Origin of the sequence: Anaerotaenia torta (assembly GCF_050433395.1) — a bacterium.
Classification (GTDB): domain Bacteria; phylum Bacillota; class Clostridia; order Lachnospirales; family Lachnospiraceae; genus Mobilitalea; species Mobilitalea torta.
Genome location: NZ_JBNPXH010000008.1, coordinates 1 through 57671, shown reverse-complemented (window position 1 = coordinate 57671; position 57671 = coordinate 1). Strand labels below are relative to the sequence as shown.

Sequence of the window (57671 nt, the reverse complement as noted above, 5' to 3'; positions counted from 1 at the left end):
GCAGATATCCCCCACTGTCTCATCAAAGGACAGGGCTTTCTCTATGGCAGGAATGACTTCTTTTAACTCCTTTATATAGCACGCACATTCCTCCGGGGTAATCGCTTTTCGGATGAGGGCAAACTGAAATGCCAGCAGATACAGGCAGGAAAGCTGCGCCGTATAGGCCTTGGTGCTTGCAACTGCGATCTCCGGGCCGGCATGGGTATAGAATACATAATCGCTTTCCCGGTCAATGGTGGATCCCTTCACGTTGACAATGGAAAGGGTAGTAGCTCCCGCCTTCTTTGCAAGCCGGAGGGCGGCAAGGGTATCTGCGGTTTCCCCGGACTGAGAGATCAAGATCACCAGCGTATCCCGGTCTATGATCGGGTCCTTATAGCGGAATTCAGAGGCGATCTCTACCTCCACGGGAAGCCGGACTAATTTCTCCATCATCGTCTTCCCCACCAGCCCCGCATGCATGGCTGTTCCGCAGGCTGCAATAATAACACGGCTTACCTTCTCAAAGACCTCGCCGGGAATTTGATCCACTGTAAAATCCGGCAGGTTCTCCGGGGATATTCTTGGCGTAATGGTTGAACGGACGGAATCCGGCTGCTCATAGATTTCCTTCAGCATGAAATGAGGATAGCCGTTCTTCTGTGCGGCGGTAATATCCCAGCTGACATGGAGCATAGCCGGTTCTACTTCGTTCCGGTCAAAATCATATATAGTAACTGCTTCCTTCGTCAGTTTGGCGACATGGCGCTCCGGCAGCACAAAGTAATCCTTGGAATAGTCCATTAATGCCACCAGATCGGAAGCGACAAAGGAGCCGTCCTTTACATGGCAGGCAACCAACGGACTGGCATTGCGCAGAGAATAAATCACCTCCGGCTCCTCTTCAAAGAGAATGCAAAAGGCATAGGCTCCTTCAATCTTCTCGGCAGCCCTCACAATTGCCGCAATAGCATCCTTCTCATACAGGCTGTCAAGGAGCATTGCAACGATTTCCGTATCCGTCTGGGATACCGGAATTCTCCCGGTTTTGGCAAGCTCCAGCTCCAGCGCGTGATAATTCTCGATAATTCCGTTGTGAAGCAGGGTCACTCTTCCATGAGTGTGGGGATGTGCGTTCACATCCGTTACCCCTCCATGGGTGGCCCAGCGGGTATGGCCAATGCCGCAGGTTCCGCTGACCTCCGGGCCGGATTCTGTTTTAGCGGCAAGATCGGACACCTTACCCACCGTTTTTATGGTATTCACCCTGCCCTCATGGCAGAGTGCAATGCCGGCGCTGTCGTAGCCCCGGTATTCCAACGCGGCAAGACCGTCTAATAATATATCTTTCGCCTCATGGCTTCCTGTATATCCTATAATTCCACACATAGCAAGTTCTCCTTTTGCCCCGGCATAACTCCCGGGTAGTTCTCAAATTGAGCACAGAGCACCAGACCGGCTCTGTACCGGCCAATTTTTTTGGCCTGACCGACGGTTCCAGTTTATCAATCATTCGCTTAAATTCACCTGATCGCGGTACCAAAAAGCGGTATTACAAAGCTCTTCCGTAAAAAACGCTCAAAACAACAAGCCGTAAGCCACTTGTCTTACGTTCCTAAGAGAATATGCATTTTTAACTATACTGCTCAAGACCGCTGAATAAAATCTAAAACAATATGAATTCACAGCACAATAAAGCTTTGTCCTCTTATACAAAGTCAGTGTTGCACCTAATTCACCTTACCGGTTATGCTGCTTTGTTCTGTCGTTACCGACGCTTTTGACAGTCATATTACGTGCCCGGCAGCACGAGAGAGCATCCGCCGAATAGTTCGATAAGCCCTCTTCCTCGTTAACCTCCAAGTTACTTTCCCCAATGGAGGTGCATGGCGCTAATAAAATGCATTTCTGCAAATCAGATCCTGGGTTGATCCTGTGAACGGGTACCGGTATCACAATCCTGCTTCCAGATTTATTGCTGCAGGCGAAGCGATTCGCGAATCTACTCCTACCTCATTGTATACATTAACCCTCCTTTTTGTTCCTGTTTCCTGGCTGGCACTCACTTTCTTTGCCCAAGCTTCCTCCGGGATAACTGCAAACGGCATCGTTACTGCAGACCGTCTTACAATGCATATTCCCCTCAGCGGGATCAGAAGGTGATATATGTGATGCGTACATGTTATCATCTGAAGGGTAAGTTGTCAATGCCGGTATTTAATAGCAAAAAAAGAGGGATGATCCCTCTATTTGGTGCCTCATCCCTCTCCGGCTTAATATTTATTATTTTGTCTGCCGATCCCTTCTTTTTTCACATTATTGCTCTGGTTCTGATTCTCCGGTTTTACAGAGCCGGTGACACTGTTGAACTTCTCCTGTTCCTTCTTCTGCTGATGCTTCTCCTGCTGTTTCACTCTGCCGCTCCTCCTTCTACGCCACGGTGTCAGGCACCTCTTTATTTTTGTTTTATTCCTACTGTTAGTATGCGTCATTTTTCTTAATTTATTAAATGGGTGTCAGGCACCATTCCTGTGGTGCCTGACACCCATACTCGCTGACACCCATACTCTCCCTCAACAATTCCCTTCATACACAAATTTCAGTTTCTGACGTGCAATCCTGGCAAGGCGGTATATTTTCTCCACCGGGGTGGCCTCTCTGTCCTGCATCTTCCACCGCGGGAAGAAGCGCGAGATATGGAGGGGAATATTCGGGTCTATTCCTGCCAGCCAGCAGGATAGCTCCAGCATCTCTTCTTCTCTGTCATTTTCCTCTGGAATGATGAGGGTCGTTACCTCCACATGGCACTGCTCTGCTGCCAGCAAAATCGTACGTTTCACGGTGGCCAGATCCCCTCCCAGCCTATGGTAAAACTCCTCGGTAAAGCCCTTCAAGTCAATATTAAAGGCGTCTATACAAGGAAGCAGCTCCTTTAAGGGTTCCTCACAGATGTAGCCATTGGTCACTGCCACATTCTTAAGATCATGCTTTTTGGCTTCCCAGGCGCAATCACGGAGAAACTCATATCCGATCAGAGGCTCATTATAGGTGTAGGCAATCCCGATATTTCCTCTGGAGCGGAGTGTCAATGCCTTGCGTACCAGCTCTTCACAGGTAATCTCCTGGATCTCGATCTCCTCTTCTCCCACCATGGAGATATCGCAGTTCTGGCAAAAGGGGCAGCTCAAGTTACAGCCATAGCTGCCCACAGACAGAATTCTGCTGCCAGGATAGAAATGATACAGCGGTTTTTTCTCAATAGGGTCTAAAGCAAGGGCTGTCAGCTTCCCATAATTCCCGCTGACAATCTCTCCGCCGCGGTTTATCCTTGCCCTGCATAGTCCGGCATGTCCTTCTTCGATTTTGCAATGATGGGGACAAATTCCACATTCTGCCCTCATTGATGTCTCACCACCTCAAAGCGCTCCAGAGAAATCTTCTCATTATCATAGATTCCTGCCTTTTTCCTGGCAATGGCCACCTGCTGCTCCACGGTATCAATCCCCTCCAGGTTCGGAAGCAGAAGTCCCCGTTTTCTGCCGGAGGTCACAATCACCCCATAACGCTTTACATCCAGCTCTTCCATGGAGGCAATGGGCTCCGCCGGAGCCAGCACGTCCACACTGTAAACCAACTCCTCCAGCTCCTCTTCCGTCACCGGAGGAAACCTGGGATCCTCCTCACCGGCGCTTACGGCATTGCGAAGAATTTCCCTGGCGATACAATCTGTTACCGGCGCTATGGTGCCAATACAGCCCCTGAGACTTCCATGCTTTTTCAAGGAAACAAATACGCCTGCCCGCTTCTTTAACATCTCCTCAGGGAGCCCGTCAGAAAGTCCGGCTTCCTTCCCTGTCATAACATGGGTCTCCAGGGAATGTCTTGCCAAATGCACATAGGGGTCTTCCTTTTTCTGAAGCTCCCTGGCCAGTTCCTTCTGCTTACGTGTAAAGATTGCGGCAAAATCCCGGTCCGGCGCTTCGCCGGTGATCTTGTAGGCGCAGATGCCATATCCCACACCAAAGGTTCCTTCATAGGAGAGAAAATCCGGCTCTACAGACTTCCCGCTGAGGGCTCCTGCCATAATAATAAAGGATCTCAGTCCGCACTCCGCCGCCGATTCACAAAAGTCCGGGGAGAACTCCAGAAGCTTGAGAAAATCTCCCTCCTTTATGGCCTGGGTAATCTGCCGGTCAAACTCCACTCCCTCCTGGGCAAAGCCATAAGGCCCGTCCTCCTTCAGCTTATGGGACAAGTCTCCGCTGGCTACAATGACAATCCTGCGGTCCAGCTTTTGGGCGGTCTTCTCCATGCATTGTCCCAGGCGGTAATGCAGCGGCAGGGATAGCCCGGAGAGCCCCACCCGTACCAGACGGTAATCTTTGTAGTACTGGTTGATAAAATACAGGGGAACCATGGTTCCGTGGTCCAGCTCCGCGTCCTTCTCTCCCAGGGTTCCTGCTTCAATGCCGTCCCGTTCCGCACAGGACTCCAGCGCCCGGACAAATTCCTCATCATAATCGGCCTGCAATTGTACCCCTCCCGCACCGTATTTGCGGAAGCTGCCCCTGGCCCTTTTTCCGGGTGATATGTGAAAATAATCGGAGTACATGATGGAATGCGGCGAGGTAATAATGATTGTGTCCGGCCTCAGTCCGGCGATACGCCTGGCAATCTCACGATAGCAATCAACAGTCTTACTGATCTTCCTTTCCTCACCCCGTCCCACCTCAGGTATAATCAGCGGCGGATGAGGTACGATGAAAGCACCAACCAATGACATAGAACCACCTCTTTCTTGGTTATATTGATTTTAATTTATCGCATTTACAATTATGAAACAATTATATGAAGCTAATTTTTTCTATATCTTAATTATATCCTTTTTTACGAAAGATAGAAAGAGACTTTATCTGTCCTTGTTGACAAACCTACTGGGACAGTTCTGTGCTTCAGTTTATTTACCTTCTTACCATGTTAAACAATTAATTCTATGTCAAATAATGTTGATTTCCAGACTTGTTTAGGTTAAAATATCCATATAGTAAATTACTTGGAAATAATATTCTGTAATTTCCTCTAAAATTGGGGCTTTAGATGCACAGGTTGTGAAATTTTCACTTCTGATCACAGAAACTCATATTGGTATTATCCCCAGTACAAATTTAGACATATAAAATATGCATAAGGATGACGCTACGTGTTGAAAGAAATAAAATATATCAATAAAGGAGGATCGGGGCCATGCCGGCATTCTTATAGCGATTTGTATAGTACAAGGCATGGACATAAGAATGATAATAGGAATATGTGATGACGAACCTTTGGTAGTAAAAATACTTACTCAATTAGTAAATCAGACTTTGGATCAGAAAAAGGTAAATGTAGAAGTGCTGCCCTTTCTATCTGGCTTCTGCCTGCTTGACAGAATAGAAGCACTTGATGCAGTTTTTCTGGACATTGATATGCCAGGGATGGATGGCTTTGAAGTTGGCAGAGCGATCAATAAGGAGAAGCCCTCCTGTAAGATCATTATGGCGTCCGGTAATCCGCAAAGATATAAAGATTCCTTCAAGATAAATGCGTTCCGCTTTATTACAAAGCCTTTTGATTTTGCAGAGATTGAAGAGGCAATAGATTCATTATTAAAAGTAAAAGCGGGTGAAGAAAATTTCTTGCTATACTTAAATTACATCCCTCATGACATATTGCAAAAAAACATTAAATATTTTAGGGCCTTCAACGGATACTGCGAAGCGAAAGTTCAAAATCTTTTTTTCCGCAGAGATTTATCATTAAATGAGGTAGAAAAATTACTAGACCCCCGATTATTCATCCGTATTCATAAACAATATATCGTGAATATGCAACATATTAACAACTATAAAAACATTATAGTAGAAATTAATGGCGAGTTCCTTCCCATATCTCGCCGGAAACAGAAGGAGTTTGAACAAAAATATATTTGCTTTAATGTCAATTACAAGGGGTGATATGATTGAATATCCTAATGGTTTTTATTACGTTTTTTCTACATATATTAGTCTATTGTATTGGTACCTATGTATTATTTAACAAAAAAATACGATGCATTTTGCTTGGTATTTTTCTGTTTATTCTGTCCATGGTGGGATGTTATGTGTCAATCCTACCAATTAGTGATTTATTGTATATTAACATAAGTACAATTGTAATTTGGGGTGTGTTATTAGAAGATACTCTAAGCTGTAAGTTCTGGACTATGATAAAAGGTATCTTTATCATCTCTTGTAGCATAGGAATAATTGAAACTATTCTTGAAACGATATTCTTACACCTTATAAAAAAGCCGCTGACTCCAATGCATATCTTTCTGGTATCCAATATTTTTTTAATTATAGTCTTTCTTTTGATTAACTCAATAAAAGAAAAAGAGTTTATCACAAAAAAAGAACTTACTTATTCCATTTTAATAATTTTCATGATCCTTATGGCAACATCATTAATTGGTATAATTTCAGGCCTTCGTTATGCTGCTCCGTACGTGAATAATAAGACCTTCTCAATGGCTAGCAACATTTTGATAATATTCTCATACCTTAGTATCGTGATCTTAGGAATGTTTATTATTTATACCAGAAATGCAAATACTAATTATAAACACCTGCTGGAAACAGAAGCTTTATTAAGGAGCTTACAAAAGAATCATTATGAAATGATGCTTGCAAAGGAGAGGAGACCAGAGCATTCCGCCATGATATAAGTAACCATATTATGTGCCTAAAAGAAATGGTTAAGAATTCCAGCACAAACGAAGCTTATCTCTATATAAGCCAGATGCAAACTATATTACTTGAGATACAAAAGAAAAGTTATACTGTAGGTAATGAAATCATAGACGCCATTCTTAACTATTATACTCAAGTGCTCGAGGATGATGTTAAGATTTATATAACTGGATTATGTAATGTTAAGTTAGCCATCAACAACGTTGAATTATGCTCCATCGTATCCAATCCATTACAAAATGCCATCGAAGCAATACGTCATCAGAAGCAGGGAAAAAAGTATCTGTATATTCAAATGCATTCTGCACAAGATAATTTTCGAATGGAGATCCGTAACAGCCATGATGCAGACAGTATAACCTTAATTCATGGATTACCATGGACAAAAAATTCGGATAAAAAAAATCATGGTATCGGATTGAAAAATGTACAAAAATTAGTAAAAAAAAATAATGGCGAATTCAAAATTGATATTGAACCAGGAGAATTTAAAATCACACTTGTGTTGCCCATAGCGAAATCTTATTATTTAGGTTAAAAATTACCGCTAAATGAGTTATTAAACCGTTAAACAAGAAATAGTAGATACCCATAATATTCATGTGCTATATTATTTGCAAAGAAGCGAAGTGATCTAATTCTATTAGCACAAACGCTTTCATTATTATTTACGCCACCAGCTTGGCGACAGAATGGAGATTATTATGAATATTGATACATACAATTTATTTGACGAACTATGGAAATTCTTTTTTGGATAATCCCGCCAATAATGGCACAAATATATAATTCAAGCATAGTAGCCTGTAAATATGAGGAGGATTAATGAAAGGATGTAATAAGAAAACATTAGTTTTAACCTTTATTATTTTACTTATATTAACTATATTCATATGGTATCAAGCACCTGTTAGGAAATATGTATGCCTATCTCTATGTTCTCTTGAGGGCAAAAAGACAAACGTTATATTTGATATTAGCTGGAATAAATTTGTTTTTCAACCAGATGAATTAAGAGGAACCTTAACATTTAATGGAAAGATGTATACTAATTTAGAATTCGAACGGGAAGGATTTCTAGATAATTTAGCAAAAAAATTATCTGATTATAAGCGAACACCGTATTTTATATTTTCTACGAATAATATTTCAGATCTTCATCAAGATAATATTCAACTCTTATACTTTAATAAAAATTTTGATCTAGTTTGCATGGCAGTAATACAAGATGGTGACTTAACTACATATTATGGTCCCGCTGAAACTATAGAAGAGGCGAATAAGATATTATCAAAATTAAGTGAATAACAGAATATATGTTAATGATTACATTAATAAAGTTATAAAACCACTACCCATTCACTAAATTCAAAAAGGAGGATTTTATGAAAAAAGGATTTCTGTTTTAGGTACAATTCCTTATGGTTTCCTTATTGACTGGACTTTAGGCAACATATTTAGTGTGCTTGATGGTGTTTCTAATGCCAGCAATGTTATAGCTAGTAGTTCAGAAGCTCTCTATAGAATATTCTGCAGTTCTAAAACAGAAATGGTATACCACTACTTTTATAACAGTCCTTCATGGAAATTAGTTGGTACGTCATCCACGGTAGCTTTTATGAAAACCGACTTTTTTGCAGGAAGTGTTAATGGCAAACTTGTTCACTCTACCAACGGACCCATATCTTGGTCATCGCGTTCTGGTGGAATATGGTATAACTATGTAGAGGCCTATGTTGATGCAAAGTCCAATAATCCTAATTTTCATAAAATTGATAGATTGGGAACATTCACCATTCGCGGTTTCAATCAAACTTTTCAGTACGCCCCTAGATTCTTTGATTATCCCGGATACATAGGGTAAGAGACACTATTATAAACTTCATTAAAGTTTAAAGACTTCATTAAATAATACAATCCATATTTTAGTACAAATGCATAATTAGGGATATATTCAAAAAATAAGTTCCAGAATTCAGCGAAGAATTCTGGAACTTATTTTAAAATATTTTACTTCAAAATTCTGATATACCAATGATAAGAGGCAATATAATTCCTGCCATACCGTCTATGATGCATGGAAAATGCAAATATCCAAAAACCACCGAACAACAGAGTAAGTATTATTAAATTTATCATCATAAAAACAACCTCCTCAATTCATGCTTTATCCATCCTGTTTTATCCAGTCTCTATTCTAATCTTATCTATGGCTAATTATAAAATACCTGCGATATGCCAACTATCACACTAAGGTTAAAACATTGTGAAACCTATGTAAAACAGCAAAATAAAACCAAATCCCCCTCCTCATAGCAAAAGAGTACACTTACACAAATTTAACATAACCTTTACTGTTTCATGCAGGATACATCCTCCGGTAATTGATAATATAAGCATGGATGAAATCAAACAAGATCAATACGAGAGGAATACGGATGAGAACCTAACTATCAGACACGCTGAACTACATCATTGAAAACAAAACCATTAAAAGCGTATTCCAGCCCATCATATCCTTAAAGGATGGCAGCATACTGGGACACGAAGTCTTAAGCCGGATTATATACGAGAGCGCCATCACAAACCCGGAGATGCTGTTTTCCGTCGCCAGTGAGCACGGAAGGCTTTGGGAGCTGGAGCTGCTGTGCAGAACCACCGCACTGAAGGCCGCCTATAAATCAATAGTGCCGCCTTATGATAAAATGCTGTTCCTAAATGTCAACCCCAACGTCATGCATGATGAGAACTTCAAAAAAGGCTTTACCCGGGATTTCTTGCTGCAATTCAATATAAAACCGCAGCATATCGTCTTTGAAATCACAGAGCAGAATGTCATTCTCGACATGCAGTGCTTCCTGTCCGCTATCTGCCACTACCGGGGGCAGGGCTATACCGTCGCCATCGATGATGCCGGCGCCGGATACTCGGCCTAAATCTCATCAGCGATATCAATCCCAACTACATTAAGCTGGATATGAAGCTGATCCGCGGCATCCACCAGGATGGGCTTAAATATGCCTTGGTCAAGGGTATGGCCGAGCCGTCCAAAATATCACGGATTAATTTAATCGCGGAAGGCATCGAATCCTATGAAGAGCTGAAAACCCTCATTGAACTTGGCGTGCAGTACGGGCAAGGCTTTTATATCCAAAGGCCATCAGAAAAAATCATGGATATACCCATTTCACAGACGGAACCGTGCGCCTGATGAGCGATAAAGCCTATGTAAAGGACGCTTTAAACGGCGAAGCTGCAATCTCGGAGGTGGTGATCAGCAGAGTTACCATAAAGCCGGAGATTGAGGCCACCGTACCAGTATGGAAGGACGGGAAGGTGGCCGCCGCATTGATTGCCCGCATGGGGGCGGATTACCTGTGCGGAATAACCGAAGATATCGGATACGGAGACAGCGGGTACGCTTTCATCATGAACCGCTCCGGAACAGTAATCGCCCATCCCGATATTCAAAAGGTCACCCCCAGCGTTACAACCCGGTGAAGGAAAGTGAGGACAAGGCTTATGATAAAATTCTGGAGGAAGGGGCCGGAGCCGTCACCCTCCATATGACAGACGGTATCGTATATGCCGGTTTTGCACCGGTGGGCGGCACAGACTGGCGGTTTGTCGTCACCGCAAAGGAAGAAGAGATAATGTCCGCCATTCCTTCTATGCTGGCCAGAATTACAGCTGCCATGATCGCCGTATCCCTGGTCAGCCTGATCCTTGTATTCCTAATGGCCGCCCGGCTTACAGGCCCCCTGATTGCGCTGACAAAGCATTCCGAAAAAATCGGCGGATTGGATATCCGGGAGAATATTGAGGAGAAATACCTCAGCCAGAAGGACGAGATCGGCACCTTATCGGGAGCCTTCCAGTCCCTGACGTTAAATCTCCGGGATATCATCACGGAGATCACTCACTCCTCCCACCGGGTGTCAGGCACCGCCATGGATCTTTGAAAACAGAGTATCTGTTAAGACATTTGCAAAAAAGCCACTATGAAATCATGCTTGCAAAAGAAGAAGAAACCAGAAGTTTCCGTCATGATATTAGTAACCATATCATGTGCCTCGGTGAGATAACGAAAACCGGTAATTTGACAGAAGCAACTCGTTACATAGAGCAAATGCAAACCGCATTATCGGAAATACAGAAGAAGAGCTATATCACAGGTAATGAAATCCTTGATGCCATTCTAAGCTATAATATTTATCGGTTAGGAGATGGTGTAAATATTCATATAGCCGGCTTCTGCAATGGCATATTAGATGTCAGCAACGTTGAATTATGTTCCATTTTATCAAATCCGTTACAAAATGCGGTTGAGGCACTGATCCGCCAGCAAGAGGGAAGAAAGTATTTGAATATTCATATGCATTCCACTCCGAATAATTTTCAACTGGAAATCCAAAATAGCTTTGATCCGGAAGATAATATTATGATTAATGGATTGCCGTATACAAAAAAGCCGGACAATAAAAATCATGGAATTGGGTTGAAAAATGTTAAAAGATTAGTAGAAAAAAATAATGGATTATTCCAGCTTGATATTCAGCCTGGGGAGTTTAATGTCTTAATTATATTGCCTATGAAAGAATGTATCTGCTAAGTTCGGTATAGAGGCCTAACCGTTAAGGGAGTTATCTGACCGTTAAAGGAGTAATACTTGATATCCATAATATTCACGTGCTAGAGTGTAGATGAGAAGGTGAATATTATGGATAAATTTGTATCAACATGCGGATTATTGGAAGATTTAATCAGGCTTATTTTTGGATAATTTTTATAATACTGATGCAAAAAACCTCTATATTTTTCATGTATAATCATTAATACTTTTGAAAAATATGATTATTTTTTTCGGGAGTGTTTATGAAAATTCACTTACCTTGAACAAAAAAGTTTATTTGCGAAACTGGAAACAATCCGAAGATATGCTTATTATGTGAAAAACCGCATGGCCTTCAGTAAGGAGGAAAAATGAATACGTTTGTAGGAAATGTATATGAAGAGCCTAATAAACTTGATGCAACTGTTACCATAAATGGCGCCTGCATGATCCATCATTGATAGGTGATGAGGATGTGATAATAAAAATAGAAACGGTCTAATTAAAGGAGGAAATAATGAATGTCCTTACTGTAACCTTAAATGTTGTGTTGTCACTGGTGGTTCCTTTTACATTAATTGTGACAGGGTTCTATTTGAAAAACCATATAAAAGTGGAGATAGGCTCTAACGGCATTTCGGTCCCTGCCGCAAAAAAATCATTAGAAAAATGGTTGTATGCGCAGATTATCGGTTACTGCATAACTGTCAAATTTGGATTTGTATCATTAATATTGTCCGTATTTGCCGACATTCTTATATTAATTTTTGGCAGTAATACAGATATCGCGGCATTTGTGGGTAACGGAATAGGATTTGCGTTCGTTTTCGCTGCGCTTATTGTTGTTGAAAAACGTGTAAGCGATTTCCCGCTGAATATCGATGTTACAGATAATAATATGCTTACTGATCTTTGGATTAAAATTGTCTATAAACTTATAGAAGCTCGTGAGTATGAAAAACTTGAAAGGTTTGTCAATGAAAGTCATTATAACAGGGATTCTCTGAGCATGTACATGGACGATTGACTGTTCAAGGCTTTTTATTATTTAACCTTTTTTTGTTGATTTATTCAGCTTCCACGATACCTTTTTTAGAATTGAGAAATAAACCAGCTGCAGTTAAAGGCGTCAAGATCCTTTGCTGCAGCTCTTATTTTATTTCAAAATTCTGGTATACCGTAAGCGGCAAATAAAAAGCATCTTTTTATTTGCCGCTTACGATTAATCCTATAACTGCATCGTATTCCTATAGATAGAGGATTACCCTCCATAATGGCTTCGTTAAACCTTAGTGAAACTTAAACTATGCCTCCTTTACTTTGTCTGTTCATCAAAGTACCTGCAAATTGATTCTTCACAGGTGAAAACAGGAATGGTCTCCATGGGGCAGGCAGCATCGATTACCTGACCGCCCTGATACTCCTTTTTGCTCCACACATCGAACCAGGTCTTTCCCTTTGGAAGATAAACTGTTCTGGAGGTCAATCCGGAATGCATGACGGGAGCAACAAGCACTTTATCACCAAACATATATTCATCCGAACTATTCCAGCACTCCTCGTCCTCGGGGAAATGGTAGAACATCGGGCTGATTACCGGTGTTCCTTTTTCATGTGCGGCAGTCATGGTATCAGAAATATACGGTTTCAGATTCTCCCGGATCAACATATACTTCCTGCAGATATCATAGACCTCATCACCATAGGACCATACCTCATTGGGACCACCGGACCCGCATCTGCCGCCCCTTACATTACTCATGGGAGGGGTATGGGGTTCACGGTCTCCGTGCAGCCTCATGACAGGGCAGAAGGTGCCATACTGGAACCAGCGGACAAGCACCTCCCGGAAGGAAGGATCGCTGGGATTTCCTCCATGGAACCCGCCTATATCTGTGGTCCACCAGGGAATACCGGCAATCGCCATGTTCAGCCCTGCCGCAAATTGATTCCTCATACTCTCAAAGCTGGAATGTATGTCTCCTGACCAAACGAGGGCACCGTACCTTTGTGAACCGGCCCAGGCACACCTGAGAAGATTCACAATATTCTTCTGCCCTTCCTTCTCCATTCCTTCATAAAAGGTCTGTGCATAGCTTCTCGGATAAATATTGCCGATTTGTACATTCGGCCCCAAATGATAACGATAGTTATCAAAATCATAAAAGCTGTATTCCGGCTCGGCTTCATCCAGCCAGAAAATCTTAATTCCTTTTTTATAATAATTCTCTTTTACCTTAGACCACACAAAATCCCTTGCTTCCGGATTCGTCGCATCATAATGGAGCGTATCATTAAATACCCTCAGACCATTGGGAAAGCCTCTCTCACAGTTAATGAGCAATCCCCTTTCTCTCATTTCTCTAAAGTTCTCACTGTTGTAATCCACCGTGGGCCAGATGGAGACCATCAACTCAATGCCCATTTCCTTCAGCTCGGCTACCATGGCCTCCGGATCCGGCCAATATTCTTCATCAAATTTCCATTCACCCTCCAAGGGCCAGTGAAAGAAGTCGACGACAATCACGGAAATAGGGAGATTTCTTCTCTTGTACTCTCTGGCCACAGATAAAAGCTCCTCCTGTGTCTGATATCTCAGCTTACACTGCCAGAAGCCCATTCCATAATCCGGCATCATGGGAGCCTTTCCCGTTACATCAGCATAATTTTCTTCAATCTCCGCCGGTGTATCCCCCGCTGTGATCCAATAATCTATTATCTTTGTCGAAACCGACCTCCATGATGTGAGATTGGTTCCAAAGGTGACACTTCCAATCCCGGGGTTATTCCACAGGAAGCCATAACCTAAGGAAGAAAGGACAAAGGGAACACTGGCCTGTGAATTCCTATGGGCAAGCTCCAGCTCACAGCCCTTTAAATTAAGAATCGGCTGCTGATACTGTCCCATACCAAAGAGTTTTTCCTTCGGATCCGATTCAAACCGGACCGTTGTAGAGAAATCGCCGCCAAGAATCGGCCTGTGTTCTCTTGCATCCAGATCCAGGGCACTGCATTTCGGTGAATTGATATCACTGCGGTTTCTTACGAATTCCTCCAGCAGCACTTTCCCTTTCTCATTCCGAAATGTGATCTTGCCGTTTTTTGTAACATGGGCATGGATTTTCCCGTTCTTTATTACCGCATGGTTTTCTCCCAGGGTGATCGCCCCATGAACGCTTTGCTTTTCCCCCAATGCCCAGTCCTCCGGAGGCATTACAGCCTGCTTTGTTGATCTTACCCGCAGAGCATTCTTCCCCCAGGCCTCCAGCCAGACTTTTTCATTATTATTAATTATGATCAGCCGATTTCCCTCTTGCTTTAAAATTGCCATATCATTTTACCTTCCTTTCACGGCTACTCTTTAGCGACACCAAGCATAATACCTGTTACAAAATACTTCTGTAAAAACAGACACATTACCAGCATCGGTATCATCGCTATAGGCGCCTTAGCGGCACCCGATAGTTTCCTCCTTCCATTTCTATTCACATCCATGGAATAATATAAAGTTTGATATATAAACTTTATCACACTATTAATCTTATTGCAATATTGCCGGACTGTTGTAGATTTTTCCCGGAATGGATGAATTGAATGTATTTCATTTATTTACATTTGTCATGGTATGATCCTATTGCTTTATTGATTGAATATTTATATAATAAAGACGTAGTGAACAGGATGCGGGCCTGCTCGTGACCCTGTGATCAGAGCCAGAGATCATGAACCTGATTTTGATTTATGATCTAATAAGGATTAAATATAACAAATCTGGAGAACAAACCATGAGTAAATTGTCCTTTAAAGGGTTTTGCATTGAATATTACAGCAAACATATTAACCTTCCCAGCAATGAGGTCTATGCCCTGTTTAAAAAGAAAGGCTTACTTGATCTTATTGATACCGATTATGACGACCTGCACGGTATGGGCATGGAATATCTGATGCAACTGTTTGATCAATACCTGGGGGTAAAGAAATTATGATTGTATACCACGGAACAACTCTTGAAATCAAACAACCGGCAGTCATTAAAGGCTCTTTGAAATTCAAAACCAGCTATATCGCAAGGAGTTGAGCCTATGGATCAAAGCACTACACGAGCAACCATCTTACCGGTGATTATACAATTAATAATGGATCGATACCAATTAGACGAAGCCTCCGCGCTGGATGCATTCTATACTTCAGCTACCGGAGCTAATTTCTCCGATGATGAGACCGGCTTATACGGCCAATCCCCTCTCTACATCTTTGGATTATATATTAACGAAACAGAGAAATAAAATAAGCTGCAGCACAAGGGACCAATCCTTTGCTGCAGCTTTTCTTTTACTTTAAAATTCTTGTATACCAATGATAAGAGGCAATATAGTTCCTGCCATATCGTCTGCGATGAATGGCAAATGCAAAAATCAAAAAACCTCCCAACAACAGAGTAAGTATTATTAAATTTATCATCATAAGATCAACCTCCTCAATTCATGCTTTCTCCATCATGTTTTATCCAGGATCTAATCCAATCCTATCCCATCCTATCTATGACCTAATTATAAAATACCTGTGATCCGCTAACTATCACATTAAGGTTAAAACAATGTGAAACCTATGTAAAACAGCAGAATAAGGTAGAATACACTTACACAAATTTAACATATTCTTTACTGTTTCATGCAGGATACATCCTCCCGTAATTGATACTATTAAATAAAAAATCAATACGAGAGGATACGAATGAAGACCGAACTATCAGATACACTGGACTATATTATTGAAACCAAAGCCATTAAGAGCGTATTCCAGCCCATTATATCCTTGAAGGACGGCAGCATACTGGGACACGAAGCCTTGAGCCGGATCACATATGACAGTTCCATTAAAAGCCCCGAGATGCTGTTTTCCGTTGCCAGTGAGCACGGAAGGCTCTGGGAGCTGGAACTGCTGTGCAGGACAACTGCACTGAAGGCCGCATACAAATCAATGGTGCCGCCTTATGATAAAATGCTATTCTTAAATGTTAATCCCAATGTCATGCATGATGAGAACTTTAAAAAAGGGTTTACCAGGGATTTCTTATTACAATTCAATATAAAACCGCAGCACATCGTCTTTGAGATCACAGAACGGAATGTAATTCTCGACATGCAGGGCTTCCTGTCCGCCATTAGCCACTACCGGGGGCAGGGCTATACCGTCGCCATCGATGATGCCGGCGCCGGTTATTCCGGTTTAAATCTCATCAGCGATATCAATCCCAACTACATTAAGCTTGATATGAAGCTTATCCGGGGCATCCATCAGGATGGGCTCAAATACGCGCTGGTCAAGGGTATGGCAGAACTGTCGAAAATATCACGGATTAATTTAATTGCAGAAGGCATCGAATCCTATGAAGAGCTGAAAACCCTCATTGGACTTGGCGTGCAGTACGGACAGGGTTTTTATATCCAGAGGCCGTCGGAAAGTATCATGGATATACCGGAGGGATTAATCTCCGCCATTCGAAAGCTAAGGCAAAAAAGACACCGCCCCGGGAGACGATGCAACACTCCAATGGATTATATAAAGGGGGTTCTTATGGGAGGGACAGATAGATGAACAGTATTAAGGCAAAGCTGATTTTCTTTTCCGCGTTACTGGCGGTTTCCATTGCGGCATTGATCGGGGTAATCGCTATTTCGGCAGGGAAAAAGGCCCTTAAGGAGGAAGCGGAGTATTCCTTACAGCTAGTGGCTTCCGAAAGTGCAAAGCTTACCCAGAGCCGGATCAGTTCTATGATTTCTTCCCTCACCATGATTTCCAAAAACACGGAGATAATGGATATGGGATGGGAGGCAGATACCGAAATTCTTCTGGAGGAACTGAATAAAACAGAGTTCTTAGATATCGGCTATATTCTCCCAAACGGTTACACCCATTTTACTGATGGAACTGTGCGCCTGATGAGTGACAAAACCTATGTAAAAGATGCTCTGGACGGCAGAGCGGCAATCTCGGATGTGGTGATCAGCAGAGTTACCATAAAGCCCGAGATAGAAGCCACCGTGCCTGTATGGAAGGACGGGGAGGTAGTTGCCGCATTGATTGCCCGTATGGGGGCGGATTATCTGTGCGGAATAACCGAAGACATCGGATACGGGGAAAGCGGGTACGCCTTTATCATGAACCGCTCCGGAACAGTAATTGCCCATCCTGATATCCAAAAGGTCACCCAACGGTACAATCCGGTGAAGGAGGGTGAGGACAAGGCTTATGAAAAGATCCTGGAGGAAACGGCCGGAGCCGCCACCCTCCATATGAGCGATGGTATTGTGTATGCCGGTTTTGCACCGGTAAGCGGCACAGACTGGCGCTTTATCGTCACTGCAAAGGAAGAGGAGATTATGTCTGCCATTCCTTCTATGCTGGCCAGAATTATAGCAGCCATGATCGCTGTATCCATCGTCAGCCTGGGTCTTGTATTTCTAATGGCCGTCCGGCTTACGGGGCCTTTGGCCGCTCTGACAAAGCATTCCGAAAAAATCGGGAAACTGGATATCCGGGAAAATATTGCGGAGGGGTATCTTAACCAGAAGGATGAAATAGGAACCTTATCCGGAGCCTTCCAGTCCTTAACCGCAAATCTCCGGGATATTATCACGGAGATTACCCGATCCTCCCATCAGGTGTCAGACACCGCCATGAATCTGGCCTCCTCTTCGCGGCAATCCTCCCTGGCCTCCGAGGAAATATCAAGGACCGTTGACGATATCGCCATGGGAGCCCAGAATCAGGCAAAGCACACAGAGGAAGGTATGGCACAGGCAAAGGTGCTGGAAACCAGAATAACAGTAAATCATCAATGTATGCAAGAACTTAACGCCTCAACCGATCAGGTGCTGTGTCTGGTCAATGCAGGATTGGAGGATGTGGAAAGGCTGTCCTTACTCACAAGAGAAAGTGATGCAGCAACAAGAAATGCCTGTGACAGAATGCAGTCCATGAAGCAAAGCTCCGCCCAGATCAGCAAGGCAAGCAGTATTATTACGGAAATGGCAAGTCAGACAAATCTCATTGCCCTGAATGCCACTATAGAGGCGGCAAGGGCTGGGGAAGCCGGCCTCGGCTTTGCCGTGGTGGCAAGAGAAATTCAGATCATGGCAGAAAAATCGGCCGCGTCAGCAAAAAGCATAGATAAAATACTGAACGGCCTGATTAAGAACGTCGAACTGGTGGTAGAAAATATGAACCAGGTTCTGGCCGCCTCTCAGGATCAGCAAAGAGGCGTATCCGATACCATGGAAAGATACCGGAGCATCTCGGAAGCAATGAAGGCATCGGAAACAGCGGTACAGAAATTGAACCGCTCGGAGCAGGATATGGAAAGTGCTAACAGTGAGATACGTCAGATGCTGCACTCCATGTCAGCCATAGCCATGCAGAACGCAGCCGGAACAGAACAGGCCGCAGCTGCCGTCGAGGAGCAATCGGCAGCCGTTCAGGATATTGCAGAAATATGCGATCAGCTGAAAGGACTTTCGGAAGGATTGAGAACCATGGTAAACCGGTTCTGTGTCTAATATCAGGCCGCCACAGTAAGCTGCAGAACGGATCTTCCCTGTTTCCAAAGGCGCAGATACACATCCCTGCATTTATTGAATTTTGCAAACATGCGTACCGCTTCACATTCATTGCAGTATACCTTCCAGCATCCGCAGCATTTGCTGTTCTGTCCCGCATTCTGGATGAAGCCAATCACATCCCCAAGGGGGTATCCGAGAAAGATTCCGATTTCATGCGGGAAATCCTCCGACTCGGACAAGCGCCCCTTCAGCCGCTTCAGGGCATATTCCGCATCCGTGCCGGTGTAGCCGTAAGACGCCAGAAAATAAGCCACTCCGGGCCTTCTCAGATCCTGTTCCAGCTTTGACTTCCGGCATACATAAATAAGCGCCTTATTGTTGCGTCTGCGCAATACAATCAGCTCCAGGCCTTTCTCCCGAAGCTGCATATTCCATTCTGCTATACCCTCCTGCATTTCTTTCTCTCCGGTATAGGTAAAGCTGAAGAGATTAGCTGTTTTTAACGAAGCCAGCGTCGGAGCGCAATGTTCAATTAAGTGCCGTTCCAACATATCCGCTCTTCCTCCTGTCATCAGGAATCCGAAGTGTTTTCAGAAAATGTTTCACAAAATCGATATCCTCCCGGCTTCCTGATCCACTGATCTTTCTTATAATAGGTATCTCATAAAGATTGTTGATCTTGTCTGCCGCTTTGCAATAGAAGGGGCCGAATCTTTTGCTTCCGTTTACCACCACACCAAGTACATAGGTCCTGTGCTGGTCTAAAAAACGGCTGGTGGTCTCCGGGATTTTACCCAGGCCGACATTGCGGGTGACAAGAATGCAAGGCTCATCCACGCCCTGCCCGACTGGCTGCACCGGATATCCCAATGCCTCGGCAAATTCCTTTCCCAAACCGGTTAAACTGTCATAAACAATTATCATACAAACTCCTTCATATCTCTCTTAAAAAATATTTCTAAGTAAAATCGCATTCAGTTAGCATTCGCTAACCATTATATTATATATAAAACATAAATGAAATGCAAGTAATAAATGCGTAGAAATAAAATAGTCGGAGTGGTGATACAGAACTTGTGCTTTTGCATTGCACAGTCTATAATTGTAATACAAATAGATCATGCGGGGTAATAAAGATTATTTATATACTATCCATAAAGGAGTGAAGCCCTGCGATGAAAGGTTTCCTTCCCGTCTTACAAGAAAAATTGAGGCCCGCCTTCCCCGAATTGCTGTCATGGAAATCACGGATAAGTACTACCGGGACAAAGACTAAATTTATGTCATGATCCAAGGCAGGGACGATTGCGTCATAATATGGAATAGAAAAACCGGAGATGATTTTGAAGCGGAATGGCTGGAAGATTATGAAAAGCTTGTGCTTATTTTTTTTCTATAGTATGATAGATACATATTGATAAAAAAGTATCAAAAACAAAAGACTACAATCTGATCAAAGTGAGGTGTATTTTCATGCATTTACAGGAATCCGGGGAAATGTATCTTGAAACCATTTTAATATTGTCGAAAAAAAGCGGCGCAGTCCGTTCCATCGATGTCAGTGAATATATGGGATATTCCAAGCCCAGTGTCAGCCGTGCTGTGGGGCTTTTGAAGAATGCCGGATATATTACTGTAGATGCAGAAGGCCTCCTCTTTTTGACGGAAGAGGGTCACAAAATCGCCAGCAAAATATATGAGCGGCACACCCTGCTGACCGATTTTTTAATCCGCCTCGGTGTCAACGAGAAGACTGCCGCCGAAGATGCATGTAAAATAGAGCATCACATCAGTGATGAGACCTTTTCCGCCATAAAAAAATACGCAAACCATTGAAGCCACCCTCCTTCAAAGGCTTTTACAACTTTATCTTCCACAATCAAGAATCTGTCAGCAACCTTTTCTGTCAACCTCCGGTCATGTGTAATTATTCGGATTGCAGTTTCTTCAGCAGAAAACCGCATAGGATAACCGCCGCCAGGAAGATAACCGCCAAAGGCCACAGATTGTCAAAACGAAAACCGCCGTCTGTCATCAATTGATATCCCCATGTCGCTGGAATCATTCTCCCCACACCCTTAAAGAACCCTGGGAGTAAATCAACCGGAAACATAATTCCCGACAGCATCATGGAGGGCAGAAATATTATTTGTGAAATCATGGTGAGCTTCGCCTGGTTTTTCACCAATAGCCCCAGAACACTCCCGATACTTAAGGATGCCACAATCAGAACCGCCAGGGAACCGAAGTACAGCGCCGGATTTGCCGGTGACGCCGCTCCGAACGCAATAGGGGCAACAATGTATATTATGGCGCACATTATCAGCAGGTGGACAAATGCCGATAAAAACATGGAAACCAGCCCAAGATACAAGGGCACTCCGTTGGCCTTATACACTTTCTTTATATCACTTCCGTATATCTCCGTGAGAGAAGGCGGCAGGCCGATGAAGGCGCCCATCGATACCCCCAGCACCGTCATGGACTGTATCAGCGTAGCCTTTGCCTCGGGGTTTACAGAGGTGAATATCCCCCCCATAACAGCAAAGAACAAAAGAGGAACCACATAACAGGTGATTAACAGGGCTTTGCTCCGTATATCCAGCTTCCATTGTAATACCGCTCCGTACCAAAATGCATTCATTCGCCATTCCCCCTCGCCATCTCGATAAAATGCTGCTCCAGCGTTCCCCTGTCTATTTTAATATCCTGTACGGCAATTCCCCGCTGCTTGAACTCTTCCAGCACTGTCAGCATGGTATCCCCAATGTCTTCGGCTTCAAATGTCTCATCCCCCTGCCCGGTCTTGATGTGAATGATATATCGTTTGCTGATTTTTGAGGTGAGCTCCGCAACCGTGCCCAAGAAGACGATCCTTCCCTCATTCAAAATCGCAATGCGGTCACACAGGCTTTCCACCTCCGCCATATCGTGACTGGCTAAAACAATTGTCTTTCCCTGGGCTTTCAATTCCCGGACCTGTTCATGGAGCGACATTCTGCCCTCCACATCCAGCCCGGCCGTCGGCTCGTCAAGAAATACGATGTCCGGGTTGCTGATTAAAGCGAGGGCAAGGTGCAAACGCCGCTTTTGCCCCGTGGACATATCCATGTATATTTTTTTGGCCAGCTGGTCAATCCCAAGAGCGGTAAGCATGGAATGATCTATTTTCGTTTTATTCCATTTTGCAAATAACCGCACCGCTTCCATGGGCTTAATATGAGCCGGGAGGGATGAGGATTGCAGCTGGATTCCCATCCTGCCATTCACCTCGATGCTGCCGCCCTCATACTTTCGTAAGCCCTCGATGCATTCCAGGGCCGTGGTCTTGCCTGCGCCGTTCACACCTAGTAAGCCAAAGATTTCACCCTTCCTGACATCAAAGCTCAAGCCCTTCAACACAGCGTGATCCCCATAGCTTTTCTCCAATCCGTCAATCTGTATCGCGTAACTCATTTTTCTCCCTCCCCCAGCGGATTATAGTCTAATGTGGTGAAATAGGCGCCCAAAGCCGGTTCAATAAAAGCGTTGGCCATGGCTTGCTTTTGTTTCCATTCATCGTTCATGCCGCCGGAGCTTACCATCTGTATGAGCTGGGACAGTATATTCATGTCTCCCCCCGTAAATTCCATAATCATATCCCAAAACTCTCTGGCAAAGCTCTGCCCCTTCTCACTTTCAGGCAGCACCCCTTCCTTCTGAAGCCTCATGGCCTCCTCGAGAAGATGCGTAAAAGTGTCCATGATTACCATGGCGCTGTCTTTATCGAAGCGGCTCCGAAAATGATCCAGAGTCTTATCATCGAGATGCTTGATGAGCCAGTAGAACTTATTTTTCATTTGCAGATTGACGATAATATCCGCGTATTTCTTGAAATCCACCGCCTGCATCTGCAGCACTTCCCCTTGCAATGCTTCTATCTCCTTCAGGGATTCTGACAGGGCCTCTATCTTTTCCCGTATGGCAGCGGCCTGCTCCGTAAGCGCTTCCGCAACATCCGCGGGAGTATCCAGCGAGATCAGACGGTTCTTTATGTCCTCCAGTGAAAACCCCAGATGCTTCAGTGACAGAATTTGATGGAGTTTAACCACATCCTTGTCTGTATAAAGCCTGCGGCCGCCTTCGCTCTCTGACGAAGGGGAAAGAAGACCCTCTTTGTCATAATACTGCAGGGTACGGACGCTGACCCCCATTTTCTTTGCAACCTCGCCAACCGTCATATAGCCTTCCGGTATCGCTTTATATTTTCCCATCGTTACATCCATGCCCTTTTTGCCGCGTAAAACTGCCTTAATACCGCATAAAGCTGCCTTGATACCGCTCAAAACGGCCTTGTAGATGCCGGCATGGAACCGGTCCCCCCTTCGTTGATCTATTCTGTTTCCTGCAACCGCATAGCTCCTGTCAATATTATAATATATGACGCTGCGTCACATACAAGATATTTCTAATTTTATACCATTTTATTTTTGTATTTATGGTATATTACTACCCAGCAACAAAAAAGCATCATGCCCTATATCTGATATGATGCTTTTTTGTTGGAAGCCCTCTTCCGGTTTTTATATCACAGGAGCCTGTCCCAGAGACAGCACCTTTTCCGCTTCCTTATGATCTCGTGATTAAAACCGCATCTTCGGCATTATTCCCGGTTGGATATCCTGAAAATCGTTACTGAATGCTTTGCAAATTCATATTCAAAGGAATTCTCACCCTTCAAGGACAGCTCCTTCTCCCTGGGGAGAACCGCCTCAGGACGGTCAAAATCATTGACGGCATCCAGCTCATGGCCTTCCAGGCACCAGACGGAGCCCCTTGCCGGACTGGCATTGACGATTTCTATCTCGGCTTTCCGGTCTCTGTCTGAAACATTGACCGCTTTAATGATAATATCTCCCGCTTCCTCCATGCTGGCGGAATAGTATACAGGCTCAAGGACAACCGGCTTGCTCTCAATCCGGTGACTGGCAACTCCGTCTACAAAGGCCTGAATCCAGCGTCCCTGTATCTTTAATTCAAGAAGGTATTCCCTCTCCCGTTCCACCGAGAGCAGATATTGGCTGAGACAGGAATTCCTCCCATTGATATCCTCTGTGATTATACTATCCTGATTCTGCCATCCTCCCAGCTCCCAGGTATATTTATTCCTGTCATCCTTTAAGCCGAAATAAATGCGGAATCCCTTATATCCTTCCTTTTCTCTGGCTTTCAGCTTAATCGTGTAATTCACGCCGCCCATACCGGTCAGAGTCTGGGTCTGGCTCTCCTTCAGACAGCAGGCATCAAAGCTTTGTATCTCGCCGGTATCCTCATTGATGATCTGAATATCACTGTACTCCACATGAGACTGGTTCGCTGCCAGGACGATGTCTCCGCTTATCCTGTCCGGTTCCCTGTCTGCCATAATATTCTCCGGCATATCCTCCCCGCGGATCTCCAGCAGCCGGTCACCCTGGTGGTGCATGAACAGCTTCTGTACATAATAATTGGCCGTCCCGTATACCTGATGGTTATTGAACCAGATCAGATCCGGCCTCCAATTGACATAATCCGCATGGCACAGCATCGGAGCATAGCAAGCCAGAGCCACGGCTTCTGCATTCCTTTCCAGCCCGATCATATAGGAGGCTTCCACCAAAGCATTATAATAAGTATTGCCCCAGGAAGCATATTCTCCAAGGAACACCTTCGGATCGGTCTTGAGAAAGCTGTCATACCGGTGATGATTCGCCAGAAACCATTCCGGCGCACAATAATAGTGTTCGTCCACCAGATCCGAACCATTCTCCCTGGAGGACTTCCAGCCCCTGTCATATTCCCCTCCGGCGGCAAAGGGCCCGCTGGTATTGATGATCTTAATCTCCGGGTATCTCTCTTTCACCGCTTTATGGATGATGGCATACCGTTCAAAGAAACCTTCTCCCACCTCTTCATTGCCAATCCCTATATACTCCAGTCCAAAAGCTGCCTCATGCCCCATCTCCATCCGTTTCCTGCCCCAGGGGGTGGAGCTGTCCCCATTGGCAAACTCAATCAGATCCAGAGCATCCTCAATCCAGGGCTGAAGCTCATCCAGGGGCGCGGCCCTGTAGTGATGGGGGTCATAGCCTGCAGGCAGTACCGGAACCGGCTTTGCCCCGATATCTTCACAGAATTGAAAATATTCATAAAACCCAAGTCCAAGAGTCTGATTATAACCCCAATTATTTCTTCTTGCGGGCCTGTCCTCCAGAGGGCCGATGGTGTTCTTCCAGCGGTACTGGGAATCCCTCACCTCTGAATCCAGCGAACCGTCATGCACCAGGCACCCTCCGGGGAAGCGCATGAACTTCGGCTTAAGCTGGGCCAGCTTTTCCGCAATATCCCTTCTCATGCCATTGCGCCTGCCTTTAAAGGTATCCTTCGGGAACAGCGATACAAAATCAAAATACACCTTTCCCCTGCCCTGAACCGTAAGTGCCAGCCGCCCGCTGTGATCCGTACAGGGCGCAGTAATTTCCAGCTCATATTTCTTCCACTCCCGATCCGGAAAGATCTCCTGCTTTACATAAACCTCTCCGTCCGCACTTCGGAGGGAGATAACAACCGGCTGATCCATATCCTGCTCTCTCTTGGCATAGCAGGTAAAATAATAGCTGTTCCCCTGAAGGAGCGGTATTCCTGTGCTAAAGCCCAGATTCTGCACTCCCACATCCCTTCCGGGAACCAGAACATCCACCGCCAGATAATGAGGATTCTTATTGCTCACCGGATTCCCCGTCTCCAGAATCAGCCTGGCCTCTCCGTCCTTCTCTATCTTCTCCCAGGCCGTCAGCCCATGATAATTGGGGTTATCCACCTCGGCAAACTCAAAGGATCTGTTTTGAACCAGCTCTGCGTATAAACCTCCGTCCGCCGCATGATTCAGATCCTCGAAGAAGATACCGAACAGATCGCCCAGGCTCTCCCCCTGCTTACCGGCATCCACTTTAATCTTCATAATTACTCCATTTCTCTGCCAAAGGGCAGTATAACAGCAGGCGGCAGATTTTCCGCCCTATGCTGGATATAGTAAATTACAGCTGCAAATTCCCTTCCATCCCTTCAAATTCAATTACTCTCCTGCTTCCATTCTTCAGCAAAAGAGTTACCGGTCCATAGCCTCCGCAGCCTTCCCGGTCCGTATATTCCACCGAAGCGATGGGGAAGAGTTCTTCCTCCGTAAAGTCCTCCAGGCTCTCCTTCGTAATTACCTGGGAGATCATTACATAAGGCTCATATCCATACTGCTTCCTTCTGGCAAGGCTTCCATAGACCACAATGGATTTGGCGGAATCCGGATTGGTTCCTTCGCTGTGCAGGAGGTCAATCTCATCCCAGCCGTCATACAGCGTCATGGCAAGCTGCTTCTCCCTGCCGGTATAATCATGCCCCTTTAAGATTATGGCTCTTGCCTTGCACTGCAATTCATTGCAGGGAGCCATAAGCTCGCTGCCTCGTTTTAAGAAGGTGTTCTCCCGCCGTACCGCCTCTGTCCCGTTATCCGGAAAACCGTAGGCCCCCAGCGTCAGGGAGATGGGTCTGCGGTGCAGGCGCAGCTTGTCCACCCGGAGGATTCCGTAAGGTACCGGAAAATCCGCAAGATTCACGGCCTGTATCCAGGTGCTCTCCTTGGAGATGTCGTAATCAAAAAACTGTCTCCGGTATAGAATCCCTTCTTTCCTTCCATGCCAGAAGGTAACATTGGCCTTGGCGCATTCTCCGGAGGTGATATCCTTCAGCACATACTGCTGTGCTTCCACTTCCTTTGATGGCGCGGATTCCCACGGATATTTGCTGTTGAAGCAGAGCTTGGAATAATTCCACATGCCATGCTCATCCCCTCGGTTTCGAACCACCTTTCCGGTACGCAGAATCGTCTCCCCGTTGGCTCCGTGGTTGGTAAAGCAAAGAGCCGGGCCGTTCAATAGAGTCTCCTTGACCTCTGTTTCCCCAAGCCGCTGCCAGGTGCCGTTGTTCTCCCTGGCAGTCCAGAAGGGATGCTCTGCCGGCAGGTGCAGGCAGAGGAAGGCTTTCCCCAGCCAGAAGGGCGATTCCGCACAGGAATACCCTTGCACCAGCGGGGTAAACTGTCCGTAGAAGCCCAGGGTAGGAACCCCTTCATGCAGGAAGTCCTCTCTGGTGAAAAACTGCATCAACGAGCCCGATGCAATGCGCCTTGCCAGTCCTGGATCCGCTTTGGAATTCCTGAGCATCATATTTGCGTCAAAAGCGCAGGTGGCCGCATTTCTATAAATATTACTGCGTCCCCACATATTGGTAAACCCATCCCGGTCAAAGAAGTCTCCGTAGGTCTCCATCAACTGATTGGAATTCTCTTCAAATCTCTGTGCCAGATAAGGCTCCTTTTCATAGCCGTACCACAGGTTCCAGATGGGTGCATATACATGAAAGGCCCAGCAGGAGTAATAATCAAAGGAATGCCCGTCCCGGTACCATCCGTCGCCTGCATAGTAATTCAGAATTGCCTGGGCATGATCCCTCATAATATCCTCGTCGATGGGATATCCCTCCCGGTATAAGAAGGCCATATCCAGCATATTGAACAGGCGCCAGTTCTGGGGAACCGTATTGGCATGGGCATAGCCGGTCAGAAAAGCGGCGATGGTATCCTTTTCCTCCTTCGTATAGGTGTCCCAGATCTCCGCCTTACAGCTCCACAGGCACAGTACCAGGGCGCAGGTTTCCACCGTCTGCTGGAAGGGCCTGAAGGGGTCCCGGCTTCCCGATAGCTCCATCTGCTCCTCATAGCTCCCGACAGAATTCGCATCGCTGCTGGTACACGCCCGCAGCACCTGTTCCTTATAGTAATCTCTGAGTCTGTAATTGCAGATGACCGCGTCCGGCTTATTATGAAGCAGCGGTGCCGCCAGCAAGAAGGATCTGGCCAGCCCCTCGAAAATCTCCGCTCTCCGCTCGGTTTCTCTCTGCTTCTCCGGGACATTTTTATGAGGATAGCTGACCTCTGTTTCCTTTCTTGGCATAATCACGGGGTCATGAATTGATTTAATATTGCGAAAAATGCCGGTTAAAAGGTACTCCGCTGCCTCAAGCCAGCTTTCCCTGGTAAGTCCCGTGTAAGGGCTTAATTCATAATCTAATGTTTCGGGCTGAAATATCATCTCTTTTAACCTTGCTCCCTTCCTGCTGCAGCCGGTATGGACAGCCGGCCCTGTCATGATTCTATATCTCATATGATACAACATTTCTCCGGGTAATTCCATGAATATTGTCTCAGAAATGTTGCTGCTGATTTAGATTCTGTATTACGATCAGAAACAATAGCTTGCAGCAGGAAAAATTATGTGTTACAGTAAATTCATTACAAAAGCATAACCGGCGCTGACGACAGCAAACAGAGACCTGTCCCTGTTCGAGGGGAGGCCATCCCTAGAATACCAGGTTGGTCATTATTACACTGGCGATAATTCCTGTCAGCGTGGTCAGCAGGCATCCCAGGAGGGTGTAGCGCGTCTTCTTCACCCCTGCTGCCATAAAGTATACCGCCATGGTGTAGAAGATGGTCTCCGTGCTGCTCATCATAACGGATACCAGCCTCCCCAGATAGGAATCCGGCCCGTACTCCTTGAAGATATCCAGCACCAGACTGGTGGCCGCCGAGGAGGAGAACATCTTGATGATTGCCACCGGAACCAGTTGGGAGGGAAAGTGCAGCAGATCGGTCAGCGGCTTTAAGATGCCGGATAGGATTGTAAGGGTTCCAGAAGCGCGTAAAATCCCAATAGCGACCATCAAACCGATGAGGGTGGGTAAAATGTCAAATACGACTTTAAAGCCGTCCTTGGCCCCCTGAATGAATTCGTCAAAAATATTGGTCCTCATAAGAAGACCGAAGCCTATGATATAAAATAGAATAAATGGGATGATATAATCCGACAAATAAATCAAAAACCTCATAATTACCCTGCCTTTCTTCTATTTTCTGCGGCTGCACAGCTTCCTTGCCGCAATGGAAAAGAGAACGCCGACACAGGTAGAGCAGATTGTCGCCGCCAGCCCGGCGCCCAGAATTTCGGCAGGATTCACAGATCCGTACTGGCTGCGGTAGGCAATTACATTCACCGGGATTAGCTGCAGGGAAGATATATTAATAATGAGGAGGGTGCACATATCACAGCTGGCCACCTCCGAATTCCGATTCAGCTTCTTCAGCTCCTGCATCGCCATTAGCCCCATAGGAGTGGCTGCCCAGCCCAGACCCAGAATATTGGCAATCATGTTGGAGGCAATATATTCATTTACCACATGCTCCCTTGGGATACTGGGATACAGAAACCGGAGCAGAGGACGCAGGGCTTTGGTAAAGGAAGCCACCAACCCGCATTTTTTTGCAATTTGCATCACACCGGTCCACATAGCCATGATTCCGAGCATGGTAATACAGAGTGTTACCGCTTCCTTGGAGGAGTTAATCGCGGCTTTGCTGACCTCACCGATCTCCCCCCTTAACACCCCGATGGTTACCCCTAACACAATCATAATTCCCCAAAGGTAGTTTAGCATTCTCCTCACCGTTTTCCGTTTTTTGGTTTGTCAATATAACTATATTCCGCTTATCAGCATAAATTCCTGCAGTTTTTTTATGTTTTTAGTACTTTTTAGTTCCCTTTTACATTTATTGTTTAAATTGTGCTATGTTTTGACAATTATTTTAGTTGACATCAAAAAAATCCTATGATATCTTAATTTATGCCATTACAAATAATGTAAGCTTATCAAGTGTATGCTTGCATGAAGTAAAGCATTCTATTATTATTCCCCATACAAGTGAAAAAGGAGGTTTATTTATGAAAAGTACTGGCATTGTAAGAAGACTGGATGAGCTTGGAAGAATCACTCTTCCCATCGAGTTGAGAAGAACATTGGATGTAAGCGAGAGAGATCCACTGGAGATTTTTGTTGAGGAAGGAAGAATCATTCTTCAGAAGTACGAGCCCACCGATATTTTTAACGGCAACAAGGACAATCTGCTGGAATATCAGGGAAAGAAAATATCCAAGGATACTATCGTAGAACTTGCAAAGCTTGCAGGTCTCATCGAATAGTTACATAATTAAAAGAGCCTGCCGTGAGAACGGCAGGCTCTTTTTCATTACAGGCTATCGCTTGTTTTTTGTCCGCAGGAAGGGTCTGACGCCCCAGACAGTATCCGGCTCCACCTTATAGTCTTCTCCGGTTGCGGTATCACCCCGGTACAGCTCCGCAATACTGTAAGCCTTGCCTGACGGAGCCGGGGCCGGAGATATCTTAAGGGTATTCTTCTCCATGGGGATGCCGTTCTGGGCAAGATATTTTATTCTTCCTGTTTCCGTATCATTCTCGTAAAAATACTTCTTCATGCTGCCGTCCTCCAGCGCATCATAGAAGATTCCCTCTGTAATGGTTACCTCCTTATATAACTCGCCGGCCTTCTTTTCCTTAAGCTTCATCTCCGCCACCCTGCCGGAGCCGTTGGGAAGATCATTCCCCCATTCACCCTCATAATAATAGTAGCCCCGTTTTTCCGGGTCTCCCGTGAGCATAAAGTACATTCCGGTTCCCCTCTTCACGCCGTTCATAATCTCTCCGTAGTAGACCTGCTCCCCGCTGTAGATGATCAAACCGCTTCCTTTGGAGATATCTCCTACAATATTGAAAAATACCGGCATTTCTCCCGAAGCCTCCGCTTGGAACAGCGACGTTTCCATCGCTGCCGTGATCCGGTCCGTATTCCGTTCTTCCATAGCCTGACACAATTCGGAAAGTATGTTTTCCCGCTCCTCTTCCCCGGCCTTTTGCTCTTTTGCCATATCCAGAAGCTCCTTCAACTCCTCATCCCCGGTATGCTCCAGAGCAGTGTTTAAGAGACGAATACAGGCGTTGTAATCCTTTTGTTGAATATAGATACCCGCCAGCGCCTTGTAAGCCGCAGGCTCGTCCGGCAGCAGCTCTGCAGCCTCCCGGTATTTTTCCATCCCGTCCTCATAATTTTCCTGCAGAATGTATTCCTCCGCCTGGCTGATTATGACATCGTAGTCTTCCTTCAGCAGATAGTGGTCCACCGTGATCCGAAGGGTCTCCAGCTCCTCACTCTGGGTTATCTCTATCCCCTCCAGCACCTCCTCCCTGGCGAGGTCATATTTGCCCTGCTCAATATACGCCTGGACAATGCGCTGATAGGAGGTCACATCCTTGCTTTTTAACAGCTTGGCCTCCTCATACACAGAGATAGCTTTATCATATTCCCCATTGGAAAAATAAACATCGGCACGGGAAATAGATTGAAGAAAGTCATAGTCCTGCTTGGCAGACTTGATCTCCTCCATCTTTTTTTCCAGTTTTTCTGTAGAAAGCTTCTGATAAGCAGCCCGCAATGTCTCCAGAGCCTTATCATAGTCCTTCATCCCGGCATAAGCCTCCGCCAATCCTATGGACAGAGTCTCCCTGTCGCTGTCCTTCATGGCCAGAGCTTCCTGATATGCCGCCACGGCAAGCTCATAGCTGCCTGCGTTCAGGTAGTTCTCCGCCATTACCGCACGTTCGTTAATGCGATTGTTTTTTGATTCATGATTGATAAGGATAAACCCAAAGATAATCGCTGCTATTCCCAGAATTACAACAACCGCCGTTCTCTCTTTTGTTCGAAATATCCCTGATGACATTATTTCACCTCCAAAAGACAGTTATGTCTCATCCTTCATCAGCATCTGGTAGATATCCCTTCTGCTGACGCCCCTGTCCCTGGCAACCGCCCTCATTGCCTCCTTCTTATCAAAGCCCTGCTTCGTGTAGAGCTCCATGTGCTCGGTCAAAGCAACAGCGCCCCACCGCTCCTGCTCCTCCGCTTCCAATTCCTCACCGGACCTTCCTTCAATTACCAGCACGTACTCTCCCTTCGGTTCCTCCGCTTCCAGCTGGGCAACCGCTTCCCGAAGAGTGGTACGCTGCACTCTCTCATACCTCTTTGTCAGCTCCTTAATAATGGATATCCTCCGGTCCCCCAATGCCCCCAAAAGCTCCTCCAGGGTCTTGGACAGCCGGTGAGGCGCTTCATAGAGTATCAGCGTCCTCGTATCCTTCTCCAGCTCCTTCAGCACTCTCTGCCGTTCCTTCCTGTCACTTGGCAGAAAGGCCTCGAAACAAAATCTTCTGGTAGCCAGCCCCGACAGGGTTAGCGCCGTTACCGCGGCGCACGCTCCCGGAAGGGAGGTGACTTCAATCCCCGCTTCATAAGCCTGCTTCACCAGCTCTTCCCCCGGATCGGAGATCCCCGGGGTTCCCGCATCGGTAATCAGTGCAATATTCACACCCGCCTTCATCTGCTCCACCAGATATCTTGCCTTCTCTATCTTATTGAATTCATGATAGCTGGTCATAGGTGTCTTTATCTCAAAATGATTCAGCAGCTTAATGCTGTGCCTGGTGTCCTCCGCCGCAATCAGATCCGCCTCCTGCAGTGTTTTCACCACCCGGTAGGTAATGTCCTCCAGATTCCCGATTGGCGTGGCACATAAGTATAACATACCGGACATAATAGATCCTTTCCTGGACAAACAATCCTTCTCTCATCCTGTCAATCCTCTGATGGTACAAGCTGCGCCATCCTTAATATCCATAGATCGTATGGATTTCTTCCGTATATACCCCCTGCTCCCGATAAACGATCAGAGGAGCCTCCACCTTAAGCATGGATTTCCCCCCTTTGACACACTCCAGAAGCACCATGTTCGGCTCCTTGTCAAGATAGGGATGTACCAGCTTCATTCTCTTGGGCTCCAGCTTATAAGCCATGAGCCGGTTCATAATCTCCGCCAGGCGGAAGGGACGGTGCACCAGATAGAAACGCCCTCCCGGCTTCAGCAGCCTGGCTGTCTCCCGGATTACATCCTCCAGAGTACACAAAAGCTCATGCCGTGCAATGGCTTTCGCATCGCCGGGGTTGACCAGGCCATGGCCGTGATTCATATAGGGCGGGTTGCTGGTAACAACATCGAAGGAAGCCAATCCAAATAAAGCAGAGGCTTCCTTGATATCCCCGGTAATAATATCAATTTTATCTTCCAGTCCATTCATGGCAACGCTCCGGCGCGCCATATCCGCGCTTTCCTCCTGGATCTCCAGGCCGGTAAAATGCTGTCCCTCCGTCTTCGCCTCCAGCAGGATGGGTATGATCCCCGTTCCGGTGCCCAGATCCAGCACCCTTTCCCCGGGAATCACCCTGGCGAAGCCGGAAAGCAATACCGCGTCCATGCCAAAACAAAACTTCTTTGTATTTTGAATTATCTTATAATGATTCCTGTTCAACTCATCCGCCCGCTCATCCGGCTTCAGATACTCTTCCTCCCTGCTATTCATCATCCAGTAAGGATTTCCCCTCTTTCTTCTCCAAAAGCTCCAATGCTCTTAATTCGTCATTCTCCAGAGAGGTATTGCGCTCCCTGCGCTTTCTCTGCTTGAACCGCAGTTCGTCCGCCTTGTATTCCCGTACTTCCTTCTCGTCGTTCTCCAGGGTTACAATCACCTTCACCAGCTGCTTAAGCACACTGACACTCTGAACCTCACCCTTGAGATTATCCTTCGTGGTTACATAATCCCCCACTCCCGGCAGCTTGCTGTTCAGCTCCTCATAGGCCTCTTCCTCGTTCTTCAGACAGCACATGAGCCGTCCGCATACTCCCGATATCTTGGTGGGATTCAGGGACAGATTCTGTTCCTTTGCCATCTTGATGGAAACCGGTGCAAATTCGGACAAATGGGTATGACAGCAGAGAGGCCTTCCGCAGATTCCGATGCCTCCCACAATCTTGGTCTCATCCCGCACGCCGATCTGCCTCAGCTCAATCCGGGTCTTGAATACGCTGGCCAGATCCTTCACCAGTTCCCGGAAATCAATTCGTCCATCCGCAGTAAAGTAAAACAGCACCTTGTTGTTATCAAAGGTATACTCACAGTCAATGAGCTTCATCTCCAGACTGTGCTTTCTGATCTTCTCCAGGCAGATCTGGAAGGCATCCTTCTCCTTCTGCCGGTTGCGTTTTTCTGTAGCTATATCCTCGTCGGTAGCCTGACGGATCACCGGCTTTAACGGCTGGATCACCTTCTCATCCTCCACGTCCCGGGGGCCCAGAACCACCACGCCATATTCCACTCCCCTGGCGGTCTCGACGATTACATTGTCTCCCTGTTTTATATGATAACCGGCAGGATCAAAGAAGTATACTTTTCCCGCTCTCCGGAATCTCACTCCAATTACATTAACCATTACTGTTCTCCTTTATAGTAAGTAACATCAGCTCGATGGCAATATCAAAGTTGACATTGGCTCTTAATCTTATTTTTGCCTTTTCCATTGCATTTATAATCTTATCTATATTATCATAGCTCCGGACATTGGCCTGCTGCTTGATGAAGGAACGCTCCTCCCGGTACAGCAGAAGATCCGGGTCCATGGTTGCCTTATACATTACCACATCCCTGTACCACAGCATCATCAGATCAATGTAATCCTCAATGACCGGCTTGTTTGCTGTCAGCACCTTCAATCCCGATATAATCTCATGCAGCTCCATCTCATCTATATATTTCAGGATATGGAGCACATCCTCCTTCATTTTTTCAAAATCTCCGGAGGCGGCATACTTAATCGCCTTTCCCACGTTGCCGCTGGAAAATGCCGCCGCCATCTCCGCCTTATAATCCGGTATCTGGTGGCGCAGCATCAGAAATTCCTTAATCGCCGCCTTATCCACCGGCTTAAGATTTAACTGTACGCATCTTGACAGAATGGTGGGCAGAAGGACCGTAATATTGCTGACCAGCAGAAGCAGCACCGCATATTCCGGCGGCTCCTCCATGGTCTTTAAGAGTGCGTTCTGCGCTGCCTCCGTCAGCTTGTCCCCATCCCCTATGATATAGATCTTATAGGGGCTGCTATAGGGCTTTATCTGGATATCCCCGTTTACCTGCAGGCGGATATCATCCACCCCGATGCTTGCCTTCTCATGGGTTACACGGATAATGTCAGGGTGATTCCCGGAAGCCGCCTGCATACAGGACTTGCATCTCCCGCAGGCTGCTCCGCCCTCTTCGCACTGCAATGCACAGGCAAAGGCATCGGCAAGCAGCTTCTTGCCCATTCCTGCCTCTCCGTGAAAGATATAGGCATGGGAAACCTTCCCTGAGCGGATTGCATTCTGAAGATGCTGTATGATACTTTCATGGCCTATGATCTGTTCAAACCCTTGCATAAAAACCTCCGATCATGTAAGAATATCCAGCAATAACCCCCGGATTTCATCGATCTTGTTCAAAATCGCGAGATGATCCTTCTCATCCTTAATCAGCTCCGCCGCCAGCTCATCCAGATTCTGATCCACCAGTTTAATCATGGTATATACCCGGTGCCTTCCCTTCCGGTCCAGGAAATTCTCCCTGGAAAACTTATGGGAACGGTTAATGATCTCATTCATGAAATCCTTGATCAGCGCCCGATAGCGCTTCATATCCCGCAGGTCCATACGCTTTGTCAGCTTCTTTCCCTCCGCGGTTATTTCCTCCAGCATACCGTTTAAAGCAGCTCTCAGCTGCTGTTCTTCGATATGGGAAACCAGGGTATATTTAAAAGAACCGTCTGCCTCGGGCACCGGAGCCTTCTGCTCTATTTGCTGCATATTCTGCATTTGGTTCACCTTTATCTCCATCTCATTTCCTCCCGGAAACTGCAATTAAATAGCTGTTGACACTGTCATCCGCAGATTAGGAACGCAAGGACTGCATGAACTAATCTGCTCATCTTGGACATTATAACATGAATCCCGTTGACTTTACAGCAATTTTTTTATATCCTCCCGAATCTCACAGAGGCAGTGATCCATATCCAGATTCTGATAACGCTTTGTGATACCGCTTTTCCATAAATTCTCCTCAGAGAAGTCCTCTTCATCCGCCAGATAGCGGCGGCACATCTCCGCATATTTGGGCTGCTCCTGCTTCCGCTCCCGGCAGAGGGCCCGGGTCAGCCGGATGCCGTCCTCCACCTCCAGATAGATGGGCACCACATACTCCCTGCCAAAGTATTCCCGGATCTGCAGATAAGTCTCCAGCGTGCCGATCATAAGATAATCCGCTTCCTCCAGATTAATCTGTCCGTCATTCACGGTAAAGTAATGCCAGGTGCCGTGCACGGTCTCATAGGCCCTGTGCTCTATAATTTTCTTCTGCTTCTGAAGCTCTGCCAGGGCAGCTTCATCCACAAAATAATACTCCACTCCATGGACCTCTGAGCTTCTTATGGGTCTTGTGGTATACATCACACAGGTTCTCAGGGACAGCTCCTTCATTTCCAGCAGACGCTTGTACACCGTATCTTTTCCTGTGGCGCTTTTACCCATGACAATAAAAATTCTAGACATAATTCCATTCCTTCCTGTTCCTTCGCTCTGCCGTCCCGCTCACTATTCCACCACTTCGATCCGGCCGCCGTTCCCGCCTGTTAAGCCGGTCACCGTTATTCCCTGTTCCTGTACCTCAAGGATATAGTCAATCAGGCGGGGTGAGATAATTTCTCCCGGCACCAGAACCGGTGCTCCCGGGGGAAACAGACTGAGAAAGGCAGCGGACACCCGCCCCGCGCTCTCCTCGAAGTCCAGACTCACAGCCTCCTTCTCCCATGCCTCCCAGGGAAGAAGCCCCCTCTCAGGCTGCAGCTCCGCCATCCATTGATGACTTCTGCCAGAGCACTCTTGGCCTCCACACCCGGAACAATCTCCGGCAGCCCGCTTCTCTATATCCGAATCAATCTCCAGCAGCGCCCGGGCTAACCCTTCAAAGCCCTCGTCGGTGTCACAGATGCTTGTCATGGCCAGGATATAATCCGGCGCCTCCATCTCCAGCATCATATGATAGCGCTTCTGAAGCAGCTGATGTAATTCATGCCCTTGAAAGCCCGTTCCTGCCGCTATTACAGTAATTTTGGAAGGGTCCAGGCCATACACACCGTATTTTCCGGCAATGTCCGGCCTCAGCAGAGAAAGGTGCTTTAATTTCTCCATTCTCTTATAGAATCCCAGAAGTCTCCGCTCATAGGCTTCAAATAACTCTTCCGCTCGCTCCTCCAGCAAACGGATGCACTGATCCATTCCTGCCATCAGGACATAGGAAGGGCTGCTGCTCTGATAAACGGCCAGATACTGTCTGAGCCTGGAATCCAAAGCCGCAGCATTGGAATGAAGCACTGCCGTCTGAGTGAACGCCGGAAGGGTTTTATGCAGGCTCTGTATAACCAGATCTGCCCCCAGCCTCACCGCACTCTCCGGGAAGCCGCGGGAAAATCCAAAATGGGCTCCATGTGCTTCATCTACCAATAAATATGCCCCATATCTATGGACAAGCTCTGCAATTGCCCCAATATCCGATACCACTCCCTCATAAGTGGGGGAAGTGATGATCACCAGCCGTATATCCGGGTGGGTTATCAACGCCTTCTCCAAATCCTCGGGAAGAATTCCACCGGCAGAGGGGATTCCATCAATTTTTTGTGGATGACAATAGACCGGAACCAAGCCTCTGAGGATAACTCCATGATAAACTGCTTTATGACAGTTACGGCCAAGGAGCACCTTATCCCCTCTCTTCACCGCTGCGGATATTCCGGCCAAAATCCCTGCCGTGCTGCCATTGACCAGAGGATAGGAGGCTTCCGCCCCATAGAGACGGCTGATTCTTTCTGACAATGACCGAAGTATGCCCTCCGGCTGATGGAGGTTATCAAAGCCATCAATTTCCGTTATATCAAAACAATAGGGGTTGTCCATTCTGCAAAGCTCCGTATTACGCTTGTGTCCGGGCATGTGCATCGGGTAACCCCCATCCTTGCTATGCTTTATTAATTTATCATACAATCCATCTGATGCCAAATAATTCTCTCCTCGTTTTCCCATACGTATCAATGCATCCCTGCCTTCTACGCACGGTATAGTGTCTGTTCCATCTCCTTTTTCCGGCCCTTCATCCGGTACAGCCTGGCATCCGATACCAGAAGGCATTCCTCGATGGTCGTATCCGCATCCGGCCTGACGAGATACCATCCATAGCTTACATATACCTGATAGCTCCGGTTGCTTTCCTCATTGACCTGCCTCAGCCTCTCTTCAAAACGCCAGGCAAATTCCTCTATCTTATCCTGATCATAATCCATGCCGATTACAACGAATTCATCTCCGCTGACACGGATGCAGATCTCATCATCCCGGGCGGCATACTGCAGCGCTTCCGCCACAGTCCGTATCGCGGCATCTCCGCTGGCATGTCCGAAGGTATCGTTAATATATTTTAATTTATCGATATCCGCTGACAGCACCATAAGCTTCGTCTCGCTCTTAATACACTGAAACAGATAAAGTTTCCCCAGCTGCTCCAGCGCCCTGCGGTTATATAAATCCGTCAGCTCGTCCTTAATGGACATATCCTCCAGACGGCTTACCAGCCGGGTTAAAACATTGTGTATCCGGATATTCTCCAGTGCATTGCATATATTCGTAAGCCACCCATGATAAGAAGACTGATATATCTCCCCGTCATGGAAGCTGATTGCCGTATAACCGAAGCAAATCTCCTGATGATGAAGCATATTGAATAAAAATATCTGAGGTTCACTTCCCACATACCGGGGAGGAATCAGCGCAGGCAGGGAATATTCCGTCCTCTGAAGCCATTCTCCATTATGAATTCCAACCTCCATCACCATCTCATCCCCCTGGACAATGCCGGCATTCTCCCCCTCTCCGCGAAGCTCCCAATCCTTATAAAGGCACATATAGAAGCTGGAAAAATCCTCATTCATATAAGTATAGGAGGCCAGCCGGCGATTCAGCTCTGCAATGGTCTTGATGCTGGTCAGCTCGACGGACATAAAAGCATTATTGGAAATCGCCAGATCCTTCGCCTCTAATTCATTGAGAATTCTGCTTCTCTGTCTGGAAACCTCCTCCTGGTTGCTAACCGGTCTGCACCCGCAGGATTCCCTCCAGCAGGTTACCGTCTTCACTATGGTATCCCTGCCCTGAGGAATATTATGATGATGCATATCTATTTTATCAACTGCCGCCTTGCCCATCCCAAAGACCGGCACCCCGGCCGTCGTGATAGACGGTGCATAAATCTCCGCCATCAGTATATTGTCACAGCCGGAAACCGCGATATCCTCCGGAACGCGGATGCCCCGCTCTTCCAGAGCCTTGCAGACGGTTATCGCCATATAGTCATTGGCACAGATAATGGCTTCCGGACGCTTCTGAGGGTCGGCCAGCCAATATCTCACCGCATCATATCCGGTATACTTCCAGAAATCACCGTAATAAATCTGCTCGTCTCCAACCGGCAGCTGGTATTCCTCCATAATTCTTCGAAAAGACTCCAGACGCTGCACCGCAGCCGGATTACTTCTCGGGCCGGTCAGAAAATGAATCCGCTTATATCCATGATCCACGATAAAATGCCGGATGATCTCATCCAGTACCATTGTATCGTCAACCAATACATTATAATAATCTTCCATCCTCTTTCTCACACTGACCACAGGGCAGGATGCAAATTGGGATATCCGCTCCAGGACGCTGAGGTCAAAGCCCTGGGCAAACATCGTATCCGGCACGATGATAATCCCGGCCAGCTCCTCATAACAGGGCAAAGTCGTAATGCTGCGTTCCCCTGTCTCATATTCAAATTCTCCGTATCCCAGGAAATTAGTAAAGAACGCCACATTATAACCCAGCTCCTTGGCACGCTCGCTGATTCCCTTGCTTAAGGTCTCTTGAAACTCCTGATATACCTGTGTTACAAAAACCCCTATTGTTTTTCTGCCGTTTCCAAACATACGGCTCTTCTGTGTATCTGACATTGCGCCCACCCCTTTGCCAGGACTGCTTCCAGGTTACGCCATTACTGCCATACTCCGTTACAGCACATAGCAGCATGACCATCTGACCCTTATATCATACAATATTTTCTTACAAAATACAATATTCTCTGATTTAAATGGATACAATCACAAATTAACTCCATTAAGAATAAAAACCACGTATTTCATTGATTATTCCCCTTGATCGCCTATCGTAATTGTGATTCAGTAGTACAGAATCTTTATATTCATACTCCATTCCCTCAAAAACACGAAAAGCAAATCATCTTAGTTCTTATCTCACATGCAAAAAGAAGGCCCCAGCTTACATTGAGAACCTTCTGTCTTATACCTTATGCCAAAATCGCCTTGTCGTTTGCAAACTCCTGTCCTGATACCGCCTCAAACTGGTGCATCAGATCCGCCACCGTGAGTTTCTTCTTCTCTTCCCCTGTGATATTTAAAATAACCTTTCCGTCATGCATCATGATTAAACGGTTGCCATGGGCAATGGCATCCTTCATATTATGGGTAACCATCAATGCCGTCAGACGATTCTCCCCAATGACCTGATCCGTGACACGGAGCACCTTCTCCGCGGTTTTGGGGTCCAGGGCAGCGGTATGCTCATCCAGCAGCAGAAGCTTCGGCTGCTGCAGGGTCGCCATCAGCAGAGTCAGCGCCTGACGCTGGCCGCCGGACAGGAGCCCAACCTTTGCGGTCATCCGGTTTTCCAGACCCAGATCCAGTATTTTCAGCAGCTCACGGTATCTCTCCTTCTCCTGCCGGGTAATTCCCCAGCCAAGGGTTCTTCGCTTGCCGCGCCGGGCAGCCAGCGCAAGATTCTCCTCGATCTCCATGCTGGCGACGGTTCCCGTCATCGGGTCCTGGAAGACACGGCCCAGAAAGCCCGCCCTTTTATGCTCCGGCAGACCGGTGATATTCTGTCCGTCCAGAAGAATCGCCCCGCTGTCCACGGGCCAGACACCGGCAACGGCATTTAACGTCGTGGATTTACCGGCGCCGTTGCCTCCGATGATGGTACAGAAATCTCCCGGCTCCAGATGGAGATCCACCCCATTCAGAGCAGCCTTTTCATTAATGGTACCCAGATTAAAGGTTTTATGAATGTCTATGATATTCAGCATATTTATTCCTCCTTCTCCTTTCTGGCCTTCAGAGCAGTCAGGGAAGCCTTTGCCGTACGGCTGAAGGAGTTCTTGCTCCTGCCCTGAAGATAGGGCACCGCAAGGAATATGGCTACAATAATTGCGGTAAACAGCTTAAGGTCATTGGAATTCAGCTTCAACCAGAGCACTATATTTACAACAACATAATAGATAATGCCGCCCATAATTACAAAAATCAGACGGATCGCAAAGTTCATATGCTTTCTTAACAGGCCTTCTCCCAGTACTTCTCCGATAATTACGGCAGCCAGGCCGATGACAATGGCTCCCCGGCCCATATTGATATCCGCAAAGCCCTGATACTGTACCAGCAGCCCGCCGGACAGCGCCACCAGGCCGTTGGACAATGCCAGTGCCAGAATCTTGGTGAAATTAATATTAATGCCGTTGGCCTTGCTCATGGAAGGATTGCTTCCCGTTGCCCGTATGGAGCTGCCCTGCTCGGTGCCGAAATACCAGTACAGCAGAGCGATCAAGGCCGCCGCAAAGAGCGCGCCCACAAAAATTGACCTTACGGGGATCATAAGGGACACCATCAGGTTATATTTCTGAGCGCTTAAGGCTTTATTAGCAGACATACCCATGATATGCAAATTCACCGAGTACAGGGCAATCTGGGTCAGGATACCGGAGAGAATCGGCGGAATTCCGAGGACAACATGCAGCAGACCGGTAGTCAGACCGGCCGCAACTCCCGCCAGAGTGGCAGCAAGCAAAGCCACGGGAAGCGGCACTCCCGCCAGAACCAGCATTACCGTGACCGCACCCCCTGTGGCAAAGGAGCCGTCCACCGTCAGATCCGCAAAGTCCAGCAGCCGGAAGGTGATATATACGCCAAGTGCCATAATACCCCAAATAATACCCTGAGCAATGCTGCCGGGAAGGGCATTGAGTAAATTCATTGGATCAAGGCTTGCAAAATAATTCATTTTTCTCCTCCTCATATAATCGCTTTAAGGGGTGCCGGTTATCACGGGGCACCCCTTTTATGACCACTCCAATTGCTTCTGCCGATTATTTCACCTCAATGGGGGTATAGCTGTCAGGAATCGTAACTCCCAGCTTCGCGGCACGGTCAGCCATATACTTGTATGTAGTGCTGGGGGAATACTGAACCTCCATTGCAGCTGCATCAGCGTCGTTTACAAGGATTTCATAAGCCATCTCACCGGTTGCATAGCCCAGTTCATAATAGTCGATGGATAAAGTGGCCACTCCGCAGCCCCTGCAAATACCTTCCTCACCGGTTACAATGGGAACTCCCGCAGGCTCCGCAACATTATTAATGGCTTCCGCACAGGAAGCAGCCGTGTTGTCCGTAGGAATAAAGATGATATCGCTGTTGGAGCAGGCATTCTGTGTAACAGAAGCCACATCATTGGAATCTGCAAAGGTATATTCCGTACAGGTATAACCCATCTCTTTCAGATATCCCTGAATGGTAACAGACTGATACTTTGAATTGGGTTCTCCTGAGCAGTAGAGAATACCGATCTTCTTTACATCAGGGAACAGCTCCTTAATCATCTCCGCCTGCTTGTCCAGAGGAGCGAGGTCCGCGGTGCCTGACACATTCATGCCGGTTACTCCGGTCCAGTTATCAATGTCCAGAGCCGTGGCATAATCCGTAACAGAGGTTCCCAGAATGGGAATCGTGTTGGTTGCGGAAACGGATGCCTGGAGAGCCGCCGTGGCATTGGCCATAATCAAGTCATATTTACTGGAAACGAACTGGTTCGCGATTGTGGCACAAGTGGGAGAATCTCCCGCAGCATTCTGTTCATCAAATATAATCTGATTGCCCAGCTTCCCGGTTAAGGCATCCCGAAATCCTTTGGTAGCGGCATCCAGCGCTTCGTGCTGAACTAATTGCAGGATTCCTACGTTATAAACCGTCTTCTCATCCTTCTGACCGTCGTCTTCCTTGCTCTCCTGGTCTCCTGCCGGTTTCCCGCTTCCGGGCGTCTTGGTGTCCGGGGTCCCGCAGGCGGCAAGGCTCAGAACTAAAACAAATGCTAACATCAATGCTACTATCTTTTTCAAAAAACTACCTCCTCATAATCTGTACACTCTAATTTTGTGCCGTACTACCTTTTACCGTGCTATTTTCTTGCAGCACTGCCTTCTTTCGGCACTCCTTCGCTTTAAAGCTTTAAAGCTTTTAATGGATAAAGTCTACTATTAAAATGAGGATTCGTCAACAACTTTTTTCTTCCATCTATCATTTTATTATCTGCAATTTTAATTTGCTAATATTCTCTTTCAATCTCCTGTACTCTCTGATACAGGAACTCGTTGGCCGGTACATATATATTATGTTTTTTGGCCAGCTCAATCACAGTGCCTGCAAATAATTCCACCTCGGAAGGCTTCCTGTTGATCCGGTCCTGTCCCGTGGAAGGTGTCCCTGTGGGACTGAGGGTCTTCGTAAGCTCGATGTATTGATTCAGATCCTTTTCCGAAAGAGCCGCTCCCTCTGCATTGGCAAGGGCAATCACTTCCCTCATGGCGGCAATCATGGTCCTGTTCGGCTCTCCCGGCGCCAGAACTCCGGCATAGGTTGTCCCATAGACCATACAGGCCTGATTCACCCCTACATTTAACATGAACTTTCCCCACATCCGGTACAGAATATCCTCTTCCACAACATAGGGCAGCTTGATTTTATCCAGAAATGCCGCCAGACAGTCCAGCTTTTCTCTCAGCCTCTCATCGACGATGCCGATCCGCAGCTTCCCCATCTGGGTGTAGGTCAGCTTATTGCCGAATTTCATAGCATCCATCCCCTGTGCCACCGTATGGATCACCTTATCCGTACCGAACCGCTCACCGATAATCCCTTCACTGGATATTCCGTTCAGCACGGATATAATGATAGTATCCGGCCCGATGCAATTTTGAATTCTATTCAGGGCATCCTCCAGCCCGGTATATTTCACAGCAACAATCAGCAGGTCGGCAGGCTTTGCCTGGGTATCCAGGGTCATATGAAATCGGAATTCCTCCTCATTGCAATAGACAGGCTGGTTCCCATACTTTTGCAGGCGGCTCTCCTCCATAATGAAGTCTACCGCTTCCATTCCCAGATGCTTTACGATATGGGAACCGTATAACACTCCTAATGCTCCCATTCCAATAATACTTACCTTGTTAATTTCCTTCATACCGGCTGTCCTTTCTCTTTATTCCAAAAGCAAAAGCTTATCCTCCGGCAGATAGAGATATCCCGGCATACCCTTTTGCTCCAGCTCCTCCATCTGATTCTTAGGCACGATAAAACACAGCGGTTCTTCGGCGTCCTCCGCTGCCTGCTTCAGAAAAAACTGCTCCTCAAAGGGCAGGGAGCCTCGTCCCGCCAGCTGAAACGGGATATAGTTCTCCTCCGGCTTGTCCCACCGGGGAATAAAATCGTGGGCGCGGATTCCGACATAAGCCGTTTCCGGCCGTATCTCCTGCCGCAGACATAACCGCACTCCCCAGTATACCGCCTCCAGGGTGTGGCTGTCAATACGCCGTGCGGGAGACAGATTCTTGCAGCCGGTAAGTCTTGCCGCCTCCGCCTTGACAGGCCGGCGAAAAACCTCCTCCGTATTCCCGGCGACCACCGCCCTGCCCTGGCTGATCACCAGAAGCCTCTCCGAGAAACGATACACCTCATCCCGGTTGTGGGTGACCATCAGAACATCTCCATGGTAATCCGCAAGGCTTTCCAGCAGCTGCTGCTGTAAAATATCCCTTAAGTAGCTGTCCAAAGCGGAAAATGGTTCATCCAGCATAATAATGTCCGGATCGCTCACCAGCATTCTGGCCAGTGCAACCCTCTGCTGCTGGCCGCCGGACAGCTCCGAGGGATAGCGCTTCCTTAAGCCGTCTAGCCGGTACTGGGCTATCTTTTCGGAAATGATCTGCCGCTTCTCCTCTTTGGAGGCCTTAATTGCAATCCCGATGTTCTCTTCTACGGTCATCGTGGGAAAAAGGGCGTAATTCTGGAACAGATACCCCACCTTACGCTTCTGCGGGGACAGGTTGATCTTATGTGCGGCGTCAAAAAGCACCCTTTGATTCAGCACAACACGCCCTTCGTCAGGGCGTTCAATTCCCGCAATGCATTTCAGGGTCATGCTCTTGCCGGAGCCGGAGGCTCCCAGGATTCCCAGCCTCTGATTCTCATTATCAAATTCCACCTCAAGGGTAAACCCATTGAGCTTTTTCTTAATTGCAACCTCTAACGCCATCTCTTCCTACCACCGCTTTATATTTTTCATACCCATTGCCGCCAGCAGATTCATCGCCCATATGATAACAAAGGAAATGACGCTGATAACTATTACCCAGAAGCCTGCTGTTGTATAGTCCCCATCCTGGATTACCATGGCGATTCTCTGGGAGATGGTAGCCGTCTTCCCCGGAATATTTCCGGCCAGCATGGACGTCGCTCCGTACTCTCCCATGGCTCTCGCAAAGGTCAGAATGGTTCCGGAAGCAATTCCGGGACCTGCCGCCGGCACAACCACCTTCCAGAAGATCATAATATCCGGCATACCCAGGGTTCTTGCCGCATACACCAGATTCACATCCACCTGCTCAAAGGCGGCCCTGGCATTCCGGTACATCAGCGGAAATGCAATTACCGTCGCCGCAACAATACAGCCCAGCCAGCTCTGAATCACCTTGATATCCAGGGTATTATACAAAAAAGAGCCCAGAGGTCTTCTGAGGCTGAACAGCAGCAGCAGATAAAAGCCCACTACCGTCGGAGGAAGAACCATGGTAAGGGTCAGAAAGCCATCCGCGACAGCCTTCATTCTGGGCCCCGCATGCAGCACCTTTCTGGCCGCATAGATGCCCAGGAAGAAGGAGATCACCGTGGCAACCGCTCCTGTCTTCAAAGATATGATCAAAGGGCGCCAATCCAGCCTTTGAAACAGCCGAAGCAAATCCTCCATCCCATTCCCCTCCTGTCTTCATTCTTTTTTCATTCCTCGCCCCGTGCATACCACAAGCTTTGCTTGTGATACTGCTTCAATAAAGAGTTTGAAAGCGGTTTTCTTTCAAACTTCGCCTGCAAAAGCCTGCAGGCCTCTATCCTCTCTTACTGTATATTTGTGTCAAAATAATATTTATCCAATATCGTCTTTGCCTTATCGGATATGATGAACTGGTAGAAATCATCCGCAGCTTTGGTCTGAGCCTTGCTTGCTTCCTTATTGGTAACTCTGCATACCGGATAAATGATATTGCCTGTGAGGTCATAGCTCACTGTCTCCAGAATGGTCAGCTGATCCTCGAAGCCAAAGGTGTCGGAGTAATAGGTGGTGCCTACCTCGCTGGCACCCTCTACCACAGCGGTTAATACCTTACTTACATTACCTTCCTCACTGATTTCCACACCGCCCAGAGCATCCGATACTTCCTGGGTGGTAATCTTGGAAGAGTCGTCGCTGGCTCCCAGAATTCCAAGGGCAATCAGCGCCTGTCTGGTGTATTTGCCTGCCGGTACGCTGCCGTCTGCCAGAGCAATGCTCTTCGCCTTCTCCAGATCGCCGAGTCCGGTTACCGCTGTACCGCTGTCCTTGCGTGTAATTACCACCAGCTGGTTATTCAACACGTTCTTTCTGGTTCCTTCGATCACCTGTCCGCCCTTCTCCAGCTCATCCATCTGCTTCTGTGCCGCGGAAAAAAAGATATCACACGCAAAGCCTTCCTGAATCTGGGTTAATAACTTTCCTGAGCTATCTGCATTAAATATGATCTCCGTGTTGGGATGCTCCTTGTTGTATTCCGCAGCAATCTCCGTCATAACCGTTTTGAGGCTGGCAGCGATAAACACCTGGATCTGTACCTTCTCTCCCTTTGAACTGCAGCCGCCCAGCATACTGACACTTACTGCTGCCACTAATAGTAAAGCAATAACTTTTCTTTTCATGATTTTAAAACCCTCCCTTTATTTTTTTATTTATTGTAGACAGCGGAACCATTTGCCCCTCTGCTTGCTACCCGCCAATACTGCCTATGGACCGCTTCTCATCTCGGTCTGTCTTCTCCTGATGAAAATGATGCTCCGCCGGTTTACACAGGATTTCCTCCTGTATGATCCGTTCCAGCTCTTCCTCCGATATTCCCTGACGCAGCAGGTCTTTGAGATTTAACCTTCCCTCATACTGAAGACAGGTCTTTAATATTCCTTCCGAGGTCAGCCGGATTCGGTTGCAGCTGCCGCAGAACTTGTGGGAAATGGCGCTGATAAAGCCAATCTTCCCTTGAAAGCCCGGCAGCTCATAGTACCTGGCCGGGCCATTACCCATGGTCCGGCGTAGGGGCGACATGCTCCCATAGACCTCCTCCAGAAGCCCTTTTATATACTCCTCATTGCAAGGGTTATAATCGGAACCGCTCCCGATGGGCATCAGCTCGATGAACCGTACGGAGAGCCTGCGCTCCCTTGCCAGCTCCGCCATGGAAATAATGTTCTCCCGGCTGCTGTCAATGGGCACACAATTTATTTTAAGCGGTATCTCCGGATAGAGGAGAGCCTCCTCTATCCCTTCCATTACCTGACTATAGCAATCCCGTTTTGTAATCTCCCTGTATTTCCCGGAATCCCTGGTATCCAGGCTGATATTGATGGAGGTAATTCCCGCCTCCGCCAGCTCTTTCATCCTGTCCTTCAAAAGGACGCCGTTGGTCGTGAGTGTGATTTGTTCAATCCCCTCCATGGAGCGGAGCCGGCGGACAATATCGGCCAGATCCCTTCTCATCAAAGGTTCTCCTCCCGTAAGCTTGATCTTCTTAATCCCGTTTCTGGCCATAACTCTCATGATGGCAGCAATTTCCTCCCGGGTCATAAGCTCTTCTTCCTTCAGAAAACACTTCTGAGCCTCCGGCATACAGTAATAACATCTCAGATTGCAATGATCTGTCAGAGAGATTCGGATATAATCGATATTTCGTTTCATGCCATCCTGCATCGCCTTCACCTCTTTTCCTCTGCCTAAGGGCCTTCCCGTCTTCTCAGGATAATCACTTTCCCACCCGTCAGCGGGCACATTCGCCCGCATCGCCCTTTAGGATTTCCAAGCCATGCTTCAGCTCCCCTATAATATAGGTCAGGCTTTCCTCCACTGCTTTGGGGCTTCCCGGCAGATTCACAATCAGCGTCCTCTTCCGGATGCCTGCGACTCCCCGGCTCAGCATGGCACGCTTTGTTATGGTCATGGAATAAGCCCGCATCGCCTCCGGAATCCCCGGTACCATGCGCTCTACAACAGCGGTTGTCGCCTCTGGCGTCACATCCCGCTGGGAGAAGCCCGTTCCGCCTGTGGTCAGAATCAGATCCACCCTGTTCTCATCACAAAGCTCCTTTATCGCCTCCTGCAGCAATTCCATATCATCGGGAAGTATCCGGTAATACGCCGCTTCATAGCCGTGCTCGGTGACGATGGCTTTAATCCTCTCACCGCTGGCATCCGCACGCTCGCCGATGCTTCCCTTATCACTCGCCGTTATAATTCCTACTCTATACAATCCGCATTTCATCTCCAATCCCTATGGTGCCTCCCTGCAGTACCCTTGCAAAGATGCCCTGCTTCGGCATAATGCATTCGCCCATTTTCTCATAAATCTGGCAGTGATTATGACATTCCTTCCCGATCTGGGTGATCTCCAGAAGGACCTGACCGCATTGCAGCCGGGTTCCTACGGGCAGGGCAGCAAAATCAAAGCCCTCCACCACCAGATTCTCTCCAAAGGCGCCGTCCTCTACCTCCGCCCCTCTGGCATTGAACTCCTCTATCTTCTCATAGGATAGCAGGCTTACCTGTCTGTGCCAGTTCCCCGCATGGGCATCCCCTTCGATGCCATGCCCGGCAAGGAACCTGGCCTCCTTCACATTCTTCTTCTGCGTGCCCCTGGCTTCACTGATGCACACCGCTCTTACAATTCCCCTGCTGCCTTTGTTGTTCATAACATCCCCGCTCTTTCCTCCCGTTTTCCGGTAGAGATAGACCTCGCCGATTACCATGGTCTTATCGATGGCCTTACACATATCATAAATCGTCAGAAGAGCGATATTCACCCCGGTGAGAGCCTCCATCTCCACTCCCGTCTTGCCGGTGGTCTTTACCAGGCAGGCAGCCTCCACCTCCAGAACCTCTTCCTTCAGTTCAAAGTCCACACTGCATTTCTCAAGGGTAAGGACATGGCACATGGGAATCAGCTCCCAGGTCTTCTTTGCCGCCATAATTCCGGCCACCCGCGCGACTCCCAGAACATCCCCCTTCTTTGAGGTTCCCTCCTTGATTGCCGTAAACACCTCCCGGCTCACCCGGATCGTGCCCTTGGCAACGGCCGTCCTCTGGGTGCTGTCCTTCTCCGACACATCTACCATGACCGCATTTCCCCTCTGGTCAAAATGGGTTAATTCTTTCATCCGAACACCTCCTTTTAAGCGCCGAAGCCGCAATTCGGATAGGTGCATACCTCACAGTTCACACACTGGCCTCCATGGGCAAGGGCAATAAAATCCTCTCTTGTAAGGCGTTCACCTGTCAGAAGCCGGGGAACCACCAGATCAAAGATGGATCTTCTGGCATACATAACACAGCCGGGAAGCCCTACAACCGGGACACCCTTCACGTAAGAAAGCAGGAACATCGCGCCAGGAAGCACGGGCGCACCGTAGGTGACAAGCTCACCGCCCAGGCTTTTGATGGCGGAAGGGGTCATATCATCCGGATCCACGCTCATTCCGCCGGTTACTTCAATCAAGTCCGCCCCCTGCTCCAGGAAATATTCAATGGCCTTCACAATCTCTTCCTTCTCATCCCCGGTGAAGATCTGACCCAGCACCTGGGAATTTGTCTCCTTCGCCTTATCTTTTAGAACCGGCCCGAATTTATCCGTAATTCTGCCTTCCTTGACCTCAGAACCGGTGGTTACGATGCCGATTTTGGTAACAGGGTAAGACCGGACCTCCACAATGGGGCCTTCCTGGCGGCAGATTTCCTCAAAGGCCTGCAGCCTCTCTTCCTCCACTACCAACGGGATGACACGGCAGCCGCCGATCAGCTTCCCTTCCTCTGTCTGCTTATCGCCGTGGATGGTGGCAAAGCAGATATCACCCAGGGCATTGATCCGGTAGAGAGCTTCCCGGTTAATCTTCACAATTCCCCGATGCTTGGAACGGAACTCAATCTTGCCCTCCTTGACCTCGGAGAAGACCAGTCCCGCACCGCAAGCCGCTTTGATCATCCGTGCCGCCGCATCGTTCTCATGGACAAAGCCCTGTTCCAGGTTCCAGACATAAATATGCTTTTTCCCGATGTCAAGCAGCTTCTCGATGTCCTTTTCTTCAATAACATGCCCCTTGCGAAACGCCACGCCCTTGCGTTCTCCGGGGATGATCTCTGTTAAATCATGGCATAGCACCATTCCAATTGCATCCTGTACTCTGACTTTCTCCATTCATAACCTCCATCGCTTTTTACAGCAGCACCCCTCCGGGCTCTATTCATGTAATTGTGTAATAATGCAGGAATAAGGGCACAGGCCTTCGGCAATGCTTACAGCCTGGTTTTTAAGCCCTTCCTCATCCGCTTGATTTAATATAACGACTCTCGGAATTCCTCCCGGGAGGAAGTGCTTCTTAAGGTAACCCTGCTCCAGCATCCTGCGGATGTCCTCCGGCTCTATTCTGTGGTCCGGCGCCGCCTGCAGCAGCTCTCTGACCAGCTCCGCCCTATGGCAGCATTCGGACAGCGGTCTGCCAATACCCCGAAGTCCGGCCAGTACCAGAAGAAGCTCCGTCCTCTCCGGTATCACCGGCTCATGGTCCGCCGGAAGCTTCAGCGGCAGACGTTTGGAGCCATCCGCTTCCACCAGCACAAAATCCGCCAGTTCTGCCATCCGTTCCAATTCTTCCGCCTCCGGGCCGGTTATCTTCCCCTCCCCGGCAGGCCTTCCTGCCATTACAACGGAGTTCTGCTCCATCAGCCTCCGGACTTCCTCCGCGGAGGCCGCCAGGGCTCCCGGCTCCCGGAACATATGGGTGGTGGTGGTAATGACGACGCGCTTTCCAAGAGCCTCCAGCTCTTTTGCCAGCCGGAAGATTACAGAGGTCTTTCCTCCTGCGCCAACCACGGCCACGCATCCCCTGTCAGGCCAGACCGGCCTTAAGACTTTCAGCAGGCTGTCCGCTTCGGCCCACTCCCTGTTATTCTGATACCAGACTCTCATAACCGCCGTACCACCCGCCTTTATCATATTACTATTTCATAGATGCTGTCATAACCCAGCTTCTTTTCTGCCATCAACGCCTCCAAAGCCATTCTTGAAGCCATCGCTTCCTTCCAGGCAAGCCCGCAGCCGGCGCTTATCTCCCTGGGGACGGGGATCAGCCGCCCGCCAAAGCCTGCCTCCCTGGCCGTCTCTTCCAATTGCATGGCCTCGGTGGTGGTCCGGAAGGTAACAACACATTGCAGCTCTTTTGGTCTCATCGATATTCTTCCTCCAGAATTCTCACGGCAGCAATGGCTTCCTGAACCTCCTCCAAGGTATTCCAATGGGAAAAGCTAAAGCGTACCATGCCCTGCTCCCTGGTTCCCATTGCCTCATGCAGCAGCGGCGCACAATGGGCGCCCGCCCTGGTAGCAATCTGAAACCGCTGGAAGAGTTCATCGGCAATCTCTCCCGACGCAGTCTCCCCTATGTTCAGCGAGACCACGGGCACCCGAAGAGCCGCTTCATAATCTCCATAGAGGCGAACTCCCGGAAGCCGCTTCACACCATCCACAAAGTGCTCCGCCAGCTCCCTGGCCTTGTTATAAATATTAGTAATACCGTATTCTTCAATATACTCACAGGCCGCCAATAATCCTGTTATTCCGTGGAGATTTCCGGTTCCCGCCTCCAGCGCTTCGGGAAGCTGCTGCGGCATTCCTCGGGAGAAGCTGTCCCTTCCCGTTCCGCCCACCTTCAGCGGAGCCGGATTGCAATCCTCGCCCAGAACCAGCACCCCGGTTCCCTGGGGGCCCATCAGCCCCTTGTGACCGGAGCAGCAGAGCGCCGAAATCCCCAGCAGCTGCATATCAATGGGCAATAATCCGGCCGTCTGGGAGGCATCCAGAATAAGCTGTAAATGATGCCTGGCACAAAGTTCGCGGATGCCTTGAATATCATTCCCATTTCCTGTCACATTGGATGCATGGGTCAGTATCACCGCCTTCGTATTCTTCCTGACAGCTGCCTCCATTTGCCCCGGCTCCAGTCTTCCCTTTTCATCCAGGGGCAGTACGGTGATTTCCGCTCCACGCTTTTCCATCAGATACAGCGGCCTCAGCACGCTATTATGTTCCATGGCCGTGGTAATGCAATGATCCCCCGGCCCCAAGATGCCCTGTATTGCTATATTCAAGCTCTCTGTCGCATTCGAGGTGAACACCACTCTCGACGGATCTCCCTCCGGCAATCCTCCCGCATGAAACATGGACGCGAGAGCCTTCCTTGTCTTAAAAACAATTCTTCCCGCCTCCAGGGATGCCTCATGTGCTCCTCTTCCGCTGTTACCGGCTCCCATCAGGGAACGGTATACCGCTTCCGCCACAGCCTTCGGTTTATGATAGGAGGTTGCCGCATTATCCAGATAGATCATAATCTGCTCCCTCTTCCCAGGATAAGAACCGCCTCCAATACCCCTCCTCCGATGCATCTTGCCTTGTCCGATATGGTAAAGCTGTTCTCTCTTTCACTTTCCCGCGGATCAATATCCGCTATCTTAAAGCCGGCGGGTACCTCAAAGCCGTCCCGCAGAAGACCCCGGATCATTCCGTCGATGGAAGCCGGCACCGGCTGCCCATCGATCCTTGCGATGGTCTCTCCCTTTCTGACTGTGTCACCGATCTTTCTTTGGCAGACCATTGTTCCGGCACAGGGGGAATAGATCACCCTCTCCCTCCCGAAGCCTCCGATTATCCCGGGAATTCCTGTATTCGGCATGGCACTTCCCTGAAACAAAAGTCTTCCCAGATTATGCCCGCGCATGGTCTCAATCACCACGTCCACATCCTGACCCGCGGCAAATCCGGGGCCCAGGGCAATGGTGACGGGCGCCATGGCTCTGGTGGTGCCGATATTCCTCTTTGCCAGAATCCCGTCAACCAATGCCAGCGGGCGAACCTTCTCCAGCAGGGCACAGGATGGATCCACCATTACCGCCACCTTACCCTGACTCAGGATATCCCAGGCTTCTTCCAGGGTGTCCGCACGCACCGCGGTGATATCTTCCACCGTCTGGCTGCCCTCATACACCGCTTCGCACAGCGATACCTGCCTTCGAATCGCCGACGGCCGCTCCGACTCTGTGGCAATCACCGAAAAGCCTGCCCGGTGGAGCTTCTGTATCGTTCCGGTTGCAATATCTCCGGCACCTCTTACTATAATCAGCTTTTTATCTGACATGAAATACCCGTTCTCCTTCCGTCTGTTACGGCTTTATCACCTTTCCTGCCTCGGTAAGCTTCTGGGCAATGGCGTACATATTCGTAACGGTTCCGACCCCCAGCTTCTCGGCAAGCTGATAATGATTCAGGCAGGTTCCGCAGGCCAGTATCTCCACTCCCTGCTCCTCCAGAAGCTTCAGATCCCCAAGGGATTCGGAGCCTTCCACCGCCAGCTTTACTCCGCTGTTATAGAAAAGAATGGTCTGAGGCAGTTTTTCCAATTCGGTCAGCGCATAGATAAAACCCTTCATAAGAATGCGGCCCAGCTTCTCCTCTCCCTCTCCCATTTTATCCGAGGAAAATACAACCACCAGGTTCCCTGCTGCCATATCCGGGCACATATAGGGGCTGGCTGCTTCCTCTCCCAGATCCGCCGCCTCCGTTACGGTAAGCGTAACCAGATACAGACGGTCCTCCTTTTGCTCTGTTTCAACCGCAAGCTTCTTCTGCTCCGCCAGCTTGCTGAGGTTTTGCACTGCAATGGCATTATCCACTAATACTTCCAGCACGTCCTCCTTCTTTAAACCGGCCAGAGCCTTCTTGGTCTCTACCACCGGAAGCGGACACGCTTTTCCTTGAAAGTCTAAATTTATTTTCATTCAACCGTCTCCTATCTATTCTATATTTTAAATTCTCAAACAGCCCGCTATCGGACTATGATCTTATTCCCATTCTTTCCGGTAACTGTACCAACGATACCGCAGGGCAACCCCAACTCCTCCAGCTGCAGGACCAGCTGACCGGCTGCCTCCCGCGAAAGGCTGATCAGCAGTCCCCCGGAGGTCTGAGGATCAAACAACAATTCCTCCATCGCAAAGGGAACCCCCTGAAACTGAAGCCGTCCGCCTGCATGATTCCGGTTCCTCTGTGCCGCTGCCGTGATATAAAACTCCTTAGCATACCGGAGCGCCTCGCGTATATACGGAAGCTGCATAGTGTCAATAACAGCTCCTAATTCTTCCCCCAGCATCTCATTCAAATGCCCCAGGAAGCCGAAGCCTGTAACATCGGTGCAGGCATGCACCTCGTATTGACGTGCCAGCTCCGCGGCGTATTTATTCAAGGTCGTCATGGAGCGCACCGCCAGCTCATAGGCAGCCTCACTGCATTGCTTCATGCGCTGGGCACTGCATACAATTCCTACCCCGAGGGGCTTGGTCAGCACCAGCGCATCCCCCTCCCGGCAGGTATTATTCTTATATATCCGGTCCGGGTGAATGATGCCGGTTACCGAAAGGCCGTACTTAACCTCTGAATCCGCAATGGAATGTCCGCCGGATAATACCCCTCCCGCTTCCAACACCTTCTCACTGCCGCCCTGCATAATTCTTCCCAGGATGTTCAAATCCATTTCCTCCGGAAAGCATACAATATTTAAGGCTGTCTTGACCTCCCCGCCCATGGCGTAGATATCCGAAAGAGCATTGGCTGCCGCAATCTGACCGAAGGTATAAGGGTCCTCCACCATGGGAGGAAAGAAATCCAGAGTCTGGACAATCGCAAGATCCTCCGTCAGCCGGTATACCGCCGCATCATCGGAGCTGTCAAACCCCACCAGAAGATTGGGATCCGTTCCTCTTGGCAGCTTTCCAAGGACGGAAGCCAGTATTCCCGGCCCCAGCTTGGCAGTACACCCCCCGCCCCTGCAAAATATGATTTCCTCTGACATAAGCCTCACTTCCTCTCCGTAAGCTGTCTTGCACCTGTATGAAAAATCCTGGAACATGCGTCGGACTATTCCAGGAAGTCTCTATTATCTTTATTGGGTACGAATATCAGTTATCTCTATTTTAAATTTAAATGTCCCCGGATGCAAATTGTTTGGAAAAACAACTCGCTTGGATGGTCTGCCGATGCTAAGCTCCGTCCCGGGTCAAGAAAATCCGTGCAAATTCTTCCTGGGTAAAGTTCTTCACCCGCTGCTCAAACAATTCAAAATCACGAAGAAGCTTTCCCCCTTCCCTTGTCAGGCAGGTCTTGCCTCCCCGGTTTCCGCCCTGCTGCCTTGTGATCACCTTATACTGCACCGCTTCCTCCAACGCATTCAGCATATGCCAGGCCTTGCTGTAGGAGAGCGCCATGGCCTTACAGGCACTCTTTACAGAGCTTGTCTCATGAATCAAGGTCAGCAGCAGCTTCGTCTTAGCATCAAAAAACAGGCTTTCCTTCTCCAGGCTAAGCCTTACATAGGGATGGAAGATATCCGTATTATGCTTCCGGATCAACTCCGATTTGTGTTCCAGAGGATCAAAATCCTCAATAATACCCGCATCCTCCACCTCAAGGAATTGTCTCCGCACCCCCGCCTCCGCCAGGGCTCCAGGCATCCCTCCCTCTCCCTCATAGTCCAGCAGCAGGGGAATAATATCGGAGGAAACCAATGTAGGATGCCCTATCCTGTGCTGATAGACAGGAGATACCGCCTTTGCGCTGCAGGCCATCATCTTCTTTAAAGTATCCGGACTGAACAGGGGGATATCAACAGGAGTAAACATCACCTTGTCACATTTATCCCGCAGATATTCCAATCCTATTTTCGCCAGGTGGAACAGCTGGGATTGCTCATAATGCTCCTTATGGAGAAATATCACCCCGTAATCACAGAGCTCGCGTTCTATCTCCTCGGAATCAAAGCCCGTAATGATAACGACCGGATCAATTCCCGCAACCTGAAAGGTCAGCACAATTCTCTTAATTGCAGAAATCGAACCAATCTGCAGCAAAGAGCTCGTCTGTTCCTTCCGGATTATCTTTTTCGCAGCCGATATAATGCCGGCCGTTCTGTCTGCGTTATCCAACATCCCGTTTCCCCTCCGCGTGATATAGACCTTCCAGTATATCCCTAGGTATATTTTTATATCGGCAGAGGGAAAAAGTCAAGTACTCTTCTGATTACAGCCCCCGTTCAAAACACCCGTTTCCGACAAAATCAAAGAGGATCCTGTCCCCCTTCGTAAAGCGGTACCGTATCCTGGCGGCTACACTTTCATAGACGGTGCGCTTCATCCTTCCCTGCACCGGCGCAAGAAGGGAATGCTCCCGCAGATCCAGCACCTTTACCCACAGACTGTACTCCCCCTGCTGTACCCACAGCTCGTCCGGGCCGACCTTTTTTATCTTCACGCCCAGATAGGTGGCAAAACGGTACTCCGTCCTCTGGTAATATACCACCCCGATACAGCCGGTAAAGGAAGCGGGGCCCAGCGGTATTTTAGCCACTGCTAACATAATACAATTATGTGTAATCTGCCACCAGCTGCATTGTGTCCAGAAATAGTCCTCCGGAAAGCCGTTTCCCCGGTCCCCCTCGATATAGCCCTGTCCAAAATCAAAGCTTTTGGGAATCCCATTGACCGTAATATGTCCTTCGATTCTGTGTGTCAGACTGTAAATGCTGTGACGGCACTGCATCCGCGGCACCAGGCAAAAGGGCCCCATAATATGGTATCTTAAAGGGGTTATGGCACGGTACTTTAACTGTCCCGTCACCGATAACCCCTCTGTTTGAATATTCAGCAGGATTCCCCTTGTTGTAAATATACTCTTTCCCACACGTACGGCCAGCTTCCTGGAAGAAACGGCAAACTCCTCATAGGGATAGAATACCTGATAAGCCTTCTCCGGTGTGATAACCTGGATGGAGGCGGAGGGAACCCCTTCCTCATCAATATGGCGGGCCGGAATCAGGGAAATCACATCCGTCCCCCGCTGGTTTTTAAAATACCAGCCTTCAAAATAACTGCATTTCTTTTTCTGCTTCATCAAAGAATACCTCCCTGGACTTAAGTGAGGTGCACGGCCATAAGCATGCGGCCCGGCTCATAACACTTCCAGGAATAGGATGAACCATTCTTATGAAAATATGCGGATCTATTACGCTTCTGTATCTACTTTGCTGGATTCCTTCTTCACAGCTGTCCTGGAATAGGCGCCGCTGCTGGTATAAGTGCCGCTGGTGGCCTTCGCCGCATTTCCGATGCTGGCCGCCTTTTGTGATATCTTCGAGGAAAAGGAATGATAGCCGGTAAACAAGGATTGAACAAAATCGCTGCGCGATGGCCTGCCAAGGCTGTGGCGCAGTTTCTGTTATCTAATAATTAAAAGGCAATGGAAATCTTTACTGATATTT

The 57671-nt window shown here is 47.9% G+C and carries 57 protein-coding genes and 1 pseudogene (1 of these 58 running past the window's edge); 15 read left to right on the top strand and 43 right to left on the bottom strand.

Annotation, left to right across the window (positions count from 1 at the left end):
- The 4 genes from glmS to amrA all read right to left on the bottom strand — a co-directional run.
- Window positions 1-1371 carry the 5' portion of a glutamine--fructose-6-phosphate transaminase (isomerizing) gene (gene glmS / locus HNQ56_RS13865; protein ID WP_429147207.1) on the bottom strand. 453 nt of this gene lie to the left of the window's left edge, so the window shows 1371 of its 1824 coding nt (coding positions 1-1371); it begins with the start codon at window positions 1369-1371; its stop codon lies beyond the left edge, outside the window.
- An 884-nt stretch (window positions 1372-2255) separates the two neighbouring features.
- The gene (locus HNQ56_RS13860) at window positions 2256-2396 is read right to left on the bottom strand and encodes a hypothetical protein (RefSeq protein WP_429147205.1); all 141 of its coding nucleotides are present in this window, start codon (window positions 2394-2396) and stop codon (window positions 2256-2258) included.
- 159 nt (window positions 2397-2555) lie between these two features.
- Window positions 2556-3383 carry an AmmeMemoRadiSam system radical SAM enzyme gene (gene amrS, locus HNQ56_RS13855; RefSeq protein WP_429147202.1) on the bottom strand — a complete coding sequence of 276 codons (828 nt, stop codon included), beginning with the start codon at window positions 3381-3383 and terminating at the stop codon, window positions 2556-2558.
- Complete coding sequence (amrA, locus tag HNQ56_RS13850) at window positions 3380-4765, bottom strand: AmmeMemoRadiSam system protein A (protein ID WP_429147200.1); 1386 nt, start codon at window positions 4763-4765, stop codon at window positions 3380-3382. The genes amrS and amrA overlap by 4 nt, the downstream gene beginning before the upstream one ends.
- 511 nt (window positions 4766-5276) lie before the next feature.
- Here amrA and HNQ56_RS13845 point away from each other — a divergent pair.
- From HNQ56_RS13845 to HNQ56_RS13805, 9 genes and pseudogenes are all read left to right on the top strand, one after another.
- On the top strand, window positions 5277-5975 hold the full coding sequence (locus HNQ56_RS13845) for a LytR/AlgR family response regulator transcription factor (RefSeq protein ID WP_429147197.1): 699 nt from the start codon (window positions 5277-5279) through the stop codon (window positions 5973-5975).
- Between the two features lie 146 nt (window positions 5976-6121).
- Window positions 6122-6724 (top strand): hypothetical protein, encoded by a 603-nt coding sequence (locus tag HNQ56_RS13840; RefSeq protein ID WP_429147196.1) that lies wholly within the window; start codon window positions 6122-6124, stop codon window positions 6722-6724.
- Between the two features lie 74 nt (window positions 6725-6798).
- Entirely contained in the window at window positions 6799-7287 is a 489-nt protein-coding gene (locus HNQ56_RS13835) for a GHKL domain-containing protein (protein WP_429147194.1), read from the top strand.
- 287 nt (window positions 7288-7574) lie between these two features.
- Window positions 7575-8057 (top strand): hypothetical protein, encoded by a 483-nt coding sequence (locus HNQ56_RS13830; protein ID WP_429147192.1) that lies wholly within the window; start codon window positions 7575-7577, stop codon window positions 8055-8057.
- A gap of 1154 nt (window positions 8058-9211) precedes the next feature.
- Window positions 9212-9960 (top strand): annotated as a pseudogene (locus tag HNQ56_RS13825) (EAL domain-containing protein).
- Window positions 9960-10250: a cache domain-containing protein gene (locus HNQ56_RS13820; RefSeq protein ID WP_429147189.1), complete on the top strand. Its 291-nt coding sequence runs from the start codon at window positions 9960-9962 to the stop codon at window positions 10248-10250. The pseudogene HNQ56_RS13825 and the gene HNQ56_RS13820 overlap by 1 nt, the downstream one beginning before the upstream one ends.
- Complete coding sequence (locus HNQ56_RS13815) at window positions 10247-10711, top strand: PDC sensor domain-containing protein (protein ID WP_429147187.1); 465 nt, start codon at window positions 10247-10249, stop codon at window positions 10709-10711. Before HNQ56_RS13820 ends, HNQ56_RS13815 begins: the two co-directional genes overlap by 4 nt.
- A complete protein-coding gene (locus tag HNQ56_RS13810) occupies window positions 10708-11361 on the top strand; it encodes a sensor histidine kinase (protein ID WP_429147185.1) in 654 nt (217 codons plus the stop codon). Before HNQ56_RS13815 ends, HNQ56_RS13810 begins: the two co-directional genes overlap by 4 nt.
- A 517-nt stretch (window positions 11362-11878) precedes the next feature.
- Window positions 11879-12388, top strand: coding sequence for a hypothetical protein (locus HNQ56_RS13805; RefSeq protein WP_429147183.1), 510 nt, complete (start codon window positions 11879-11881; stop codon window positions 12386-12388).
- A 288-nt stretch (window positions 12389-12676) separates the two neighbouring features.
- On the opposite strand, the gene HNQ56_RS13800 is transcribed toward HNQ56_RS13805, so the two are convergent.
- Window positions 12677-14692 (bottom strand): glycoside hydrolase family 31 protein, encoded by a 2016-nt coding sequence (locus HNQ56_RS13800; protein ID WP_429147180.1) that lies wholly within the window; start codon window positions 14690-14692, stop codon window positions 12677-12679.
- Window positions 14693-15146: 454 nt separating this feature from the next.
- Here HNQ56_RS13800 and HNQ56_RS13795 point away from each other — a divergent pair, with 454 nt between their 5' ends.
- The 4 genes from HNQ56_RS13795 (at window position 15147) to HNQ56_RS13780 (ending at window position 18920) form a co-directional block, all read left to right on the top strand.
- The gene (locus tag HNQ56_RS13795; RefSeq protein ID WP_429147177.1) at window positions 15147-15347 is read left to right on the top strand and encodes a DUF3791 domain-containing protein; all 201 of its coding nucleotides are present in this window, start codon (window positions 15147-15149) and stop codon (window positions 15345-15347) included.
- Between the two features lie 96 nt (window positions 15348-15443).
- Window positions 15444-15647 (top strand): hypothetical protein, encoded by a 204-nt coding sequence (locus tag HNQ56_RS13790; RefSeq protein WP_429147175.1) that lies wholly within the window; start codon window positions 15444-15446, stop codon window positions 15645-15647.
- 448 nt (window positions 15648-16095) lie between these two features.
- Window positions 16096-16959, top strand: a complete 864-nt coding sequence (locus HNQ56_RS13785) for an EAL domain-containing protein (protein ID WP_429147174.1) — start codon at window positions 16096-16098, stop codon at window positions 16957-16959.
- A complete protein-coding gene (locus HNQ56_RS13780; protein WP_429147171.1) occupies window positions 16956-18920 on the top strand; it encodes a methyl-accepting chemotaxis protein in 1965 nt (654 codons plus the stop codon). The genes HNQ56_RS13785 and HNQ56_RS13780 overlap by 4 nt, the downstream gene beginning before the upstream one ends.
- A 2-nt stretch (window positions 18921-18922) precedes the next feature.
- On the opposite strand, the gene HNQ56_RS13775 is transcribed toward HNQ56_RS13780, so the two are convergent.
- Both HNQ56_RS13775 and HNQ56_RS13770 read right to left on the bottom strand, forming a co-directional pair.
- Window positions 18923-19474, bottom strand: a complete 552-nt coding sequence (locus HNQ56_RS13775; protein WP_429147169.1) for a DUF3793 family protein — start codon at window positions 19472-19474, stop codon at window positions 18923-18925.
- The gene (locus HNQ56_RS13770) at window positions 19452-19847 is read right to left on the bottom strand and encodes a class Ib ribonucleoside-diphosphate reductase assembly flavoprotein NrdI (RefSeq protein ID WP_429147166.1); all 396 of its coding nucleotides are present in this window, start codon (window positions 19845-19847) and stop codon (window positions 19452-19454) included. Before HNQ56_RS13770 ends, HNQ56_RS13775 begins: the two co-directional genes overlap by 23 nt.
- 549 nt (window positions 19848-20396) lie before the next feature.
- On the opposite strand from HNQ56_RS13770, the gene HNQ56_RS13765 reads away from it, so the two are divergent.
- A complete protein-coding gene (locus HNQ56_RS13765) occupies window positions 20397-20759 on the top strand; it encodes a metal-dependent transcriptional regulator (RefSeq protein ID WP_429147164.1) in 363 nt (120 codons plus the stop codon).
- Window positions 20760-20850: 91 nt separating this feature from the next.
- Here the strand turns inward: HNQ56_RS13765 and HNQ56_RS13760 are convergent, their stop codons facing one another.
- The 7 genes from HNQ56_RS13760 to HNQ56_RS13730 all read right to left on the bottom strand — a co-directional run bounded on the left by HNQ56_RS13760 (window position 20851) and on the right by HNQ56_RS13730 (window position 29486).
- The gene (locus HNQ56_RS13760) at window positions 20851-21567 is read right to left on the bottom strand and encodes an ABC transporter permease (RefSeq protein WP_429147161.1); all 717 of its coding nucleotides are present in this window, start codon (window positions 21565-21567) and stop codon (window positions 20851-20853) included.
- Window positions 21564-22379 carry an ABC transporter ATP-binding protein gene (locus HNQ56_RS13755; protein WP_429147158.1) on the bottom strand — a complete coding sequence of 272 codons (816 nt, stop codon included), beginning with the start codon at window positions 22377-22379 and terminating at the stop codon, window positions 21564-21566. The genes HNQ56_RS13760 and HNQ56_RS13755 overlap by 4 nt, the downstream gene beginning before the upstream one ends.
- Complete coding sequence (locus tag HNQ56_RS13750) at window positions 22376-23176, bottom strand: MerR family transcriptional regulator (protein WP_429147155.1); 801 nt, start codon at window positions 23174-23176, stop codon at window positions 22376-22378. Before HNQ56_RS13750 ends, HNQ56_RS13755 begins: the two co-directional genes overlap by 4 nt.
- Window positions 23177-23565: 389 nt before the next feature.
- Window positions 23566-25902 (bottom strand): alpha-L-arabinofuranosidase C-terminal domain-containing protein, encoded by a 2337-nt coding sequence (locus HNQ56_RS13745; RefSeq protein WP_429147152.1) that lies wholly within the window; start codon window positions 25900-25902, stop codon window positions 23566-23568.
- A gap of 76 nt (window positions 25903-25978) precedes the next feature.
- Window positions 25979-28156 carry a DUF2264 domain-containing protein gene (locus HNQ56_RS13740; protein ID WP_429147149.1) on the bottom strand — a complete coding sequence of 726 codons (2178 nt, stop codon included), beginning with the start codon at window positions 28154-28156 and terminating at the stop codon, window positions 25979-25981.
- 196 nt (window positions 28157-28352) lie between these two features.
- Window positions 28353-28880 carry a spore maturation protein gene (locus tag HNQ56_RS13735; protein ID WP_429147146.1) on the bottom strand — a complete coding sequence of 176 codons (528 nt, stop codon included), beginning with the start codon at window positions 28878-28880 and terminating at the stop codon, window positions 28353-28355.
- Window positions 28881-28898: 18 nt separating this feature from the next.
- Window positions 28899-29486: a nucleoside recognition protein gene (locus HNQ56_RS13730; protein WP_429147144.1), complete on the bottom strand. Its 588-nt coding sequence runs from the start codon at window positions 29484-29486 to the stop codon at window positions 28899-28901.
- A gap of 284 nt (window positions 29487-29770) precedes the next feature.
- On the opposite strand from HNQ56_RS13730, the gene HNQ56_RS13725 reads away from it, so the two are divergent.
- Complete coding sequence (locus tag HNQ56_RS13725) at window positions 29771-30028, top strand: AbrB/MazE/SpoVT family DNA-binding domain-containing protein (RefSeq protein ID WP_429147141.1); 258 nt, start codon at window positions 29771-29773, stop codon at window positions 30026-30028.
- Window positions 30029-30082: 54 nt separating this feature from the next.
- Here the strand turns inward: HNQ56_RS13725 and HNQ56_RS13720 are convergent, their stop codons facing one another.
- From HNQ56_RS13720 to HNQ56_RS13580, 29 genes are all read right to left on the bottom strand, one after another.
- The gene (locus HNQ56_RS13720) at window positions 30083-31624 is read right to left on the bottom strand and encodes a tetratricopeptide repeat protein (protein WP_429147139.1); all 1542 of its coding nucleotides are present in this window, start codon (window positions 31622-31624) and stop codon (window positions 30083-30085) included.
- 21 nt (window positions 31625-31645) lie between these two features.
- Window positions 31646-32494, bottom strand: a complete 849-nt coding sequence (gene rsmI / locus HNQ56_RS13715; RefSeq protein WP_429147136.1) for a 16S rRNA (cytidine(1402)-2'-O)-methyltransferase — start codon at window positions 32492-32494, stop codon at window positions 31646-31648.
- A 73-nt stretch (window positions 32495-32567) separates the two neighbouring features.
- Window positions 32568-33320, bottom strand: a complete 753-nt coding sequence (locus tag HNQ56_RS13710) for a tRNA1(Val) (adenine(37)-N6)-methyltransferase (protein ID WP_429147133.1) — start codon at window positions 33318-33320, stop codon at window positions 32568-32570.
- Window positions 33310-34224: a PSP1 domain-containing protein gene (locus HNQ56_RS13705; protein ID WP_429147131.1), complete on the bottom strand. Its 915-nt coding sequence runs from the start codon at window positions 34222-34224 to the stop codon at window positions 33310-33312. Before HNQ56_RS13705 ends, HNQ56_RS13710 begins: the two co-directional genes overlap by 11 nt.
- On the bottom strand, window positions 34217-35209 hold the full coding sequence (gene holB, locus HNQ56_RS13700) for a DNA polymerase III subunit delta' (protein WP_429147129.1): 993 nt from the start codon (window positions 35207-35209) through the stop codon (window positions 34217-34219). The genes HNQ56_RS13705 and holB overlap by 8 nt, the downstream gene beginning before the upstream one ends.
- A 12-nt stretch (window positions 35210-35221) precedes the next feature.
- A complete protein-coding gene (locus tag HNQ56_RS13695; RefSeq protein ID WP_429147126.1) occupies window positions 35222-35662 on the bottom strand; it encodes a YaaR family protein in 441 nt (146 codons plus the stop codon).
- Between the two features lie 123 nt (window positions 35663-35785).
- Window positions 35786-36373 carry a nucleoside/nucleotide kinase family protein gene (locus HNQ56_RS13690; RefSeq protein WP_429147123.1) on the bottom strand — a complete coding sequence of 196 codons (588 nt, stop codon included), beginning with the start codon at window positions 36371-36373 and terminating at the stop codon, window positions 35786-35788.
- Window positions 36374-36415: 42 nt separating this feature from the next.
- On the bottom strand, window positions 36416-37900 hold the full coding sequence (locus HNQ56_RS13685; RefSeq protein WP_429147121.1) for an aminotransferase class I/II-fold pyridoxal phosphate-dependent enzyme: 1485 nt from the start codon (window positions 37898-37900) through the stop codon (window positions 36416-36418).
- Window positions 37901-37923: 23 nt separating this feature from the next.
- Entirely contained in the window at window positions 37924-39858 is a 1935-nt protein-coding gene (locus tag HNQ56_RS13680) for a substrate-binding and GGDEF domain-containing protein (RefSeq protein WP_429147118.1), read from the bottom strand.
- 353 nt (window positions 39859-40211) lie between these two features.
- Window positions 40212-41006: an ABC transporter ATP-binding protein gene (locus HNQ56_RS13675; RefSeq protein WP_429147116.1), complete on the bottom strand. Its 795-nt coding sequence runs from the start codon at window positions 41004-41006 to the stop codon at window positions 40212-40214.
- A 2-nt stretch (window positions 41007-41008) separates the two neighbouring features.
- Window positions 41009-41977 (bottom strand): ABC transporter permease, encoded by a 969-nt coding sequence (locus HNQ56_RS13670; protein WP_429147115.1) that lies wholly within the window; start codon window positions 41975-41977, stop codon window positions 41009-41011.
- A gap of 85 nt (window positions 41978-42062) precedes the next feature.
- The gene (locus HNQ56_RS13665; RefSeq protein ID WP_429147112.1) at window positions 42063-43091 is read right to left on the bottom strand and encodes an ABC transporter substrate-binding protein; all 1029 of its coding nucleotides are present in this window, start codon (window positions 43089-43091) and stop codon (window positions 42063-42065) included.
- 206 nt (window positions 43092-43297) lie between these two features.
- The gene (locus tag HNQ56_RS13660) at window positions 43298-44212 is read right to left on the bottom strand and encodes a ketopantoate reductase family protein (RefSeq protein WP_429147109.1); all 915 of its coding nucleotides are present in this window, start codon (window positions 44210-44212) and stop codon (window positions 43298-43300) included.
- Window positions 44213-44230: 18 nt separating this feature from the next.
- Window positions 44231-45283: a sulfate/molybdate ABC transporter ATP-binding protein gene (locus tag HNQ56_RS13655; RefSeq protein WP_429147107.1), complete on the bottom strand. Its 1053-nt coding sequence runs from the start codon at window positions 45281-45283 to the stop codon at window positions 44231-44233.
- Between the two features lie 6 nt (window positions 45284-45289).
- Window positions 45290-45994 carry a molybdate ABC transporter permease subunit gene (locus HNQ56_RS13650; RefSeq protein ID WP_429147104.1) on the bottom strand — a complete coding sequence of 235 codons (705 nt, stop codon included), beginning with the start codon at window positions 45992-45994 and terminating at the stop codon, window positions 45290-45292.
- A 146-nt stretch (window positions 45995-46140) separates the two neighbouring features.
- Window positions 46141-46974, bottom strand: coding sequence for a molybdate ABC transporter substrate-binding protein (gene modA, locus HNQ56_RS13645; protein WP_429147101.1), 834 nt, complete (start codon window positions 46972-46974; stop codon window positions 46141-46143).
- A 67-nt stretch (window positions 46975-47041) separates the two neighbouring features.
- Entirely contained in the window at window positions 47042-48106 is a 1065-nt protein-coding gene (gene moaA / locus HNQ56_RS13640) for a GTP 3',8-cyclase MoaA (protein ID WP_429147098.1), read from the bottom strand.
- Window positions 48084-48584 (bottom strand): MogA/MoaB family molybdenum cofactor biosynthesis protein, encoded by a 501-nt coding sequence (locus HNQ56_RS13635; RefSeq protein ID WP_429147695.1) that lies wholly within the window; start codon window positions 48582-48584, stop codon window positions 48084-48086. Before HNQ56_RS13635 ends, moaA begins: the two co-directional genes overlap by 23 nt.
- Window positions 48565-49476 carry a cyclic pyranopterin monophosphate synthase MoaC gene (gene moaC / locus HNQ56_RS13630; protein WP_429147097.1) on the bottom strand — a complete coding sequence of 304 codons (912 nt, stop codon included), beginning with the start codon at window positions 49474-49476 and terminating at the stop codon, window positions 48565-48567. The genes HNQ56_RS13635 and moaC overlap by 20 nt, the downstream gene beginning before the upstream one ends.
- Window positions 49477-49490: 14 nt before the next feature.
- Entirely contained in the window at window positions 49491-50510 is a 1020-nt protein-coding gene (locus HNQ56_RS13625) for a molybdopterin-binding protein (RefSeq protein WP_429147094.1), read from the bottom strand.
- Window positions 50511-50552: 42 nt separating this feature from the next.
- Complete coding sequence (yqeC, locus tag HNQ56_RS13620) at window positions 50553-51308, bottom strand: selenium cofactor biosynthesis protein YqeC (protein WP_429147091.1); 756 nt, start codon at window positions 51306-51308, stop codon at window positions 50553-50555.
- On the bottom strand, window positions 51305-51541 hold the full coding sequence (locus HNQ56_RS13615; RefSeq protein WP_429147088.1) for a putative Se/S carrier protein: 237 nt from the start codon (window positions 51539-51541) through the stop codon (window positions 51305-51307). The genes yqeC and HNQ56_RS13615 overlap by 4 nt, the downstream gene beginning before the upstream one ends.
- Window positions 51538-52695 (bottom strand): aminotransferase class V-fold PLP-dependent enzyme, encoded by a 1158-nt coding sequence (locus HNQ56_RS13610; protein ID WP_429147085.1) that lies wholly within the window; start codon window positions 52693-52695, stop codon window positions 51538-51540. Before HNQ56_RS13610 ends, HNQ56_RS13615 begins: the two co-directional genes overlap by 4 nt.
- Window positions 52692-53501, bottom strand: a complete 810-nt coding sequence (yqeB, locus tag HNQ56_RS13605) for a selenium-dependent molybdenum cofactor biosynthesis protein YqeB (protein WP_429147082.1) — start codon at window positions 53499-53501, stop codon at window positions 52692-52694. The genes HNQ56_RS13610 and yqeB overlap by 4 nt, the downstream gene beginning before the upstream one ends.
- Before the next feature lie 25 nt (window positions 53502-53526).
- Window positions 53527-54141, bottom strand: a complete 615-nt coding sequence (gene yedF / locus HNQ56_RS13600) for a sulfurtransferase-like selenium metabolism protein YedF (RefSeq protein WP_429147079.1) — start codon at window positions 54139-54141, stop codon at window positions 53527-53529.
- Window positions 54142-54188: 47 nt separating this feature from the next.
- A complete protein-coding gene (selD, locus tag HNQ56_RS13595) occupies window positions 54189-55211 on the bottom strand; it encodes a selenide, water dikinase SelD (RefSeq protein WP_429147077.1) in 1023 nt (340 codons plus the stop codon).
- A gap of 187 nt (window positions 55212-55398) precedes the next feature.
- Window positions 55399-56343 carry an NTP transferase domain-containing protein gene (locus HNQ56_RS13590; RefSeq protein WP_429147074.1) on the bottom strand — a complete coding sequence of 315 codons (945 nt, stop codon included), beginning with the start codon at window positions 56341-56343 and terminating at the stop codon, window positions 55399-55401.
- Window positions 56344-56434: 91 nt separating this feature from the next.
- Entirely contained in the window at window positions 56435-57304 is an 870-nt protein-coding gene (locus HNQ56_RS13585) for a tocopherol cyclase family protein (protein WP_429147072.1), read from the bottom strand.
- A 111-nt stretch (window positions 57305-57415) separates the two neighbouring features.
- Window positions 57416-57574 (bottom strand): hypothetical protein, encoded by a 159-nt coding sequence (locus tag HNQ56_RS13580; protein ID WP_429147069.1) that lies wholly within the window; start codon window positions 57572-57574, stop codon window positions 57416-57418.
- Between the last annotated feature and the right edge of the window lie 97 nt (window positions 57575-57671).

What these genes read in the sequence shown, in the direction of transcription:
- amrS (WP_429147202.1), bottom strand. Translation starts at nt 3,383, where the DNA reads ATGAGGGCAGAATGTGGAATTTGTCCCCATCATTGCAAAATCGAAGAA.
- amrA (WP_429147200.1), bottom strand. Translation starts at nt 4,765, where the DNA reads ATGTCATTGGTTGGTGCTTTCATCGTACCTCATCCGCCGCTGATTATA.
- HNQ56_RS13845 (WP_429147197.1), top strand. Translation starts at nt 5,277, where the DNA reads ATGATAATAGGAATATGTGATGACGAACCTTTGGTAGTAAAAATACTT.
- HNQ56_RS13835 (WP_429147194.1), top strand. Translation starts at nt 6,799, where the DNA reads ATGCAAACTATATTACTTGAGATACAAAAGAAAAGTTATACTGTAGGT.
- HNQ56_RS13830 (WP_429147192.1), top strand. Translation starts at nt 7,575, where the DNA reads ATGAAAGGATGTAATAAGAAAACATTAGTTTTAACCTTTATTATTTTA.
- HNQ56_RS13820 (WP_429147189.1), top strand. Translation starts at nt 9,960, where the DNA reads ATGAGCGATAAAGCCTATGTAAAGGACGCTTTAAACGGCGAAGCTGCA.
- HNQ56_RS13805 (WP_429147183.1), top strand. Translation starts at nt 11,879, where the DNA reads ATGAATGTCCTTACTGTAACCTTAAATGTTGTGTTGTCACTGGTGGTT.
- HNQ56_RS13800 (WP_429147180.1), bottom strand. Translation starts at nt 14,692, where the DNA reads ATGGCAATTTTAAAGCAAGAGGGAAATCGGCTGATCATAATTAATAAT.
- HNQ56_RS13795 (WP_429147177.1), top strand. Translation starts at nt 15,147, where the DNA reads ATGAGTAAATTGTCCTTTAAAGGGTTTTGCATTGAATATTACAGCAAA.
- HNQ56_RS13790 (WP_429147175.1), top strand. Translation starts at nt 15,444, where the DNA reads ATGGATCAAAGCACTACACGAGCAACCATCTTACCGGTGATTATACAA.
- HNQ56_RS13785 (WP_429147174.1), top strand. Translation starts at nt 16,096, where the DNA reads ATGAAGACCGAACTATCAGATACACTGGACTATATTATTGAAACCAAA.
- HNQ56_RS13780 (WP_429147171.1), top strand. Translation starts at nt 16,956, where the DNA reads ATGAACAGTATTAAGGCAAAGCTGATTTTCTTTTCCGCGTTACTGGCG.
- HNQ56_RS13775 (WP_429147169.1), bottom strand. Translation starts at nt 19,474, where the DNA reads ATGTTGGAACGGCACTTAATTGAACATTGCGCTCCGACGCTGGCTTCG.
- HNQ56_RS13770 (WP_429147166.1), bottom strand. Translation starts at nt 19,847, where the DNA reads ATGATAATTGTTTATGACAGTTTAACCGGTTTGGGAAAGGAATTTGCC.
- HNQ56_RS13765 (WP_429147164.1), top strand. Translation starts at nt 20,397, where the DNA reads ATGCATTTACAGGAATCCGGGGAAATGTATCTTGAAACCATTTTAATA.
- HNQ56_RS13760 (WP_429147161.1), bottom strand. Translation starts at nt 21,567, where the DNA reads ATGAATGCATTTTGGTACGGAGCGGTATTACAATGGAAGCTGGATATA.
- HNQ56_RS13755 (WP_429147158.1), bottom strand. Translation starts at nt 22,379, where the DNA reads ATGAGTTACGCGATACAGATTGACGGATTGGAGAAAAGCTATGGGGAT.
- HNQ56_RS13750 (WP_429147155.1), bottom strand. Translation starts at nt 23,176, where the DNA reads ATGGGAAAATATAAAGCGATACCGGAAGGCTATATGACGGTTGGCGAG.
- HNQ56_RS13745 (WP_429147152.1), bottom strand. Translation starts at nt 25,902, where the DNA reads ATGAAGATTAAAGTGGATGCCGGTAAGCAGGGGGAGAGCCTGGGCGAT.
- HNQ56_RS13740 (WP_429147149.1), bottom strand. Translation starts at nt 28,156, where the DNA reads ATGAGATATAGAATCATGACAGGGCCGGCTGTCCATACCGGCTGCAGC.
- HNQ56_RS13735 (WP_429147146.1), bottom strand. Translation starts at nt 28,880, where the DNA reads ATGAGGTTTTTGATTTATTTGTCGGATTATATCATCCCATTTATTCTA.
- HNQ56_RS13730 (WP_429147144.1), bottom strand. Translation starts at nt 29,486, where the DNA reads ATGCTAAACTACCTTTGGGGAATTATGATTGTGTTAGGGGTAACCATC.
- HNQ56_RS13725 (WP_429147141.1), top strand. Translation starts at nt 29,771, where the DNA reads ATGAAAAGTACTGGCATTGTAAGAAGACTGGATGAGCTTGGAAGAATC.
- HNQ56_RS13720 (WP_429147139.1), bottom strand. Translation starts at nt 31,624, where the DNA reads ATGTCATCAGGGATATTTCGAACAAAAGAGAGAACGGCGGTTGTTGTA.
- rsmI (WP_429147136.1), bottom strand. Translation starts at nt 32,494, where the DNA reads ATGTCCGGTATGTTATACTTATGTGCCACGCCAATCGGGAATCTGGAG.
- HNQ56_RS13710 (WP_429147133.1), bottom strand. Translation starts at nt 33,320, where the DNA reads ATGATGAATAGCAGGGAGGAAGAGTATCTGAAGCCGGATGAGCGGGCG.
- HNQ56_RS13705 (WP_429147131.1), bottom strand. Translation starts at nt 34,224, where the DNA reads ATGGTTAATGTAATTGGAGTGAGATTCCGGAGAGCGGGAAAAGTATAC.
- holB (WP_429147129.1), bottom strand. Translation starts at nt 35,209, where the DNA reads ATGCAAGGGTTTGAACAGATCATAGGCCATGAAAGTATCATACAGCAT.
- HNQ56_RS13695 (WP_429147126.1), bottom strand. Translation starts at nt 35,662, where the DNA reads ATGGAGATAAAGGTGAACCAAATGCAGAATATGCAGCAAATAGAGCAG.
- HNQ56_RS13690 (WP_429147123.1), bottom strand. Translation starts at nt 36,373, where the DNA reads ATGTCTAGAATTTTTATTGTCATGGGTAAAAGCGCCACAGGAAAAGAT.
- HNQ56_RS13685 (WP_429147121.1), bottom strand. Translation starts at nt 37,900, where the DNA reads ATGGGAAAACGAGGAGAGAATTATTTGGCATCAGATGGATTGTATGAT.
- HNQ56_RS13680 (WP_429147118.1), bottom strand. Translation starts at nt 39,858, where the DNA reads ATGTCAGATACACAGAAGAGCCGTATGTTTGGAAACGGCAGAAAAACA.
- HNQ56_RS13675 (WP_429147116.1), bottom strand. Translation starts at nt 41,006, where the DNA reads ATGCTGAATATCATAGACATTCATAAAACCTTTAATCTGGGTACCATT.
- HNQ56_RS13670 (WP_429147115.1), bottom strand. Translation starts at nt 41,977, where the DNA reads ATGAATTATTTTGCAAGCCTTGATCCAATGAATTTACTCAATGCCCTT.
- HNQ56_RS13660 (WP_429147109.1), bottom strand. Translation starts at nt 44,212, where the DNA reads ATGAAGGAAATTAACAAGGTAAGTATTATTGGAATGGGAGCATTAGGA.
- HNQ56_RS13655 (WP_429147107.1), bottom strand. Translation starts at nt 45,283, where the DNA reads ATGGCGTTAGAGGTTGCAATTAAGAAAAAGCTCAATGGGTTTACCCTT.
- HNQ56_RS13650 (WP_429147104.1), bottom strand. Translation starts at nt 45,994, where the DNA reads ATGGAGGATTTGCTTCGGCTGTTTCAAAGGCTGGATTGGCGCCCTTTG.
- modA (WP_429147101.1), bottom strand. Translation starts at nt 46,974, where the DNA reads ATGAAAAGAAAAGTTATTGCTTTACTATTAGTGGCAGCAGTAAGTGTC.
- moaA (WP_429147098.1), bottom strand. Translation starts at nt 48,106, where the DNA reads ATGCGGGCGAATGTGCCCGCTGACGGGTGGGAAAGTGATTATCCTGAG.
- HNQ56_RS13635 (WP_429147695.1), bottom strand. Translation starts at nt 48,584, where the DNA reads ATGAAATGCGGATTGTATAGAGTAGGAATTATAACGGCGAGTGATAAG.
- moaC (WP_429147097.1), bottom strand. Translation starts at nt 49,476, where the DNA reads ATGAAAGAATTAACCCATTTTGACCAGAGGGGAAATGCGGTCATGGTA.
- HNQ56_RS13625 (WP_429147094.1), bottom strand. Translation starts at nt 50,510, where the DNA reads ATGGAGAAAGTCAGAGTACAGGATGCAATTGGAATGGTGCTATGCCAT.
- yqeC (WP_429147091.1), bottom strand. Translation starts at nt 51,308, where the DNA reads ATGATAAAGGCGGGTGGTACGGCGGTTATGAGAGTCTGGTATCAGAAT.
- HNQ56_RS13615 (WP_429147088.1), bottom strand. Translation starts at nt 51,541, where the DNA reads ATGAGACCAAAAGAGCTGCAATGTGTTGTTACCTTCCGGACCACCACC.
- HNQ56_RS13610 (WP_429147085.1), bottom strand. Translation starts at nt 52,695, where the DNA reads ATGATCTATCTGGATAATGCGGCAACCTCCTATCATAAACCGAAGGCT.
- yqeB (WP_429147082.1), bottom strand. Translation starts at nt 53,501, where the DNA reads ATGTCAGATAAAAAGCTGATTATAGTAAGAGGTGCCGGAGATATTGCA.
- yedF (WP_429147079.1), bottom strand. Translation starts at nt 54,141, where the DNA reads ATGAAAATAAATTTAGACTTTCAAGGAAAAGCGTGTCCGCTTCCGGTG.
- selD (WP_429147077.1), bottom strand. Translation starts at nt 55,211, where the DNA reads ATGTCAGAGGAAATCATATTTTGCAGGGGCGGGGGGTGTACTGCCAAG.
- HNQ56_RS13590 (WP_429147074.1), bottom strand. Translation starts at nt 56,343, where the DNA reads ATGTTGGATAACGCAGACAGAACGGCCGGCATTATATCGGCTGCGAAA.
- HNQ56_RS13585 (WP_429147072.1), bottom strand. Translation starts at nt 57,304, where the DNA reads ATGAAGCAGAAAAAGAAATGCAGTTATTTTGAAGGCTGGTATTTTAAA.